Annotated in this window: 45 protein-coding genes and 3 pseudogenes (1 of these 48 running past the window's edge); 25 read left to right on the top strand and 23 right to left on the bottom strand. The window is 30.6% G+C overall.

What is annotated here, in order from left to right:
* A protein-coding gene (locus tag JL193_RS15065) for an ABC-F family ATP-binding cassette domain-containing protein (protein ID WP_207971564.1) crosses the window boundary here: on the bottom strand, positions 1-767 show its beginning. 853 nt of this gene lie to the left of the window's left edge; 767 of the gene's 1,620 nt are visible here — the first part of the coding sequence; its start codon is at positions 765-767; its stop codon lies off the left edge, out of view.
* Between the two features lie 184 nt (positions 768-951).
* Between JL193_RS15065 and JL193_RS15060 the strand changes: the two genes are divergently transcribed.
* Positions 952-2,337 (top strand): hypothetical protein, encoded by a 1,386-nt coding sequence (locus tag JL193_RS15060; RefSeq protein WP_207971563.1) that lies wholly within the window; start codon positions 952-954, stop codon positions 2,335-2,337.
* Between the two features lie 144 nt (positions 2,338-2,481).
* The gene (locus JL193_RS15055; protein WP_207971562.1) at positions 2,482-4,290 is read left to right on the top strand and encodes a DEAD/DEAH box helicase; all 1,809 of its coding nucleotides are present in this window, start codon (positions 2,482-2,484) and stop codon (positions 4,288-4,290) included.
* Between the two features lie 119 nt (positions 4,291-4,409).
* Here JL193_RS15055 and JL193_RS15050 read toward each other — a convergent pair whose 3' ends face one another.
* From JL193_RS15050 to JL193_RS14990, 13 genes are all read right to left on the bottom strand, one after another.
* Complete coding sequence (locus JL193_RS15050; protein ID WP_207971561.1) at positions 4,410-5,549, bottom strand: AMP-binding protein; 1,140 nt, start codon at positions 5,547-5,549, stop codon at positions 4,410-4,412.
* Positions 5,536-6,513 carry a CPBP family intramembrane glutamic endopeptidase gene (locus JL193_RS15045; RefSeq protein ID WP_207971560.1) on the bottom strand — a complete coding sequence of 326 codons (978 nt, stop codon included), beginning with the start codon at positions 6,511-6,513 and terminating at the stop codon, positions 5,536-5,538. The genes JL193_RS15050 and JL193_RS15045 overlap by 14 nt, the downstream gene beginning before the upstream one ends.
* Positions 6,514-6,569: 56 nt before the next feature.
* Positions 6,570-7,610 (bottom strand): o-succinylbenzoate synthase, encoded by a 1,041-nt coding sequence (locus JL193_RS15040; protein ID WP_207971559.1) that lies wholly within the window; start codon positions 7,608-7,610, stop codon positions 6,570-6,572.
* 74 nt (positions 7,611-7,684) lie between these two features.
* Entirely contained in the window at positions 7,685-8,209 is a 525-nt protein-coding gene (locus JL193_RS15035) for an SRPBCC family protein (protein ID WP_207971558.1), read from the bottom strand.
* 11 nt (positions 8,210-8,220) lie between these two features.
* Positions 8,221-9,147 (bottom strand): 1,4-dihydroxy-2-naphthoate octaprenyltransferase, encoded by a 927-nt coding sequence (menA, locus tag JL193_RS15030; protein ID WP_207971557.1) that lies wholly within the window; start codon positions 9,145-9,147, stop codon positions 8,221-8,223.
* Entirely contained in the window at positions 9,138-10,637 is a 1,500-nt protein-coding gene (locus tag JL193_RS15025; protein ID WP_207971556.1) for a PH domain-containing protein, read from the bottom strand. Before JL193_RS15025 ends, menA begins: the two co-directional genes overlap by 10 nt.
* Complete coding sequence (locus tag JL193_RS15020; RefSeq protein WP_207971555.1) at positions 10,630-11,139, bottom strand: PH domain-containing protein; 510 nt, start codon at positions 11,137-11,139, stop codon at positions 10,630-10,632. Before JL193_RS15020 ends, JL193_RS15025 begins: the two co-directional genes overlap by 8 nt.
* A gap of 52 nt (positions 11,140-11,191) precedes the next feature.
* Positions 11,192-11,617, bottom strand: a complete 426-nt coding sequence (locus tag JL193_RS15015; RefSeq protein ID WP_207971554.1) for a hypothetical protein — start codon at positions 11,615-11,617, stop codon at positions 11,192-11,194.
* Between the two features lie 15 nt (positions 11,618-11,632).
* Positions 11,633-12,031, bottom strand: coding sequence for an SPOR domain-containing protein (locus tag JL193_RS15010; protein WP_207971553.1), 399 nt, complete (start codon positions 12,029-12,031; stop codon positions 11,633-11,635).
* 315 nt (positions 12,032-12,346) lie between these two features.
* Positions 12,347-13,129: a (Fe-S)-binding protein gene (locus tag JL193_RS15005; protein ID WP_207971552.1), complete on the bottom strand. Its 783-nt coding sequence runs from the start codon at positions 13,127-13,129 to the stop codon at positions 12,347-12,349.
* A gap of 32 nt (positions 13,130-13,161) precedes the next feature.
* Positions 13,162-14,478 carry a 4Fe-4S dicluster domain-containing protein gene (locus JL193_RS15000; protein ID WP_207971551.1) on the bottom strand — a complete coding sequence of 439 codons (1,317 nt, stop codon included), beginning with the start codon at positions 14,476-14,478 and terminating at the stop codon, positions 13,162-13,164.
* A 17-nt stretch (positions 14,479-14,495) separates the two neighbouring features.
* A complete protein-coding gene (locus tag JL193_RS14995; protein ID WP_207971550.1) occupies positions 14,496-15,449 on the bottom strand; it encodes an MlaD family protein in 954 nt (317 codons plus the stop codon).
* A 54-nt stretch (positions 15,450-15,503) separates the two neighbouring features.
* The gene (locus tag JL193_RS14990; RefSeq protein WP_207971549.1) at positions 15,504-16,595 is read right to left on the bottom strand and encodes an N-acetylmuramoyl-L-alanine amidase family protein; all 1,092 of its coding nucleotides are present in this window, start codon (positions 16,593-16,595) and stop codon (positions 15,504-15,506) included.
* 93 nt (positions 16,596-16,688) lie between these two features.
* Between JL193_RS14990 and JL193_RS14985 the strand changes: the two genes are divergently transcribed.
* Complete coding sequence (locus JL193_RS14985) at positions 16,689-19,361, top strand: putative LPS assembly protein LptD (RefSeq protein WP_207971548.1); 2,673 nt, start codon at positions 16,689-16,691, stop codon at positions 19,359-19,361.
* A gap of 107 nt (positions 19,362-19,468) precedes the next feature.
* On the top strand, positions 19,469-19,849 hold the full coding sequence (locus tag JL193_RS14980) for a Rid family detoxifying hydrolase (protein WP_207971547.1): 381 nt from the start codon (positions 19,469-19,471) through the stop codon (positions 19,847-19,849).
* A 122-nt stretch (positions 19,850-19,971) separates the two neighbouring features.
* Here the strand turns inward: JL193_RS14980 and gap are convergent, their stop codons facing one another.
* The 3 genes from gap to JL193_RS14965 form a co-directional block, all read right to left on the bottom strand.
* Complete coding sequence (gene gap / locus JL193_RS14975; protein WP_207971546.1) at positions 19,972-20,973, bottom strand: type I glyceraldehyde-3-phosphate dehydrogenase; 1,002 nt, start codon at positions 20,971-20,973, stop codon at positions 19,972-19,974.
* Between the two features lie 33 nt (positions 20,974-21,006).
* Entirely contained in the window at positions 21,007-21,993 is a 987-nt protein-coding gene (gene pfkA / locus JL193_RS14970; RefSeq protein WP_207973497.1) for a 6-phosphofructokinase, read from the bottom strand.
* A gap of 256 nt (positions 21,994-22,249) precedes the next feature.
* Entirely contained in the window at positions 22,250-26,605 is a 4,356-nt protein-coding gene (locus JL193_RS14965) for a translocation/assembly module TamB domain-containing protein (protein WP_243456773.1), read from the bottom strand.
* 267 nt (positions 26,606-26,872) lie between these two features.
* Between JL193_RS14965 and tsaD the strand changes: the two genes are divergently transcribed.
* From tsaD to JL193_RS17280, 4 genes are read left to right on the top strand one after another with little or no spacing between them, the layout of a single operon-like run.
* Complete coding sequence (gene tsaD / locus JL193_RS14960) at positions 26,873-27,898, top strand: tRNA (adenosine(37)-N6)-threonylcarbamoyltransferase complex transferase subunit TsaD (protein WP_207971544.1); 1,026 nt, start codon at positions 26,873-26,875, stop codon at positions 27,896-27,898.
* Positions 27,899-27,925: 27 nt separating this feature from the next.
* Positions 27,926-28,519, top strand: coding sequence for a hypothetical protein (locus JL193_RS17290; protein WP_243456772.1), 594 nt, complete (start codon positions 27,926-27,928; stop codon positions 28,517-28,519).
* Complete coding sequence (locus JL193_RS17285) at positions 28,501-29,493, top strand: LTA synthase family protein (protein WP_243456771.1); 993 nt, start codon at positions 28,501-28,503, stop codon at positions 29,491-29,493. Before JL193_RS17290 ends, JL193_RS17285 begins: the two co-directional genes overlap by 19 nt.
* Positions 29,454-29,780 (top strand): hypothetical protein, encoded by a 327-nt coding sequence (locus JL193_RS17280; RefSeq protein ID WP_243456770.1) that lies wholly within the window; start codon positions 29,454-29,456, stop codon positions 29,778-29,780. Before JL193_RS17285 ends, JL193_RS17280 begins: the two co-directional genes overlap by 40 nt.
* Before the next feature lie 76 nt (positions 29,781-29,856).
* Here JL193_RS17280 and JL193_RS14950 read toward each other — a convergent pair whose 3' ends face one another.
* The 3 genes from JL193_RS14950 to JL193_RS14940 all read right to left on the bottom strand — a co-directional run bounded on the left by JL193_RS14950 (position 29,857) and on the right by JL193_RS14940 (position 35,487).
* Positions 29,857-30,825: a Gfo/Idh/MocA family protein gene (locus JL193_RS14950; protein ID WP_207971543.1), complete on the bottom strand. Its 969-nt coding sequence runs from the start codon at positions 30,823-30,825 to the stop codon at positions 29,857-29,859.
* A gap of 59 nt (positions 30,826-30,884) precedes the next feature.
* Positions 30,885-32,597 (bottom strand): sodium:solute symporter family protein, encoded by a 1,713-nt coding sequence (locus tag JL193_RS14945; protein WP_207973496.1) that lies wholly within the window; start codon positions 32,595-32,597, stop codon positions 30,885-30,887.
* Positions 32,598-32,997: 400 nt separating this feature from the next.
* Positions 32,998-35,487, bottom strand: a complete 2,490-nt coding sequence (locus JL193_RS14940) for a PIG-L family deacetylase (protein ID WP_207971542.1) — start codon at positions 35,485-35,487, stop codon at positions 32,998-33,000.
* 267 nt (positions 35,488-35,754) lie between these two features.
* On the opposite strand from JL193_RS14940, the gene dnaN reads away from it, so the two are divergent.
* From dnaN to JL193_RS14915, 5 genes and pseudogenes are all read left to right on the top strand, one after another.
* Positions 35,755-36,873: a DNA polymerase III subunit beta gene (dnaN, locus tag JL193_RS14935; protein ID WP_207971541.1), complete on the top strand. Its 1,119-nt coding sequence runs from the start codon at positions 35,755-35,757 to the stop codon at positions 36,871-36,873.
* Between the two features lie 236 nt (positions 36,874-37,109).
* The gene (locus tag JL193_RS14930; RefSeq protein ID WP_243456769.1) at positions 37,110-37,730 is read left to right on the top strand and encodes an acyl carrier protein phosphodiesterase; all 621 of its coding nucleotides are present in this window, start codon (positions 37,110-37,112) and stop codon (positions 37,728-37,730) included.
* Between the two features lie 68 nt (positions 37,731-37,798).
* Positions 37,799-39,467: pseudogene (gene ggt, locus JL193_RS14925) on the top strand (gamma-glutamyltransferase).
* Positions 39,468-40,949: 1,482 nt separating this feature from the next.
* Entirely contained in the window at positions 40,950-41,375 is a 426-nt protein-coding gene (locus JL193_RS14920; RefSeq protein WP_207971540.1) for a VOC family protein, read from the top strand.
* Positions 41,375-42,238: an RluA family pseudouridine synthase gene (locus JL193_RS14915; protein WP_207971539.1), complete on the top strand. Its 864-nt coding sequence runs from the start codon at positions 41,375-41,377 to the stop codon at positions 42,236-42,238. Before JL193_RS14920 ends, JL193_RS14915 begins: the two co-directional genes overlap by 1 nt.
* Here JL193_RS14915 and pdxR read toward each other — a convergent pair.
* Positions 42,213-43,754: a MocR-like pyridoxine biosynthesis transcription factor PdxR gene (gene pdxR / locus JL193_RS14910; protein ID WP_207971538.1), complete on the bottom strand. Its 1,542-nt coding sequence runs from the start codon at positions 43,752-43,754 to the stop codon at positions 42,213-42,215. The genes JL193_RS14915 and pdxR overlap by 26 nt on opposite strands.
* 34 nt (positions 43,755-43,788) lie before the next feature.
* Between pdxR and JL193_RS14905 the strand changes: the two genes are divergently transcribed.
* The 11 genes and pseudogenes from JL193_RS14905 to JL193_RS14855 all read left to right on the top strand — a co-directional run bounded on the left by JL193_RS14905 (position 43,789) and on the right by JL193_RS14855 (position 54,513).
* On the top strand, positions 43,789-44,079 hold the full coding sequence (locus JL193_RS14905; protein WP_207971537.1) for a DUF1272 domain-containing protein: 291 nt from the start codon (positions 43,789-43,791) through the stop codon (positions 44,077-44,079).
* A gap of 1 nt (position 44,080) precedes the next feature.
* A complete protein-coding gene (locus JL193_RS14900) occupies positions 44,081-44,425 on the top strand; it encodes a pyridoxamine 5'-phosphate oxidase family protein (protein WP_207971536.1) in 345 nt (114 codons plus the stop codon).
* A 47-nt stretch (positions 44,426-44,472) separates the two neighbouring features.
* Positions 44,473-44,739: a PNPOx family protein gene (locus tag JL193_RS14895; RefSeq protein ID WP_243456768.1), complete on the top strand. Its 267-nt coding sequence runs from the start codon at positions 44,473-44,475 to the stop codon at positions 44,737-44,739.
* A 48-nt stretch (positions 44,740-44,787) separates the two neighbouring features.
* Complete coding sequence (locus JL193_RS14890; RefSeq protein ID WP_207971535.1) at positions 44,788-46,065, top strand: hypothetical protein; 1,278 nt, start codon at positions 44,788-44,790, stop codon at positions 46,063-46,065.
* 2 nt (positions 46,066-46,067) lie between these two features.
* Positions 46,068-47,150, top strand: coding sequence for an AI-2E family transporter (locus JL193_RS14885; RefSeq protein WP_207971534.1), 1,083 nt, complete (start codon positions 46,068-46,070; stop codon positions 47,148-47,150).
* A gap of 7 nt (positions 47,151-47,157) precedes the next feature.
* Positions 47,158-48,343, top strand: a pseudogene (locus JL193_RS14880) (class I SAM-dependent methyltransferase).
* Between the two features lie 18 nt (positions 48,344-48,361).
* Entirely contained in the window at positions 48,362-49,009 is a 648-nt protein-coding gene (locus JL193_RS14875) for a DUF1801 domain-containing protein (protein WP_207971533.1), read from the top strand.
* A gap of 296 nt (positions 49,010-49,305) precedes the next feature.
* Positions 49,306-50,079: pseudogene (gene fdhD / locus JL193_RS14870) on the top strand (formate dehydrogenase accessory sulfurtransferase FdhD); the annotation flags it as partial.
* 27 nt (positions 50,080-50,106) lie between these two features.
* Positions 50,107-52,398, top strand: a complete 2,292-nt coding sequence (locus JL193_RS14865) for an FdhF/YdeP family oxidoreductase (RefSeq protein ID WP_207973493.1) — start codon at positions 50,107-50,109, stop codon at positions 52,396-52,398.
* A gap of 1 nt (position 52,399) precedes the next feature.
* Complete coding sequence (locus JL193_RS14860; RefSeq protein ID WP_207971532.1) at positions 52,400-53,938, top strand: hypothetical protein; 1,539 nt, start codon at positions 52,400-52,402, stop codon at positions 53,936-53,938.
* 299 nt (positions 53,939-54,237) lie between these two features.
* Positions 54,238-54,513, top strand: coding sequence for a hypothetical protein (locus tag JL193_RS14855; RefSeq protein WP_207971531.1), 276 nt, complete (start codon positions 54,238-54,240; stop codon positions 54,511-54,513).
* Between the two features lie 332 nt (positions 54,514-54,845).
* Here the strand turns inward: JL193_RS14855 and JL193_RS14850 are convergent, their stop codons facing one another.
* On the bottom strand, positions 54,846-55,481 hold the full coding sequence (locus JL193_RS14850) for a helix-turn-helix domain-containing protein (protein ID WP_207971530.1): 636 nt from the start codon (positions 55,479-55,481) through the stop codon (positions 54,846-54,848).
* A 148-nt stretch (positions 55,482-55,629) separates the two neighbouring features.
* A complete protein-coding gene (locus JL193_RS14845) occupies positions 55,630-55,737 on the bottom strand; it encodes a transposase (protein WP_207973492.1) in 108 nt (35 codons plus the stop codon).
* A gap of 149 nt (positions 55,738-55,886) precedes the next feature.
* Between JL193_RS14845 and JL193_RS14840 the strand changes: the two genes are divergently transcribed.
* The gene (locus tag JL193_RS14840) at positions 55,887-57,416 is read left to right on the top strand and encodes a sulfatase family protein (RefSeq protein WP_207971529.1); all 1,530 of its coding nucleotides are present in this window, start codon (positions 55,887-55,889) and stop codon (positions 57,414-57,416) included.
* Positions 57,417-57,671: the final 255 nt, after the last annotated feature.

Below are 57,671 nucleotides of genomic sequence, written 5' to 3'. Positions count from 1 at the left end.
GCTTTCTTATTTTGTTGTGCTCGTTGTTTTGCAGCCAATTGACTCGATTCGTACCAAAAAGTATAGTTCCCAGAATAATGGTTTATTTTACCAAAATCAATATCAGAAATATGTGTACAAACCGCGTCTAAAAAGTGTCTATCATGAGAAACTACAATTACAGTATTCTCGAAATTTGCCAAGAAATTTTCTAACCAAGCAATGGTTTCGAAGTCTAAGTCGTTAGTAGGTTCATCCATTATTAAAACATCTGGATTTCCAAAAAGTGCTTGTGCAATTAACACACGAACTTTTTGTTTACCATCTAAATCTTTCATTAATGTATAATGCAAATCTTCTTTTATCCCTAAGTTAGAAAGCATTGCAGCTGCGTTGGCATCTGCATTCCATCCATCCATTTCTTCAAACTTAATTTGCAACTCGCCTATTTTCTCTGCATTTTCATCTGTATAATCTGCATATAATTCGTCGATTTGTTTTTTAATATTAAACAAGTCTTTGTTACCCATTACTACCGTTTCTAAAACCGGATATTCATCAAAAGCATAGTGGTCTTGTGTTAAGACAGACATACGTTTTCCTGCTTCTAAATGCACGCTTCCAGAGGTTGGTTCTTGTTTTCCGGAAATTATTTTTAGAAATGTAGATTTTCCTGCTCCATTTGCGCCAATAATTCCGTAACAATTTCCTTGCAAGAACTTTGTATTTACTTCGTCAAATAAAACACGTTTGCCAAATTGAACTGATAGGTTAGATACTGATAACATAGTACTATTTTTAAATTTTGTGCAAAAGTACAAATTCCATTTTTCTTTTTGCTGCTAATACTCATTCAATTTTAAATCGAAAAAGTTGCTAATAAAAATTTAAAAGTGTTATTTTTTTAACAGCGAATTAACAAAGGTACCTACTTCTAATTTCTACATTTGTGAATAGTGCATATGCTACATTATGATTAAAAAAACACTACATATATTATTAATTTTTGTAACCTTTATTGGTTGTACCGACAACAATAAAAATGCAAAAACTTTTTTTGGAGGTAAAATTATCAATCCAAAGTCTAGGTATGTTGTACTATATGCTTTAGATAAGGTTATAGATACATTGTATTTAGATTCTAGAAACAAGTTTATAAAAGATTATAAAAATTTAAACGAAGGTTTGTATTATTTTATACACGGAATTGAAAACCAGTATATTTATTTAGAACCAAAAGATAGCTTAATGTTGCGTTTAAATACTTGGGATTTTGACGAATCGTTAGTTTTTACTGGAAAAGGGGCAGAAAGAAATAATATTTTAATTGATTGTTTTTTAGAAGACGAAAACGATAACCGTTTCTTTTATAGTTTAAACAAACTAAAATCTTCTGATTACAAAAAGAAAATCGATTCTGTTTTAAACCAAAAACTACTAACATATCAAACGTATGTAGATGAGCACCCAAATGAAACGGCTGGTTTTCGAAAAGTTTTAAAAACGGCATTAACTTTTCCAATTTATTCGCGTTTAGAAAGATATCCTATAGAACATTTAAAATATAAAGCTTTAAACGATTTTCCAAAAGTAGAGGCTTCTTTTTACGATTATAGAAATAAAATCGATTTAAATAACGATTCTTTAATGTATTACACGCCTTATGCAGAGTACATTAGAAATTATTTATACAATTACACATTTTCATTAGGGCATAAGCCAATGAAACAGCATTATTCCTCTAAATTTACTGTAGATTTATTAAAAACAATAAATAGCAAAATTAGCTCTAAAGAATCTAAAAATGCCTTCTTAAAAAGAACCGTTTTAGACCATTTTTATAAAAAATCGAGTTGCGATGTAAACGAAGAAGCTTTCGCTATTTTTTCTAAATATTCTACAAATAAAAAGGATAAAAAAATTATAGAAAGACTGCTAGAAGATAGCAAAAAATTTAATGAAGGAGATCAAATTAAAGGCTTTGCAATTTTCGATTTTACAAATCATCCAATAAAAATTGAAAAAATTATAAAAAATAAAAATACGGTTTTATTTTTTTGGAACCCAGAATATGCCTCTAAAGACTACATAACCTCGAGAATTAAATATTTTAAACATAATTTTCCTGAATTACAATATTTAATTGTAAAAATCGATGGAAATGATAAAGATAGAATCGAAAAATTAGATATTAAAGAGCAATATTATATTAACGAATCTAGCAAAGCAAATTCTTTTTTAACAAGCAAAATGCCTAGAACAATTCTTATTAATAAAAACGGAATTGTAGAAAATGGATATGCTTCTATTTCTTCTCCGAAAATCTACAATCAATTAAAAAAATTGAATAAAAATTAATAAAACAATTTAAAAATTGCCATTTATTTAATTTAATGTACCTTTGCACGTTTTTAATTTTGAAATTTTTCAATAAAAAAACAAGTCGAAAATTATAATTTGGATTTGCAGGTGGGCGTTCTGTGAATCTACAAAAACACAGTAATGTCAACATTTTTAGAATTAGGCTTAAAAGAGCCTATCAACAAAGCATTAACAGATTTAGGTTACGAAAAACCCACTGTTATTCAAGAAAAAGCAATTCCACAAATTATTTCATCAACAACCGATTTAAAAGCATTTGCACAAACAGGTACAGGTAAAACTGCTGCCTTTAGTTTGCCAATATTAGAGCTTTTAGACGAAAGTAACAGCAATGTTCAGGCAATTATTTTATCTCCAACAAGAGAGCTAGCCGTTCAAATTGGTAAAAATATAGAAGACTTTTGTAAATACTTAAAAAACGTAAAAGTTACCACAGTTTATGGAGGTGCAAATATGGACCAACAAATTAGATCTTTAAAAAAAGGGTCTCAAATTGTAGTGGGTACTCCAGGTAGAACTGTAGATTTAATTAATAGAAGAGCTTTAAAGTTAGGAAACGTACAATGGTTGGTTTTAGACGAAGCAGATGAGATGTTAAACATGGGCTTTAAAGACGAACTTGATAAAGTTTTAGAAGCCACTCCAGAAACAAAACAAACGTTGTTGTTTTCTGCAACTTTTCCGAAAGAAGTAGAGTCTATTGCCAAAAATTACATGACAAAGCCAGTAGAAATTACTTCTGGTGAAAAAAATCAAGGTTCAGACAATGTAAGTCACGAATATTATTCGGTTACAGAAAGAACTCGTTACCCTGCTTTAAAAAGAATTGCAGATTTAAACCCAGATATTTATGCCATTATTTTTTGTAGAACTCGTAGAGAAACGCAAGAAGTTGCAGACAATTTAATAAAAGATGGTTACAGTGCAGATGCCTTGCATGGAGATTTATCTCAAGGACAAAGAGATTCTGTTATGGGAAAATTCAGAAAAAAAACAATTCAAATTTTAGTGGCGACAGATGTTGCTGCTCGTGGATTGGATGTTACTGAATTAACACATGTATTAAACCACAAATTACCAGATCAAATAGAAAACTACACACACAGAAGTGGAAGAACTGGTAGAGCTGGAAATAAAGGGATTTCTATTGTTTTGGTTAATGGAAAAGAAAAAGGGAAATTACGCCAAATCGAAAGAATTATTAAAAAGAAATTTGTAGAAACGAAAGTTCCTACTGGTAAAGAAATTGTTAAAAATCAATTAATGAATTTAATTGATAAGGTACAAAATACAGAAGTAAACGAATCTGAAATTAGCGAATTTTTACCAAGCATTTACGAAAAACTAGAAAGCTTAAATAGAGAAGAATTAATTCAAAAATTTGTTTCTTTAGAGTTTAATACAATGTTAAAGTATTACGAAAACGCTAAAGATTTAAACGATTTATCTTCAAGAGAAAATTCGAGAGCAAGATCTACAGACGAGAATATGACTCGTTTTTTTATAAATATTGGCAGAAAAGATAGTTTAAACCCTGCAAAATTAATTGGCTTAATTAACGACCAAAATATTGGAGATAAAATAGAAATTGGTGCGATTGATATTTTAGATACTTTTTCTTTCTTTGAAATTGATAAAAATTACGAAGACAAAACTTTAGAGGCTTTTGCCGCAAATCAACCCGATTTCGATGGCCGTTCTGTAAACGTAGAAATTACCAAAAAAGAACGTTCTAGTGGTGGAAGAAGAGGTGGTAGAAAACCTTTCGGAAAAAAAGAGGGTGGTTTTGGCAGACGTAGAAGTTTAGACGGGTCTTTTTCTAAAAAAGGCAATGATGGTGGAAGAGAAAGATCTTCAAATAGAGCCAACAGAAACTCTGGTGGAGATAGAAAATCTAGCGGTTTTGGAAGAAGACGCAAAGAAAGATAAAAAAAAATCAATTCTTTTAAAGACATTAAACCATAAGTGCAAAATAATACCATTTATGGTTTGATTTTTTTTTAAAAGAGAAAGCCTTCTATTTAAAGTATATTTTGATTTTAGTAATGCTAAAAATAACCATTAAATTTACTTTTGTGACAGCCTCGTGCTTTTAAAAGCGTTTTACTACGTTGAATTTTACCGGTTTCAGTTTCAATAAACTGCTCTACAAAATAAATTTCTTTCGGAATTTCGAATTTCGAAAGCGATTGTAGGTTTTTTATTTTTTTAAAAAGAATACTTTTAAAACCTGAAGCTTTAGAACTTTCCAATTCTACAACTAAAATTAATTTTTCGCCTAATTTTTCATCAGAAATTCCAGTGACAAAAAAACGGTTTTTAATAATTGCTGAAAACTTCTCCTCTATTTTTTCTGGATGTAATTTAACTCCTCCAGAATTAATTACATGGTCTAAACGCCCTAACCACTCAAATTGAGTATCAGAAATTAAACGAACCACATCGTTTGTAAAAATAACTTCCTTAGATACTTTGGGCGCTTTAATAACCAAACAGTTTCTTTCGTCTTTGTAAATAGTAATGTTTGGTAACACAGAAAAATAACCACTCGACTGCGCTCGAAAAGACCTACTAATGTAATATTTAACACCGTCGAAATTTAATTTATTAAGTTTTTTTACAGCAATATGCGTAATCGTTTCTGTCATTCCATAGGTTGCAAAAACCTCAGTAGAAAGGGTTTGTAATTTATCTTGAAGTTTTTTAGACACCACACCTCCACCAACAATAAGTTTTTTAATTTGAGGCAATTTATCAAGAGAATTTTCCACTTGTAGCGGAACCATTGCAGAGAAATCGTATTCTTTAAAAATATCTTTTAAAGGATTTGAATCTGGCTGAACCACATCTAAGTGCCAGCCCAAAGTAATTGCTCGAATTAACATTAATTTACCAGCAATATATGCTACAGGCAAACATAATAAGGCTGTAGTATTTTCTGCTAAAGAAAAATAATTTCCAGTAGTTAGAGCAGAATTTACAACATGTTCTTTTTGTAATTGAATTGCTTTTGGAGCTCCTGTAGAGCCCGAAGTTTGCACAGTTATATCTCTTTTATTTGAAAACCATTCTTTTAAAAATGGATATATTTCTTTGGAAGAATTTTGAGCATAGTATAGTAATTCATTAACATTTGAAAATGAATTGTTATTTAATTGAAAACATGTATGAAGTTTATTCTGTGCCAATATTTTCTAAAACTCTATAATTCTCTTTTAGGTTTATAGGTTCTGTAATTTTACCCGTAAGTTTTTCTTTCCAATTTTGCCAACCATATTTTTTAGAAAAAATAAATAACATTAAAGGATATAAAACAAAAACAGGTAAAAACATTTCCCAAGTTACAGATGGTTCTGAAGTGTCTATATATAAAGCATCTGTTTGAAAAACACTCCAATCTGTCGTGATAAAAAATGCTGCTGTAATATTATTTACGGCATGCAATCCCAAAGCAATTTCTGCACCTTCGTCCATTAAAGTGGTAATTCCGTAAAACAACCCCGTTCCAATATAAAAAACCATGGTTATTTGCCCCAATTTAGCAACTTCAGGATTTGCGCCATGCAACAAGCCAAAAACGACAGAGGTTATTAGTAAAGGAATCCATCTATTTTTAGCCAAAATTCCAATTCCTTGCATAAAATAACCTCTAAAAAGCAGCTCTTCGAAACTCGTTTGAAATGGAATAAACAAAAAGGAAATTGCTACCAAAATAAAGAAAGGCTTGGCATTAAAATTCCATGTATAATGCTCTGGTTCTGATAAAATTCCTACATAAGAAAATACAACTGCAATCATTCCCCACACAAAAAAACCAAAGAAAAAACGTTTCCAATCGATTTTTTTTCTGCTAGTTACTAAAGATGTAATGGTTCTTTTATGCACGTACTTTACACCTATTAATAGCGAAATAAAACCTACAAAAAAGGTAAAAATTAACAAAGCAAGTAGCAGGTTTTTATCAATTCCTGCTGTCATAAAATTGTCTTTGGCAAATTCCGAAAACTGATTGAGGTCTTTCGATTTTGCAGCAGCTGCCATTAATAAAGGAATTGCTCCTAAAATTTGCCACCCAAAAAAGATAATTATAATGGTAATTACCCAATGGTACCACTCGTTTCTTCCTTTGTATGCTTGTTGAATGTAATTCATATTTTATAAATTGTAAATCGTTTTATTTTAATCTTTCGACATTGCTTAGAGACATTTTAAACTAAACTAAAATGCCAGTTTTTAGAATTGTGATATTGTAAAGTTCCATTTTTTACTGTTAACGGACTTTTAAAATTATTGGTAAACAAACTTCCTGTTCCTAACCCTTGAGGTAAGTTGCTATTTAAAGTAAAAGTAAATTGTGCAATTGCATTCAAACCAATATTACTTTCTAAGGCAGATGTGATCCACCAACCAGAGTTGTTCTCTTCTGCCAACTGAATCCATTCTTTGCTTCCAGAAAAACCTCCAATTAAACTTGGTTTTAGAATAATATATTGTGGATTTATGGTTTCTATTACCTTCTTTTTTTCTTCTAATGAAAACATACCAATTAATTCTTCATCCAAAGCAATTGGTAAAGGTGATTTCTCACATAACAACCCCATTTCTTGCAGCTGACCTTGTTTTATGGGCTGTTCTATGGAATGTAAGTTCAATTTAGATAATCGTTCTAATTTTGCAAGAGCTTCTTTTGGAGTAAAAGCTCCATTTGCATCTACTCGCAACTCAACTTCATTTGCTGAAAATTCGCTTCTTATCGATTTTAATAAATTGATTTCTTCATTAAAATTTATGGCACCAATTTTCATTTTAATGCAAGAAAAACCTGTTTTTAGTTTTTCTTGTATTTGTGTTTTCATAAAAGCTTTATTGCCCATCCAAACCAAACCATTTATAGGAATTGCTTGTTTTCCTTTGGTAAATTCCGATGGAAATAATTCAAATTTATCAATTGCTTTTAACGATAAAAATGCTTGTTCTAATCCGAATTGAATGGACGGAAAATTAATGACTTCTAATAATAATTTCTCTAACCCTAAATGTATATTTTTACAAACCCATTTTAATTTTTCTTCATAATTAGGAGCATCATCTGCACTTAAACCTCTAAACAAACCTGTTTCTCCAATGCCTGTTTTTCCATCTTTTTCTAAAATGATAAACCAGGTTTCTTTGGTTCTTAAAATTCCGCGCGAAGTTCCACTCGGGTTTTTAAAATTGAGAATGTATTTTTTGTAGGTTGCTTTTATCAAGATATTAATTCTGTTTAAAAAGTTCTCGATACAATTTTTCTTCCTTCGTTAGAAAAATTACTCGAACTAAGATTTTATTCTTCTTTTTCTCCTTCAATATATTTTTTGAAATTATTTAAATACGTTTGGTCTTGTTCTTTAAAAGTTCCTTTAAAATAAGGAAATATGCACGCCATCACATAAGAATCGCTTTTGCAGCTTGCATTTAAAGTTACTGTAGTTAGCCCTTCTTTTTCTGTAAAAATATAGTCGTCTTTTTTTAACATGTTTTCTGCATCGAAAAACAAGGTTACTTTTTCGTTGGGTACATAAGCCATCACTTTTTCTGTCATCGTAATTTCTTGGCCCTGATTATTTACCACCAATTTATATACACTTCCTGTAATTCCTGGATTTTTGTTAACCGTTTCGAAAGATTGAACTTCTGGAATCCAATTTTTTATGTTTTCTGGTTTATTAAATTCATTAAAAACCTCTTCTACAGGTTTTTCTATAGAAACTTGTGCTTTGTATTTTGTTTCTTTTACAATTAAACCCGTTGCAAAAAATACCAAAACCAATACTGTAATGATTCCTAAAATTATTTTTATTGCTTTCATAATATTATTTTTTAAAAAACTGTTTGCCCAACTGCAAATAAAATTGCAAACAAAAATGTACTTAAAGCTACTTTTTTTAATTCGCTATCTAATGCAGCAGGAATTGTATTTTTTGCAACCGTATTTGCATTTTTAACCAAAGGTACAAACGCTATTAAAAATACCAACTGATAAATTGAGTTAAAATCTAAAAACACATAGGTTAAAGCTGCAATGAATGCAGTAAATATTAAAAAATAATGATATTTTTTCGCTTTTTTAGGACCTAATTTTACAACCAAGGTATTTTTATGGTTCTTTTGATCTTCTTCTCTATCTCTTAAATTATTTAAATTTAAAACGGCTGTACTTAACAAACCTACAGAAATTGCTGGTAAGAAAATTTCTATATGAATTTGTTTGGTATATAAAAAATAACTTCCAACCACGCTTAATAATCCGAAAAACAAAAATACAAATATATCTCCAAAGCCGCTATAACCATAGGCTGAGTTGCCTACTGTATATTTTATAGCTGCTACAATGGATGCAATTCCTAAAACAAAAAAGAAGATAGAATACCCAAAATTTTCACTACCAAATGCAACATAAATTAATAGTAAAGCAATTATTAGCGTAATAATTGTAGTAATTATCATTGCCATTTTCATCTGTTTGGGTGTAATTGCTCCAGAAGAAACCATACGTGCTTCTCCTATTCTGTTTTTGTCTGACCCCTTGATACCATCTCCATAATCGTTTGCAAAATTAGATAATACTTGAAAACCAATGGTGGTTAGAATTGCCAACCAGAAAATGGGTGTTTTCCAAATTGCGTTTATAGTAGTATTTGTATATATAACCTCTTTAAAACCCAAAAAACTCCCCACAATAATTCCAGAAATAGACAGTGGCAAAGTTCGTAAACGAGCCGCTTTTATATAACTTTTTACATCCATAATTTTTGGCTTGTTTCAATTTTAAACAATGTATAATTATATATTTTTAATGCATTTTCCATAGAGATACATGGAATTTTAATTTTACCTGAAGCGGTTTGAAAAACAACATCTGCTACATTTTTTTTCGCTTGAAATATGGTTTGCTTCAACTTTACATTTTGTACTTTAAAGAAAGGTAAATACGTTTTATGAGTTTCTATACTTCCTGAACCTAATAACAATAATTCATCATTAAATAAATAATATCTTTTTCTTAATTTTAGTTCAATAAAAAATATAAAAATGGGCACCAACAAAGCATTCATCCAAAATACGTGTAAACTTTCAAAACCAAAATAAAGTACAATATTTAGTACCAAGAAAAACAAGATACTTCTAAAATATAATCTTGCTCTAAAATAAGCATCTGGATAATTTTTATCGAAACCTTCTAAATTTTCGTTCGGGAATAACAACTCTTTTATAGTAGATACTTGTGCTAGTTTACAACCAACTATTTTAATAATTTTATGTTGCTTCTTTTTTACTTTTCCACTTATGGCTTGCTTAAAAGTAATAAACGAAATTCCTAATTTCTTTTTTATTGGATTGGTAGAAACTGTAATATGTTGCACTTTATCTTTCTTTAAAATTACCGAATTTTTGGTCGTTAAACCTTGGTAAATTTCTAATGCGTTATTTTTTACAAAAACGGTTAAGTTAAAATGCCTTAAAACCACACGAACTAAAGAGCTTAAAACAGCGATTACTGTAAAGAAAATTAACAAGCTTACAATTAAAAATACACTTGTTTCTAATGTTGATGTATTTTCTGAAATGTAATCGTCTAACACTTCTCTTTTTCCTAAACCCTCGAAAAGTTCACTTATTTGCTGATAAAACCCTATTAAAACTGCAAACAACAACACCAAACTTTGCAAATGATTTTCGGTTAAACTTACCTTTATCAACTCTAAAAAACCAACTTTTAATAATGGCTTTTCTGTAATTACTGTTTCTTGTGTTACATTTTTTTTATCGAAAATTGTAAGTGCATTTTTTAAGGCTTTTGCTTCTTTAAAAGACAGGGCTTTTATAGATATTTCTGCTTTTGCAGAACCCGCAGTTTCTATATTTACTTCGTGTACATTAATTATTTGCTGAATGATATTTTGCTTGAAATTAATATGTTGAATTCTATCAAAAGGAATAGAAGTGTTGATTTTTTTGATGATTCCTCTTTTTAAAATAAAGTGGTTGTTTTCTATTTTAAACTGAAAATTCTTAAAAATTAAAAAAGCCCTTACCAAGAAAAAAACAAGCACAACAAAAACACCCAAGTAAATATAGTTAAAGGTGGTTTCTGATATTTTAGAAAATTTTTGAATAAAAAGAAACAGTAAAATCCAAAAAGCTTTTAAAGCTTTATAGAGTAGATTCAGGTAAATAATAAGAATCCCTTTTTTAGATTGTCTCTTAAATTGGCTAAAATCTTCTGAATTATCCATCGATTTGATTGCTGATAAATTCTTTAATCTGCACTGCTTCTTCTTTAACTAATCCGCTTATTTTTAAATCGTCGCTACTATCTCCTGCAGTAAAAACACTTAAAGTAACCAAATTAAAATAACGAGAAATAGGTCCTTGATCGATCTCTACATGTTGTATTCTATTAAAAGGAACAGTTGTTAAGGTTCTAAAAAAAAGGCCTTTTTTATACGAGATATCTTTTTCTCTTACTGCGTATTTTCTTTTTTTAAAACCTACAATTTTTACGAAAAGTGTAATTAGTAACATTATAAAAACAATTAGGTATAACCCTATAGAATGCTGCTTTAATTCCAACAAATTTTTATAATCAACCATAAAAGCGGCTACAAATAAAATTGTAAAAACGATGCCTATATTTAGTAGAATTACCTTTAAGTATTTCTTTTCAATCGATTTAAAATTAATTTTAGAAATATCTGGAAAATGGGTAACTGTATTGTTTTGAAAAATATCTGCCATTTAAAAAAAATTACCGATTTTTATGTTTTAGAAACAACATAAAGCACCATTATTAAATTCCACCATTACCTACAATAAAACCAGCAGTTACAGAGGCTTCTTTATTTATCGAAGAAATTACAAATTCTTCTTCTTTTAATAATATATTGTCTTGAAATATTTGCAAAACCACAGTGTAACTACTTGTTACTTTTGTACTTTTATCTTCGTATTTTAATAACATACTTGCTGCGTTTTGCACACTTCTTTCTTTGTATTCTTTTGTAAAAGGAAAAGAATTTACATCGAAAGTATCGTCTAATTTAAAAAAACCAGATTCTAAAAAAACTGTAGATACTTTTGCTGTATGGTTTCCAGTGGTTTTTACAACAAACTTTACGTTTGTTATGGTAGAACCACTAGAGAAAAGCGTTAAATTAGCGTCTGAACAAGCAAATAAAGTGCAACTTAAAAAAAATAATAGTATATTTTTTTTCATTTTTATTAATCTTTATCAATTCTTCTTATTAATTTTTAAAGCTTCTTTAATGTGGATAGGACGATTGTTTTCTAAAGCTTGTACGAAAGCACCTTTGTATTTAGAACGTAACTCGTTTCTTTTACTTCTAGCGGCTTCGTAAGTTTCGAAAGCTCCTAATCTATATTTTGTTAGTGAATTTTCTTCGTAAATATGTACACCATTTAAGTTTGCCAGCACATTATTCGGATTTTTTAATGCTGCAATTTGCACCGTAAAAACAAGACTTGGTACCTCTTCTTTAACCATTTTTTCTTTTACAATAGTATCTTTAGGAACTGGTGGCGTAATTTCTTGTGTTTCTTTTTTGACTTCTTTTTTTCCGCATGAAAACAGTAACAATGTTATTGAAAACAAAATAATTAGTTTTTTCATTTTTATTTTTTTTGATTGCTATTCTTATTGATAAGCGATGCAATTTAGACAGTAAAAAATAAACTTTCGTTAAATTTTATATAAATCTAGGCTAAAATTTTGATGAATATTAACGGTACAAACATAAGCTAAGAATACTTGTTGTGTATTTTGATAAAACTTGTCGATTCGAGTAAATTTTACGGTTGAAATGAGTGAATTTGCACAAAAAATAAGCATTTTAGTTCTTAAAATAGCTCTCGATACGATTTTTTATGCTTCAAAATCACTCGAACTGATATTTTTAATTCGAAATGAACAATAATCTAAGAGTATTTATAATAAGTTGTTCGCTTTTGCAATTAACTCTGCAATGTCTTGTACTTTTACCTCTGCTTCTTTTTCTTTAAATTTTATTCCATCCGTCATCATTGTGTTGCAATAAGGGCAGCCTGTTGCAATAATTTCTGGTTGGGTTTCCAAGGCATCTTCTGTTCTTAAAACGTTTACTTCTTTATCTCCAGGTTCTGCATCTTTAAACATTTGTGCGCCTCCAGCTCCACAGCACAAAGCGGTTCTTTTGTTGCGTTTCATTTCTGTTAAATTAACGCCCAATCTGCGAATTAAATCGCGTGGAGATTCGTAAACTTCGTTTGCTCTTCCAAGATAACAAGGATCGTGAAAAGTAACTCTTTTTCCTTGTAAAGTATTTTTATCTATTTTTAAACGGCCTTCTGCTATTAAATTTTGAATGAATTGTGTATGATGATATACTTCGTATTTTCCTCCTAATTCTGGATATTCATTTTTTAATGTATTGAAAGAATGTGGGTCGCAAGTTACAATTTTCTTTATTTCATAACCATTTAGCACTTCAATGTTCATTATGGCTTGCATTTGAAACAAAAATTCGTTTCCTGCTCGTTTTGCAGCATCTCCTGTAGAAGATTCTTCTGTACCTAAAACTGCGAAATTTACATTTGCTGCGTGTAAAATTTTTACGAATGCTCTCGATATTTTCTTTGCTCTATCATCATAACTTCCTGCTGCGCCAACCCAAAACAACACTTCTGGTTGTTTGCCTTGAGCCATCATTTCTGCCATTGTTGGTACGTTCATCTTTTGTGATTTTTATTTTAGTCCTCAGTTTCTCAGTCTTCTTTCGCCCAATTCAATCGGTCTTGTTGATTGTACTGCCAAGGAGCGCCGTTGTTTTCTATATTGGTCATCATAGCATTTAATTCTTGTGGTGCTGCACTTTTTTCCATTACCAAATACCTTCTCATGTCCATGATAATAGAAAGTGGATCTATATTTACAGGACATTCTTCTACACATGCGTTACAACTGGTACATGCCCACAGTTCTTCTGGTTGAATGTAATCGTTTAATAACTGCTTTCCATCGTCTTTAAAAGTTCCGCCATTGGCGTCGATATTTCTACCTACTTCTTCTAAACGATCTCTGGTGTCCATCATAATTTTACGAGGAGATAATTTTTTTCCTGTTAAATTGGCAGGACAAGCAGAGGTGCATCGTCCGCATTCTGTACAAGTGTAAGCGTTTAACAATTGTACCCAATTTAAATCGGTTACCTCAGAAGCGCCAAATTTTTCTGGAACTGCTTCTTCTTCTCCTTCTGCTGGAGTTGCGTATGGGTCTGCATCTGGATCCATCATTAATTTTACTTCCTTAGTAACAGAAGCTAAATTATTAAACTGTCCTTTGGGATTTAAATTGGCAAAAAATGTATTTGGAAATGCTAAAAGAATGTGTAAATGTTTCGAATAATATAAATAATTTAGGAAAACTAAAATTCCTAAAATATGAATCCACCAAGCTGTTCTTTCGATAATATGTAACGTTTCTGGAGAAAAACCATCGAACAAAGGTGCTATAAACTGGCTAATTGGGTTTCCTATTCCTGCTTGTTGAAAAGCTGTATCTGAAGCATTCATAATTAAGAAAAGTGTCATTAAAACCATTTCGAAATATAGAATAAAGTTTCCATCGTTCTTTGGCCAACCTTTCATTTCTCTGCTTAAAAAACGCTTGATATTTGCCACGTTTCTGCGTGTCCAAAATAAGATAACTGCAATAAAAACCAGTGCTGCTAAAATTTCGAAAGTTCCAATTAAAAAGCCGTAAAAAGCATCTCCTAAAAAGCCTTGAAAAATTCTGTGAGTTCCTAAAAGACCATCTACAATAATTTCTAAAACTTCTATGTTTATAATTATAAAGCCAACATATACAATAAGGTGTAGCAACCCAGAGAAGGGCCTGCGAACCATTTTAGATTGCCCTAAAGCAATTTTTATCATATTTTTCCAACGCTCAGGTTTATTGTCGGTTCTATTGATGTTTTTTCCTAATTTTATATTTCTAGTTAGTTTGCGAATATTTATCACAAAAAAACCGATACCAGCAATTAAAGCAATGGCAAAAATGATGTTGGGTAGGTATTGCATTGTAGAGTTTGGTTAAATTATTCTTTCACTTTTTCTACTTCTTCATAAGGACCTGGATTTTTTCCGAAAATAGAGAAATGTACGTATCTTTTTGGATTTAGTTTAATATCTCTAAGCAATTCTTCTAGTTCTTTAGTTGCTGCTTCTAAATTATCGTACATTTTTTTATCGTTGATTAGCTTTGCTATAGAACCTTCTCCAGAGTTCATTTTTTTAGATAGTTTGTTAAAATTATCTACAGCATTTTCTGCTTTTTGCACTATTTGATTGATATTTACAGTGGTTAAACTGTCTGATAATCTGCTTAAATTTCCAGTAATTGTTTTGGTATTTGAAAGAGTAATTTTTAAGTTTTCTTGGTTATCTACCACCATAGCATTTACCGTTTTTACCGTTTTTCTAATATCGTTAATTGTGGCTGCTAAATTAGAAACCGAACTATTAATACCAGCTATGGTTTTATCGTTTAAAATTTTATTAATTCCACTAAATAAAGTATCTGCTCGTACAATTACTTTTTCGATTTTTTGTTGCAATGGGTTTAGGCGTTCTCCAATAGAAGTAAATAAACTTTCTTCCATTTCTCCTTTTAATAAATCTCCAGAAACAGCTATTTCGCCTTCGTAATCTGGTACTATGGCTAGGTTAGAACCACTTAATGGATTGGGAGAATAAATTCTTACAACACTGTTTTTAGAAAATTCAAATTCATTTTCTACAGTAAAAGTTACAATTAAATGACCTCTTGTTTCTTCGGAAGTATCGAATTCTATTTTATCTACTTTACCTACTTTTAGTCCGTTAATAGTTACTGAACTTGACCTAGACAACCCACCTATTTTAGCGTATTCTACTTTAAATGTTCGCGTTCCAGTATCTAATAAGTTTTTTCCTTTGAGAAAGTTAAATCCCCAAATTGAACCTGCAATAATTATAATTGCGATGATTCCTATTTTTATTTCTTTTGACATTATTTTTATTTCTTACACAATATTACTAATAATTTTTATGAGTAACGCCCATTCTTACTGCATTTTTACAGCTTCTTTAACAGATATTTTTTCTCCATCTTTAAAAGCAACGATAAAAGCAGTTTTATATCCTTTCGATTGCGCCTTTTTTAATGCTTTTTTAATTGTATTGTAAGAGCTTGTATTTTTATAAAAATATTTATAAAAAGAACCTACTTTTACTCTTTCAACATTTTTTAGACCTTTAAAATTATAAGATTTTTCTGCAATTTTATTTTTACCTGATGCTATTTGTACTTTAAATGCTACTTCGCTCGAAAACTCGTTGGTGGTTATTTCTTCTATAACCGTATTTAATTTAAGGTTGTTAATATAATTATAAATCGCATCTGCAATTGCATTTGCCATTTGCGTTTGCCCTCTTTTAGAGTTTAAATACCTACCTTCTTTCTTGTTTGTTAAAAAACCAAGCTCTACTAATACACTAGGCATAATTGTTTCTCGTAAAACTTGAAAGTTATCTTGTTTTACTTTTCGATCGTTTCTTTTTAACTTTAAAGAAAAATTATTTTGAATAATGCTTGCCAAAGCCAAACTCTTGTCTAAATTTTCTTCTTGCAGCAAAGACAAACCAATAACAGATTCAGCAGAATTCGGGTCGAAACCTTTATAACGCTCTTTAAAGTTGTCTTCTAACAAGATTACTGCATTTTCTCGTTTGGCAATTTCTAGGTTTTTTTTGTTTCCTCTTAACCCTAATACGAAAGTTCCTGCCCCATATGCATTTGAAGTGTGAGAATCGCAATGTATAGATACGAACAAATCTGCTTTCGCATTATTTGCAATATCGCCTCTTTTCCATAAATCTATAAAAACATCTTTTTTTCGCGTAAAAATTACTTTTACGTCTTTTTTACTCTTTAATTTTTTACCTACCAATAAGGCAACTTTTAATGCAATATTTTTTTCTTTATAACCGTTTCCTAAATTGCCAGGGTCTTTTCCTCCATGGCCAGCGTCTAAAACAACTGTGTATTGTTTTTGCGCAACAAGAACATTTATACCGCTTAAAAAAAAGAATACGACAAGCAAAAGAAAAAGATTTTTCTTTTTATTTATTTTTTTGTGTTTTTGTTGGGATTGCATCAATAAAATTTAACTAATTTTGGCGTTTATTAATTTGGAACTTCAATTATTGAGCCATATTTTTACTCGCATACAAAAATAGTATTTAAAGCATTGCAAACAAACCTATCATACATACTTTTATTTTGCTGCTTCTTTTTTATAAAGTTAGGGTTTTCTCAAGAGATAAAATCAACAAAAAAAATAGCAGTTCCCGCTGGTAAAAAAGACAGTATTTCTACTCTTAAAAAAGACTCTATTTTACTTCGAAAAAAAGACAGCATTTCTTTAGACACCATAAAACCTAAAGAAAGCATCGAAGATATTATTACACATATCGCTACAGATTACACAATTCAAAATGCAAAAAACAAAACAGTTACTTTGTATAATGAAGCTAATATTACTTATACTGATATAGATTTAAAGGCAGGAATTATAATTGTAGATTACAAAAAAAATACCTTATTTGCTAAAGGAATAAAAGACAGTACAGGCTATGTACAGCGTCCTATTTTTAAACAAGGCAATCAAGAAACCGAACAAGATTCTATTGTTTATAATTTTAAAACAAAAAGAGCTTTAATTTACGGCTTAAAAACCAAACAAGGTGAAATGTTTACTTATGGCGAAAAGACCAAAAGAGTAAATGATTCGACCATATATATTCGAAAAATACGTTTTACAACATCAGAAAAGAAAAACCCTGATTACTACATAGCAACAAACAAAGCAAAATTAGTGCCAGGTAAAAAAATTATTGTGGGTTCTAGTAATTTGGTTTTAGCAGACATACCCACTCCTTTAATTTTACCTTTTGCTTATTTTCCTTTATCAGAAAAAAGTGTTTCTGGTTTTTTAATTCCTGCTTTTGACACTGGTAGTACAGATAGAGGAATTGGGTTTCAAAATGGTGGTTATTATTTTGCCATTAGCAATTATATAGATCTTGCTATAACAGGCGATGTTTATTCTAATGGAACTTGGGGTTTTCGAGCCAACTCTAATTACAACAAAAGGTATCGTTTTAACGGTTCTTTTAGTTTTAACTTCGAAAATATAATTAGTGGAATTCGTGGTTTCGAAAGCTTTTCTAAAGCTAATAACTTTAATTTACGTTGGTCGCATAATCAAGATCAAAAAGCGAGTCCTAATTCTAGATTTACTGCTTCTGTTAATTTAGGAAGTAGTCGTTTCTTTAGAGAATCTTTAAACCAGTCTAATATTTCTCAATCGCTAACCAATACTTTTAACTCTTCTGTAAATTATAGTAAAACTTTTGTGGGAACCCCCTTTAACATGAACGTTACTGCGACACATCAACAAAATACAAATACAAACCAAATTACAATGACTTTGCCTTCTTTAACCTTAAATATGAATCGAATTTATCCGTTCGCAGGCAAAGATGGTGTCAAGAAAAATCCAATTCAAAAAATGGGTTTTAATTATACAATGCAAGGACAGTATTTAATAAATACCAACGAAGATGATTTTTTAACGGCTAAAATGTTTGAAACTGCTAGGTCTGGAATGCAACATAAAACAGGTACCAACACAAACTTAAAGGCTTTTAAATATTTTACAATTTCTCCAAGCGCAAATTACGAAGAGTCTTGGAATTTTAATTATATCGAAAAAGAATATGACCCTATTAATGCAAGAGTTAGAACAGACTCTTTAACTGGTTTTAAGTCTTTTAGAACCTATAATTTAGGGGCCAGTTTATCTACAAACATCTATGGTACTTTTAACTTTAAAAGAGGAAAATTAAAAACAATTAGACACACTTTTAGGCCTTCTATATCGTATTCTTACAGACCCGATTTTGGTAGCCAATTTGTAAGGCAAGTTCGAAGAAGTGCAGATCCTTTAGATTTTGAAAAATATACAATTTTCGATAACAGTTTATACAGAGCACCATCTGTTGGGTTAAGTAATTCTATTGGAATTTCTTTAAACAATGTTTTAGAAGCCAAAGTCGCCCCAAGTGATCCTGATAGCGATGAAGAAGATGAAAAAATTACACTCTTAAACAATTTAAATTTTAATACTTCTTACAATATTGCCGCAGATAGTTTGCGATGGTCTAACATTAGTTTTTCTGCAGGAACCCGTTTTTTTAAAGATAAATTAGCCATTAATATAAACGGTTCTTTAGATCCGTACAAAACCATCGAATCTAATGGAACTGCTGTAAGAATCGACGAATTTAACCCTGGTTTTCCAAGATTAACAAACGCAAGTTTAACGGCAAATTACTCTATTTCTAGTAAAGATTTTAAGAAAGATAAAGGAGAAAAAGATAAAAACACCAACAATAATTCTGGTAACAATCCGCCAGATATTATTGGAGACGATATCAATCCAGCAGATTTGTTAAATCGTAGAAATAACGCAAATTCTTCTAAAGAAAATAAAAATAAAACTGCCGAGCTTTATAATTCGGACATTCCTTGGTCTATTAATTTAGCTTACTCTACAAACTATGTAAACAATGGTCTTGATGGCGGAAGCATAGGAGTAAATAGTTTAATTTTTAGCGGTAATTTAGAACTGTCTCCAAAATGGAAAGTTGGTTATTCTTCTGGGTACGATTTTAAAGGTGGTGCCTTTACTTTTTCGAGATTTAACTTTTCGAGAGATTTAGATAGTTGGAGATTTAATTTTAACTGGGTTCCTTTTGGTACAAATTCTTCTTACACCTTTTTTATTGGTGTAAAATCTTCTGTTTTAGCAGACTTAAAATGGGATAAAAACAAACCACCAGACAGAAGGTTGTTTTAGAGGTTAATAAATATCTTTAAATTTTAAAAAACTTCTTACATTAAAATTATTTGAAACAAACAAACCCTAAGAAAGCTCAATTTTAAAATCTTTAAATCAAAAAAAATATGAAAACAATTATTACAACCAAACATGCACCTGCTCCAATTGGGCCTTACAGTCAAGCTGTATTAACAGGAAATACTTTATACACTTCTGGGCAAATAGCCATCAACCCGATTTCAGGAGAGTTGGTTTTAGACAGCATTACTTTAGAAACAAAACAAGTAATGGAAAATTTAAAAGAAGTTTTAGCTGCTGCAAAAATGTCTTTCGAAAATGTTATAAAAGCATCTATCTTTATTTCTGATATGAATAATTTTGCTGAAATAAATACGGTTTATGGAGAATATTTCGATAATGAAACTGCACCAGCAAGAGAAACTGTAGAAGTTGCAAATTTACCTAAGTTTGTAAATGTTGAAATTAGCTTAATTGCTGTGAAATAGTATTAAGTATGCAGTATTAAGTATGCAGTATTAAGTATGCAGTATGCAGTATGCAGTATGCAGTATGCAAAAATAGAAAAACCTGATAGAAGACAAGTCTATCAGGTTTTTATTTTTAAATACTACAAAGTAGCAGCGTATTCAATTAAATCTACAATTTTAGTTGAATAACCTATTTCGTTATCGTACCAAGAAACAACTTTTACAAAGTTATCGTTTAATGCGATTCCGGCTTTGGCATCGAAAATAGATGTTCTTGTGTCTCCTACAAAATCTTGAGAGACTACAGAATCTTCAGTATAACCTAAAACACCTTTCATTGGACCACTTTCTGAAGCCGTTTTCATTGCTGTACAAATTTCTTCGTATGTTGCTGCTTTTTCTAATTTTACGGTTAAATCTACTACAGAAACATCCATTGTTGGAACTCTAAAAGCCATTCCTGTTAATTTTCCGTTTAATTCTGGAATTACTTTTCCTACTGCTTTTGCAGCTCCTGTAGAAGAAGGTATAATGTTATGTATTGCAGCTCTACCACCTCTCCAATCTTTCATAGATGGGCCATCTACTGTTTTTTGGGTGGCAGTTGTGGCATGAACTGTTGTCATTAACCCTTCTACAATACCAAAATTATCGTTTAAAACTTTAGAGATTGGTGCTAAACAGTTGGTTGTACAAGATGCGTTTGAGAAGATTTTCTGGTCTGCTTTTAAATCTGTATTATTTACTCCCATTACAAACATTGGGGTATGATCTTTAGATGGTGCAGATAAAACTACTTTCTTAGCTCCTGCTTGTAAATGTTTCCCTGCAGTTTCTTCTGTTAAGAAAAAACCTGTAGATTCGATTACATAATCTACATCTACTTCGTTCCATTTTAAATTTGCAGGATCTCTTTCTGCGGTAATTCTAATTTCGTTTCCGTTTACAACTAATTTACCATCTTTTACCTCTACAGTTCCCTCGAATTTTCCGTGTACAGAATCGTATTTTAACATGTATGCTAAATAATCTACATCTAACAAATCGTTAATTGCTACAACTTGAACGTTATCTCTTGTTACTGCAGATCTAAATGCCAATCTTCCAATTCTACCAAATCCGTTAATTCCTACTTTTATCATTTTTTACTCTTTTATTTATTACTTATTTTATGTTTACGTGGTCATAATATCTGAAACTCTTAAAAGCTCTTGATTGATTGAATGACCTCCTTTAATTGCTTCTGCAATGCTTGTGCTTATTACTTCGTTATTCTTTAAACCAACCATTAAATTGGTTTTACCATCTAATAGTAGTTCTACAGATTTTACCCCTAATCTGCTTGCTAAAACTCTATCGAAACAAGATGGAGAACCTCCTCTTTGCATGTGACCTAGAACGGATACTCGAACATCGTATTCTGGTAAGTTTTCTTCTACATATTTCGCTAATTCGTACACATTTTTACCAGATTTATCTCCTTCTGCCACCACAACAATACTAGAAGATTTTCCTGTTCTTCTACTTTTCTTTAAAGATTCTAACATTCTATCCAACCCTAAATCTTCTTCAGGAATTAAAATTTCTTCTGCTCCTGCTCCAACTCCGGCATTTAAGGCGATAAAACCAGCATCTCTTCCCATAACTTCTACAAAAAATAATCTATTGTGCGAAGAGGCTGTATCTCTAATTTTATCGATTGCTTCTACAGCTGTGTTTAAGGCTGTGTCATAACCTAAAGTGTGGGTAGTACCAAAAATATCGTTATCGATGGTTCCTGGAATACCAATTACCGGAAACTTGTATTCTTCATTAAAAATTACGGCGCCTGTAAAAGATCCATCTCCACCAATTACAACCATTGCTTCGATATCATTTTCTTTTAAATGTTCGTAAGCTTTGGCTCTGCCTTCTTTGGTTCTAAATTCTTTTGATCTTGCAGATTTTAAAATGGTGCCTCCTTTATTGATGATATTATTAACGCTTCTTGCTGTTAACTCAATAAAATCGCCTTCGATAAGACCTTCATAACCTCTATATATTCCAACACAACTAACTCTGTAATAAGCACATGCTCTAACTACAGATCTAATTGCGGCATTCATTCCTGGAGCATCTCCTCCAGAAGTCATAACTGCTATTTTTTTGATTTTCTTCATAATTATATATCGTAAAATTACTGCTTTTTAAGCATTTAAAATAAAAAAACTACGAAATCGTTTTAGGTTTTTTCCTTTATTTTTATACTCTTTTTAAGAAGTATCTTTTTTAAAAGTTATACCATTTCTTGTTTGAAATTACGAAACATTTTCAACCTGTTTTTTAACAATTTATTTTGCATCAAAAATAATGTTTCATAAAAATGTGAAGCTGTTTTTTGTTGGGATAATTTTTACTAAAAATAAGGGAAAAAGAAAGTTAATTTCCTTCGAAATTTATTAAGTTTTTGTTAACTTTTTTAAGAGAATCTTTTACCACCTTTTTCTTTTTAGGTTTTTCTTTTTTCTTCTTTCCTCTTATTTTTTGAAGCAATTCTGAAAGTGTATTAAAATTAACTTGATACGAAAGTCCAACACCTTGTGTATAACCTTGATCTTCGATTGTATATTGAATTTCGTTTTGACGATTGAATATTACACCTCTAAAGTTTCCTTCTTCATTTAACAAAACTTCTACTTTTACCTCTCCAATAACGCTCGATTGTGTTTTTGTACCCACTGGAACTCCTACTTTTCCGTTTATAATTACTCGATCGCTCACTTTTGTGCTTACAGACAAATCTACTTGATTGTCTATATTTAAACGTTCTACATTGTTATCTGACTGACCTTGTTGATAATCTACCCCTAATTGAAATTTACTATCTGGGTTGTTTAATAAACTAGAGAAAGCAGCTGCAATGGCACTTGAAGCTGTATTGGTAATGGTTGCATTTGCATCGAAATTTACTTTGTCTGGGTTTGTAAAATTACCAAAGGCTAATAAAGAAATAAATTGTGTTGTTTTTTCATTTACGTTATTATCATTTAAAATAAATTCTAACTCGTTGGCAATGGTTGGATCGACATTGGTGAGTTGAATGTCTAACTCTTGTTTCGAGTTGAACAGCCCTCCTGTAATTTTAGTTACCAAATCTACTTCTATATTTCTATTAGAATTAAAGTTTTCTAATAAAACTCCTGGATTTGCTTTTGCTTTGTAAATTGCGGTCACGTCTAAATTTGCATCTGTAGGGTTTCCATTCCAAGACACAGTTCCTCCTCTTTGAATAACAAATGGTTTGTTTACAATTCCTCCGTATTTAAAGTCGTACACTCCATTATTTACCACATAGTCGCCAAACATATTAAACTTTCCTCTGGTGTCTATTTCTATTCGCAAATTTCCAGATCCTCTACCTGTTAATTGGCTTCCGTAAACCTCATCAATAACAATTTGTGCAACGGCATCTTTTGTTACTTCTAAATCGATGTTTAATTCCAATCCTTTTAAAGCTTCTAAGGCAATTTCTTTTTGGCGGTCTTTTGCTTTTGTTTCTTTTGTTTTAAAATGAATTAACTTATAACTATCTACAGTTTCTACATCTTTTATAGGTACTACAAAAAGTGTTCCTGCATTTGTTTTTGCATTTACATCTATGGTTAACCTATCTGTTAAACCTGTAATATCTGCAGTACCATCTATATAAGCAGCACCATAATACAAAGCTTCTTCTGTTTTTTGGGTATCTAACACTAAAAGGTTATCGCTTTCTATTTTTAAATCTAAAAACCATTGTTTAAAATTAAAGTGAGAAATACTTCCTTTAAAAATTCCTTTGGTTTGATGTTTGGTATCTCGTAATTTAAAGTCTTCTAAAATAAAAGATTGCTGCATTAAAGTAATTATAGATTCGCCTTCGAAATCGTAATCTACATTTAAATAAGGAAATTTTAAACCTGCATTTTTAAGTGTTAAAGTACCATCCATATCTGGATTGCTTAAAAAACCTCTTAATGTAAAATCTCCAGTGGCGCTTCCTCTTAATGAAGATAAAACATCTTGCCCTAATGGACTAAATGCCTCTAGTTTAAATTCTTCTAAAAATACATTTAAATCGATAATGGGTCTTTCTGAAGAAAAATCTAAAGAACCTGTGGCTGCAATACTTTTTACATCTTTATTTTCTATTGATAAATTTACATTGTATTTTTCGTACGAATTATCTCCTTTTATGTTAATTGATAAGTTTCCTTGTTTGAAATTATTTACTTGAAAATCTTTTACGACTAAAGTTGCTTCGGGGCTGTAATCTCCTTCTTTTTGCACAAAATCTAAATTTCCAGAGAGTGTGCCTTTCAAAGCCAAACTATCTATTTTAGGAAGAAAACTTTCTAAGTTTACTTTCGTAAAATCTGCCAACAGTATTTTCTCGTCATTTCCTTTTAAACTTCCTGTAAACTCTACTTTTTGTTCTCCTGAAACTAATTTAAACTGACTAAAATTAAATTCGCCCTTTTTTAAATCGAAGGTAATTTTATCTGTATTTAATTTATCTGGATTGATATTCCACGTGTTTTCTTTATAAATAAACGACGATTCTTCAAAACCAACTACCGATTTTCCTTCGGCATTAAATGTGTAAAAGAAATCGAGGTTAAAGTCTTCATTTTTCTTGTTTCCTCCTTTAAAAACCGATTTGAAATACAACGTATCGTTTTGGGTTCTGTTTAATAAATTTAATTTAGAGACATTATAATATGGTGTATTTACTTCTGATGCTGTTAAATGCGTGTTGTAAAGCGGATTTTGATTATCGGTTCTTAGTAAAATTTCTTTTACTTCGTTTCCATAAGCATCGATTCTTGGAGAAGACACCGTAAGCTTAAAAAGGTTTTTATCGGAATTTATTTTTCCTTTTAATTTTGTATTATCGTCAATAGAAATTGATGGAAAAAATACGTTTACAATCTTATTAAAAACAGTAAAATTAAAATCTAAATACTGGTTTGGAGTTACTGGGTATGGGTTGTAATTCGTATAAATGCTTCCTAATGCATTTTGTGCTACTTTTGGCAATTCTTCAAAAGAAAACTTTCCTGAAATAGCGCCACTCGCAATGTCTTCGGAAACTACTTCGATGGTTTTAATGCTATCTTTTACAGAAGATGTAACATCGAATTCTTTAAATTTATACTCTTTCTTTTCATTGGTATATAAAACGTTTCTAAAGGTTGCTTTTCCAACAATATCATCTAAATTGTTTCCTTCTATATCTAAAGTTACGTCTCCTTTTACAATAGAAATACTATCTCTTGTAAAAAGATTTGTTTCTTTTAAGTTTAAGTAAGTAATGGACGATTTAAAATCGAATTTATGTACTTCTGAAGATAAATCTGCCAAACCTTTAAAATCCATTTTAAAATTTTCGTCGTTAATGAGTAAATCTCCATCGAATTTATTATTTTGATATTGGCCATTGGCTACCATATTTTTATAGGTATAATCTTTAAAATTAAATTCAGAAATTTTACCAATAAATCTAGTATCGATATTCGATAATGTAAATCCATTTCCGTTTACATCTCCTTCTAAAGAAATTTTTCCAAACAGCGGGTCATTTAAAAATGTACCCATATCAAAACCTAGTAATTGTAAACTTCCTACATAGCTTGCAGTATCAATTGCATCTATATTATCGATTTCTAAATCGGTTACAATCCCTCCAATTTCTGAGTTCATTGTAACAGTGGCTGTCATTTGAGTAGGCGTTACTTTTACTTTTCCTCTAGCCACAAACCGACCAAATTTGTCGAATTCTGTAGGAATATTCTTTCCCAAAACATTGGGCATAATACTTTTTAAATTTCTGTAAGTACCTGTTAAGTTGTTTAAATCTCCTTCAAAAACAAAACCTCTTTCAATATTTACAGCATTTACAAAAGATAGGTCTCCGTAAACTCGAATTCCTTTTTGGGTGGCGAGTTTTAAATTTTTAAAATCGAAATTATTTAGTGTACCCAACATATTTGCTTTAAAAGTTATTACATCGTTTCCACTAATTTCTTTGTAAAATTTCTTTAAATCAGAAACCTTTAAATCGCTTTTCTTAAAAGCTGCATTTATTTTTACTTTATCTGTAAAACTGGTTAAATCTTCTCTTTTGTAAGTAAAAAGAATATCGCCATATATATTAGAATTTTTGGTTTGCAAAGTGGTATTTGCAAATTTCATTGCCGTTTTGGTAAATGTATAATTGGTGGTTAAGTTGGTTACCTCTAACCCTAAATTAGTTACAAAATACAAACCTCTTGTATTGGTAGAAAAATTAAGCCCTACAATAGATAGGTTTTGTAAATTTCCTCCTGTTTTTAATGCTGAAAAAACCAACGAATCTTTCTTGTTTAAATTAATTAATTTAAAATCTAAATTATTTACATAAACATTGGCTGTTTTTAAAATAAATGGAGGTACAAGCGATTCTTTTGGTTTATCGCTTTTAAAACCATCCATAAAAACAGCCATATTATCGTCTTTTTCGCCTTTGTAGGTTTTCATGTAATAATGTGCGCCATCTATGGTAATATCGCCTAATAAAACTTCGCTATTTAGTACTTTTTTAGCATTTAAAATAGAAGTGCTTACGCTATTTACAAAGATTAAAGTATCTTTATGATGGTCTTTAATTTTTACATCTTTTAGTTCTACACTTCCTAAAAAAGATAAGTTTATTTTTCCAATGGTTAGGTTGGTTCCGAAATCGTCGTTAATGCGATTTGTTGCATATTCGCCCAATTTCGTTTGTACATAAGAGGTAGATAATAAAATACTAAGCAACAACAAAAAGAGCACAAGGTACCCTAACCATTTTAGTATTTTTTTTCCAGCTCGTTTAATGACTATTTATTTTAAAAGAAATAACAATGTTTTAATGACAAGTAATCAAAAATATTGCCAACTCTTACAAAGAACGTGCAAATTTAACAAAGAATTTAATTTCTAATCTTAAAAAAGTGACTTCAACCTAAAATAATACTTAATTTTGTGACTCAATATTTTTTTATGAAAAAACCGGTTTATATTTTAGGAATAGAATCTTCTTGCGACGACACAAGTGCCTCTGTTATTTGCGATGCTAAAGTTTTAAGTAATGTGGTTGCCAACCAAGAAGTACACGCTAAATACGGTGGTGTTGTGCCTGAGTTGGCCTCCAGAGCACACCAACAAAACATTGTTCCTGTGATACAACAAGCCATAGAAAAAGCGAATATTACAAAAGAAAAATTATCTGCAATTGCATTTACGAGAGGCCCTGGTTTAATGGGTTCTTTATTAGTTGGAACTTCTTTTGCAAAATCTTTAGCTTTGGGTTTAGAAATTCCTTTGATTGATGTAAACCATATGCAGGCACATATTTTGGCTCATTTTATTAAAGAAGAAACTAACAAAACGCCTCCTTTTCCATTTATTTGCTTAACCATAAGTGGTGGTCATACACAAATTGTAAAAGTTACCCATTATTTTGAAATGGAAATTTTAGGTGAAACTATAGATGATGCTGTTGGAGAAGCTTTTGATAAATCTGCAAAAATTTTAGGTTTACCTTATCCTGGAGGTCCTTTAATTGATAAACACGCACAATTAGGAAACCCAAAAGCATTTCCTTTTACAAAACCAAAAGTGGGCGATTTAGATTTTAGTTTTAGTGGTTTAAAAACAGGAATTTTATATTTTATTCAGAAACAACAGCGTATAAACCTTAATTTTATCGAAGAAAATTTAGATGATATTTGTGCTTCTATACAATATACAATTGTAGAAATTTTAATGGAAAAATTAAAAAATGCGGTTAAAAAAACGGGTATAAAACACATTGCCATTGCTGGTGGTGTTTCTGCAAATTCAGAAATTAGAAAACGTTTACAGCTCGCAGAAAAGCATTTTGGCTGGACCACCTACATTCCAAAGTTCGAATATACAACAGATAATGCTGCCATGATTGCCATTACTGGGTATTTAAAATATTTAAATAACGATTATTCTGATGTTTCTGTAACTGCAAAAGCTCGCTTAAAAGTAACTGAATAACCTTTAAAAATTCTTCTATTTTATTTTATGAAAAGTATAAAAAACAGACTTTTATTTAACTTTACTTATTTTTTTCTTTGGGTGGGTTATTTTGTATTTGCGCGGTTATTTTTTCTGCTTTTTAATTTTGATAAAACCAAAGAGTTAGACTTTGTAACAATTCTTAAAACATTTGTTTATGGTTTACGATTAGATGGCTCTTTTGCTTCTTATTTAAGTATCATTCCTTTTTTGCTGATTATTTTTACGGTATTTTTTCCAACTAAAATTATCGAAAAAATTATAAAATGGTACTCATATATTTTAATTATTTTAGTAACTATTTTTCTATTATTAGATGTTGGTTTGTATGAAGCTTGGGGAGTTCGTTTAGATACCACTTTCTTTACATATTTAAATACTCCAGAAGTAATGTTGGCTTCTGTTTCTAGTTTTCAAATAATTTTAGGAACTTTATTTTTAGTGATATTTTCTTTTATTTTTATCAAATGGTTTCAAAAGAACATTCATTTAAAAATGAAAAATATCAACAAAGGAAGTGGGTTACAAATACCTTTGTTTTTAATAATAACTGCTCTTTTAATAATTCCTTTAAGAGGGGGTTGCAAACGATTCCTGTAAACCAAAGCAATGTTTATTTTTCTGATAAAATGTTTGCCAACCATGCTGCAATTAATTTTATTTGGAATTTTTTTAATGTGCTTTCTCACAAATCAGACACCGGAAATCCTTACAAGTTTTTTGATGATGTTGTTGCGAAAAAAATCATTTCAAAAAGAAGAAAACCATTATTAACAGCCACAAAAGACAGTATTTTAAACAACCCAAAACCAAACGTTATTTTAATTATTTGGGAAAGTTTAACGGCCAAAGTTGTAGGTTCTTTGGGTGGTGAACCACATGTTACTGAGAATTTGAATCGACTTTCTAAAGAAGGAATTTTATTTACAAATTTCTATGCAAATGGAGACCGAACAGACAAAGGAATTCCTGCTATTTTAAGTGGTTATTATCCACAGCCCACAAAAAGCATTATGAAAATGCCAAATAAAACCAGAAGTTTGCCAATGTTGCCTCAAAAAATGATTGATTTAGGCTACGAAACTTCTTTTTATCATGGTGGAGATTTAAATTTTGGAAATATGAATACCTATTTACGAAACTCTGGAATTACGCATTTTGTAGATGGAGATGATTTCGATAAAAAAGATTGGAATTCGAAATGGGGCGCACACGACCATATTTTTATGAAGCGTTTTGCAGACGATTTAAAAGGCGCTCAAAAAGAACCTTTTTTTAAAATTGCTTTAACACTTACAAGTCACGAACCTTACGAAATTATTGGCGATTACAAATTCGGAAAAGATACAGACGAAAATAAATTTAGAAGCGCACATGCATATACAGATCAAGTGATTGGAGATTTTATCGAAAATGCAAAACAACAACCTTGGTATAAAAACACCTTAATTATTATTATTGCAGATCATGGACACCGCTCTCCAAAACACGAAGGTGTTTTTAATTCTCCTAAAAAATTTAAAATACCAATGTTGTGGTTGGGGGTGCTTTGCAACAAAAAGGCATCGAAATAAATAATATTTCTTCGCAGGTAGATTTACCCTTTACCTTGTTAGATTTGGTAAATGGAAACAATACTGACTTTAATTTTAGCAAAAACATTTTTAACAATTCAAACCAACAATACATACATTATATTTTTAATAATGGCTTTGGAACTTTCTCTAAAAACGGCTTGTTTGTGTACGATTTTACAAGTGATAAAACTATCTTAGAAAGTGGAAAGGAAGCTTCTCAATTAGATTCTTTAGGAAAAGCAATTTCGCAAGAAGCTTATCAAGACTTTTTGGATAGGAAATAGCACACTCATAATTTTATGAAAGATTTCAATAGAAAATCTAAAATTTAGATAAAATAAAGGGTACAATTTCTTCAACCTAATAATCTAAACCAATAGCCGCCCTTACTTCATCCAAAACTTTAATCAAGTTTTTAGAGAATTCGAAAGTCATTACATCACTTTCTTTTTTACCATCTCTTAAAAGCTGATTAAAATGCTCTGTTTCGAAATGATACCCATTTGTTGTATTTTCAAATTGAATAGTTTCTTCTTTTTCTTCAGAAATAATAGTTACAGAACTTGGTGCGTGAAATTGCCTGTTTATTATCAATTTTCCTTTTTCGCAAGTAAAAATTGCTTCCGTTTTTGTTTTTTCTAATAACGTACTTTTTAAAAGTGCTTTTGAATTTTCATATTCAAAAACCATTGAACAAGCAGCATCTGCTCCGTTTTTAAAAAAAGTTGCATTTGCATCGATCTTTTTTGGTTTTCCTAAGGTTGATAAAGCTGCAAAAATTGGATAAATTCCAATATCTAACAAGCTTCCACCACCCACCTCTTTTTTAAAAACCCTACTGTTTTCATTGTATGCTGGATGAAAACCAAAATCTGCTTCTAATTGAGTTACTTTCCCTAATTTTTCTTGTTGCAAAAATTTTAAAGCAAATTTATAATGTGGCAAAAAATACGTCCATAATGCTTCCATTAATAAAACGTTGTTTTCTTTGGCAACAGAAATCATTTCTTCAACTTCTATTGAATTCATTGCAAAAGGTTTTTCACACAAAACTGCTTTTTTATGTTGCAAACAAAGCAGAGTGTGGTTTTTATGAAAACTATGGGGAGTTGCGATATAAATTGCATCAACTTCAGAATCCTTTACTAAATCTTCATACGAATTGTATGCCTTTTTAGCGTTAAATTTACTCGCAAACTCATTTGCATTCTCTTGATTTCTAGAAGCGACTGCAACTAATTCTGCATCATTAATTGTTGCTAAATCTTCTGCAAATTTATTAGCTATTTTTCCTAGACCAATAATTCCCCATTTAATCTTTCTAATCATTGCACTTATACTTAAAGACCTCACAGGTTTTAAAAACCTGTGAGGTTTGAATTTTCAATTTAAACTTCACTCAATTTTAATTTTGGCTTTTTTGGTAAAAAAGACTGAATTAAAATCGCAGTTCCCATTACCAAAGCGCAACCCAATAAGTTTAGCCATAAATAAGGCAACCAATCTAAAAAATAAACAGCAATAATAATTGCTTGTGTAATTAAAGCTGCGATAAAAACAGCGTTTCCTTTTACAAATTTTATAAAAAATGCCAGTAAGAAAATACCCAAAACATTTCCGTAGAAAATAGATCCAATAATATTTACGAGCTGAATTAAATTATCAAACAAATTGGCAATACAGGCCACAGAAATGGCAACAATACCCCAGACCAAAGTGAACCATTTAGAGGCTTTTACAAAATGCGTTTCGCTTCTTTCTTTTTTTACATTTCGTTTGTATAAATCCATGGCAGTTGTACTCGCCAAAGCATTTAATTCAGATGCTGTAGAAGACATGGCTGCAGACAAAATTACCGCTAACAAAAGGCCAATTAAACCTCTTGGTAAGTTGTTTAAAATAAAATGAATAAACACATAATCTTTGTCATTCGACTCTATTTTTTCTAAAGTATTTTCTTCATCAATTTTATCAATAATTGCTTTCGATTTTGCTTTTAAAGCCAAATCTCTTGTATTTAAGTCTAAAATTTGTTGTTTTTCTTCTGGCTGAAAACCATTTGAAAAAAGTATTTTTTTTGAATTTTCAATTTTTACATGTTCATCTTGTAACTGTTGGTACTCATTTGCATATTTAGATTTTACAACTTCGATATTTGCGCCAGGGTTAAAATTTAAAGGCGAAGGATTGAACTGATAAAACACAAAAACCATGACACCAATTAACAAAATAAAAAACTGCATTGGCACTTTTAAAAGGCCGTTAAAAATTAAACCCAATTGACTTTCGCGAACAGATTTACCAGACAAATAACGCTGTACCTGACTTTGGTCTGTACCAAAATAAGACAGCATTAAAAAAGTTCCACCTAAAATTCCGGTCCAAACTGTATAACGATTGTTCAAATCGAAAGAAAAATCTAACACCTCCATTTTTCCGCTTGCACCAGCAATTTTTAATGCTTTTGTAAACGTAATGTCTGCAGGAAGTTGCGACATAATCATGTAAAAAGCGATAAGCATTCCACAAAAAATAACAATCATTTGTTGTTTCTGCGTTACATTTACGGCCTTTGTTCCTCCAGAAACTGTGTAAATAATTACTAAAAATCCAATGATAACATTCAGCGTTAACAAATCCCAACCTAAAACCGCACTTAAAATAATTGCGGGCGCAAAAATGGTAATTCCAGCTGCCAAACCACGCTGAATTAAAAACAAAATAGCCGCTAAACTTCTGGTTTTTAAATCGAACCTTCCTTCTAAGAATTCGTAAGCTGTATAAACTTTTAATTTGTGATAAATAGGAATAAAAACCACGCAAATAATAACCATTGCAATTGGCAAACCGAAATAGAATTGCACAAATCCCATTCCACTATGAAACGCTTGACCAGGAGTTGACAAAAACGTGATAGCACTTGCCTGTGTTGCCATAACCGACAACCCAATGGTCCACCATTTCGAGTCACTTCCTCCTTTAATATAATCGGTTACATTTTTATTTTTTCGTGTCACGTAAGTTCCGTAAGCAACTATAAACAAAAGGGTTATAGAAAGAACAATCCAATCTACTGTGTGTAATTTACTTGCCATTTCCATACCTAAATCGTAAAATAATTCGTAATTAAATAAAAAGCAATCAAATACAACAAATTTGCCACCAAAACCAATGTGTACACTTTTTTCCAAACATATTTTTGTTCTTTCATTTTGTATTCTTTTTTTTTGGAGCTATTTCCTGCTTTCCACTATATCTTTTTTACTTCTGTTCTCGATACAATTTTTCTTCCTTCGTCATAAAAATCACTCGAACTGACAGTAAAAAAGGATGTCGTTTCAATCAGGGCTAAACTTGTTTGCTAACTTTTATTTTTTTTTAGAAAAGACAAGTTTATAAAATCACTAATTACTAATTATAGATTCCTATTTTTACAGGAACAACAATGCGAATCCTTAACTTAAACTTGAAACCTTAAACTTGAAATCTTAAACTTTGAAACTATTTTCTTTTCCCAACAGACAACATATTTGCAAACAACTTATAAGCTCCAGAAACTCCTGCTGGCAATTCTCTAAAGAAACTTAAACCTGTGTATATATAATTTCCTTTGCCGTATTTTGCGATTAATAAACTTCCTTTTTTAGGAGTCTCACCTTTGTCATTCATCGATAAAATGGGTGTAAAATTCGCATCCCAAGAGTTCGGAAAATACAAACCTCTTTCTTGTACCCAACCTTTAAAATCTTCTTTTGTAATTTTATTCGGAAAATTTAATAATTGATGATTTTTATCTAAAATTCTTACTTCGGCAAATTCATCGGTAACTCGATCTCTTGATAATTGTAATGGAAATGGTGGCGCAACATCTACACCTCTATTGGTGTTGTATTGCACAATCATATTTCCACCATTTTTTACATATGCCAACAAATATTTTTGTTTAAATTTTAATTCTTTTACCACATTATATGCCCTAATTCCTAAAACAATGGCATCGTATTTTTGTAAGTTTTCTGCGTTAATTGCTATCGGATTTATTTCTTCTACAGTATAACCAATTTGACGTAAATTTTCTGGAATTGCATCTCCAGCACCTGTGATGTAACCAATATTATTGCCTACTTTTTCTATATTTAAACGAACAATTTTTGCTTCAGAATTTAATAAAACCGATTGTTTTGGAATGTGATTGTAGTTAATTTCTACCAATTCTTTTGTAAAACTCTTTCCGTTTAAAGTTGCTATTACTTTCAATTTTCCTTCAGATTGATTTTTAGGCGGATTTACCAAAAAGGCAACCGTTTGTTTGTCGTTTTTTTGCTGAATTTTAAAATTGATTTCTTTTGGAGAAACTTGCCAATTTGCAGGCACTTTTAAATGTACTTTTCCAGACACGTTATTCTCTCCTGCGCTAACTTCTACCAACACTTTTTGCGCGGTATCTTCAGAAAAAATAACAACTTTATCTTTTAGTTTTGTAGTTACTTTGGGTAAAACTTCAAAGGGTTCGTAAATTTCTCCTTTATCTCTTTCTGCATATCTTCTTACGACATCTTTTGTAATGGAAACCGCAACATTACCCATAGTTAAATTAAATGTTATTTGTGCAGGACTTGGTGTTTCTGGTTTGCCAATTAACAATTGATTTTTTACAGCATACATTCCCAAAGAAGCATTTTCTCGCAACCAATATGGGTCTGAATAAGTATTTGTTTTTAATAAAATTGTTTCTTTAAAGTTCGATTTTTTATTGCTCTGTAATTCGATATTTTTAGGAATCTTTTTTCCATCAATCGTAGAATAAATCGATGTTAATTCAACTGGAAAACTACTTCTATTTAACGCTTCGAAATGAACTTCTATTGTTGAGTTTGGTGTTCCAGAAGAACTCACAGCAGAGGCTTCTAAATACAAACCAGCACAGGCTTCAATAATTTCTAAAATTTGTTTTTCTTTAATTTTTCTCCAATGGTGATCTTTTAATTTCTGTATTTTTTGATATGCTTCTAACAACATTGGCAAATGTTTAGACGGGTTTACAAAATCGAATTTTTCTTCAACTTCGTACAAAATATCACCAATATCGCCACCATTTTCTATACGATTCCAAGTGGTATTTATTCCTGAAAAAATATCGTTTTTATCTTTTGGTTTGTCGCCTTTTAAAAACTCGACATATTCATTTTGATTTCCTCTTGTGGTAAGTCTTCCAAAACCTTGGCACAAATGTTGGCTACTTGCGATAGAGGCTAACTCGTTGTTAGACAAGCCTTTTAAAGGGTAATACACACCAACATTAAATTTTGTAAAATCTTTGGCTTGTTCTTCGAACTTTTGTCGATCTCTATAAAACCACGAAGAAGTGTTATAAAACAATCGTTTGGGTTGCCAAGAACTTGTATATTTTAACTGATCTTTATATTTTGTATTGTCGCCTGCCAAATCAAAAGCTTCTACACTTAAAATGGCAGAACTTGTATGATGCCCATGTGTGGTTCCTGGTGTTCTATGATTAAATCTGTTGATAATTACATCGGGTTTAAAAGTTCTAATAGCCCAAACAACATCGCTTAAAACTTCATTTTTATTCCAGATTTTTAAGGTTTCATCTGGATGTTTAGAGTACCCAAAATCGTTGGCTCTTGTAAACAATTGTTCTCCACCATCTACACGTCTTGCTGCTAATAATTCTTGTGTTCTAATGACACCTAATAGTTCTCTAATTTCTGGCCCAATTAAATTTTGTCCTCCATCTCCTCGAGTTAAAGATAAATAACCCGTTCTTGCTTTTATGTGGTTTGCTAAATATGCGATTAGTCGTGTATTTTCGTCATCTGGATGTGCAGCAATGTATAATGCAGTGCCTAAAAAGTTTAATTTTTGAACTTTCTCGTAAATTTGATTTGAAGTTAATTTAGCTGGTTTTTGTGCGAATATTGACGTAGAAACTAATAATGAAACAGTAATTAAAAGTAGTATTTTCTTCATTCTTTTAAACGATTGAATGTCAGTTCGAGCGCAGTCGAGAACTAATTAAAATATCCTCTCGACTGCGCTCGAGGCAACAATCATCATTATAATTGAAGATTGATGTTGTAACAAATGTACTTTTTTTATCAAACAAAATAAACGAATTAACATAATTATAACGTTTTTAAGATCATCAACAAAATTGCTTATAACCTGTTGATAAATTAATTTTTAAAATCACTTATTAAGGTTATATTTGTAATTCTAATTAAGATAAGAAAATTAATGAAATTTATTGTATCGAGTTCGCAATTGCTAAAACAACTACAGGTTTTAGGTGGCGTTATAAATAGTAATAACACATTACCAATTTTAGACAATTTTTTGCTTGAATTGTCTGAAAATCAACTAAAAATTTCTGCATCAGATTTAGAAACTACAATGAGTTCTGTTGTAAATGTAGAGAGTGATAGCGAAGGTTCTATAGCTGTTTCTGCGCGTTTGTTGCTAGATACTTTAAAAACCTTTCCAGACCAACCCTTAACTTTTAAAACAGAAGGAGATAATACCATTGAAATTAGTTCCGATCAAGGAAAATACGACATGGCTTATTTTGGTGGTGATGAATTTCCGAAAGCGGTTTCTTTACCCGCTCCAAGTAAAACAGTGGTTCCTGCACACATTTTAGGAACTGCCATTTCAAAAACTATTTTTGCTGCCGGAAACGACGATTTACGCCCAGTAATGAGTGGGGTGTTCTTTCAATTTAGTTCTCAAAGCTTAACGTTTGTTGCTACGGATGCTCATAAATTGGTAAAATATTCTAGAACCGATGTTACTGCAGACCAAACTGCAGAATTTATTATGCCAAAGAAACCTTTAAATTTATTAAAAGGAGTTTTAAGTGGCTCTGAAAGCGATGTTACCATTGAATATAACGATGCGAATGCAAAATTTACGTTTGATAATATGGTGTTGGTTTGTCGTTTGATTGATGGTAAATACCCAAATTACGAAGCGGTTATTCCAAAGGAAAATCCGAATAAATTAACCGTTGACAGAGCCTCTTTTTTAAACTCTGTAAGACGTGTTTCTATTTTCTCTAGTAAAACTACGCATCAAATTCGTTTAAAAATGGCAGGCACAGAACTAAATATTTCTGCAGAAGATTTAGATTTTGCCAATAAAGCTCACGAACGTTTGAGTTGCGATTATCAAGGTGATGATATGCAAATTGGTTTCAACTCTCGTTTTTTAAGCGAAATGTTAAATAATTTAAGTTCTAACGAAATTTTAATAGAAATGTCTTTGCCTAATAGAGCAGGAATTTTAACACCAATTGATGGTACTGATGAAGGCGAACAAATAACCATGTTGGTAATGCCTGTGATGTTGAATAACTAGCAACTGTCGTTCCAACTAAAGTGGAAAATACCACCATTCCACCTGAAGTGAAGAATACAACCATTCCTACTAAAGTGAAGGATACTGTCATTCCGACTAAAGTGAAGGATATTGTCATTCCGACTGAAATGGAGGAATCTCATAAAATAGATTTCTCGATAAGCTCGAAATGACACAACATATTAAAACCACAATCAAATTAATTTGATTGTGGTTTTTTCTTTACATTTACTCCTATGAATTTCCTTGCCCATTTATACCTATCACAAAACAACACCAATATTATGATTGGCAATTTTATTGCAGACCATATTAGAGGGAATAATTACACAAAGTTTTCAAAAGAAATTCAGCAAGGAATTTTCTTGCACAGAGAAATAGACACCTTTACAGATGCACACAAAATTGTTAGAAAAAGCAAACGCAGGCTACATAAACGTTACAGACATTACGATGGCGTAATTATCGATATTTTTTACGATTATTTTTTAGCCAAAAATTGGGCAAATTATTCTGCAATTCCTTTAGACGTATATACAGATTCTATAAATAAATTATTTCATAAAAAACTTTTAGAGTTGCCTATAAAGTCTCAAAACTTTATTAAATATATGATTGAATATAACATTCTATACAACTATCAATTTGAAGACGGCATTGCAAAGGTTTTAAACGGAATGAACCATAGAACCAAAGGCAAATCGCAAATGAACTTAGCCATTGAAGATTTACGCTTATTAAAAAAAGAATTAGAAGAAGACTTTACCCTCTTTTTTAAAGATTTAATAGAGTTTTCGAGTCAGAAATTAAAAGAGCTACTTGTCATTCCTACACAAATAGAAATCCATAAAAAGTAAATTTAGATTCTTGTTAGAGTTTATCTTCGACGAAGTCGAAAAGCAGGAATCAAAAAATGATTATAATTATGAAAAAAACACTTTTTCTTCTCAGCTTATTATTCATATTCGTTACTTGCAAAAAAGAAAAAGTTACAGGAGTAATTGCCCAAAAAGCGATGGTAGTTTCTGCAAGAGAAGAAGCCTCTAAAATTGGCGCAGACATTCTAAAAAAAGGCGGTAATGCTTTTGATGCTATGGTCGCTACACATTTTGCTTTGGCAGTTGTATATCCGGTTGCTGGTAATATTGGTGGTGGTGGATTTATGGTATATAGAAATCACGATGGAACAAAAGGGGCTTTAGACTTTAGAGAAAAAGCACCAATTACTGCACATAGAGATATGTATTTAGATTCTTTGGGCAATGTAATTCCAGATAAAAGTGTGTTGGGTGCCAACGCAGTTGGCATTCCTGGTTCTGTTGCTGGTGTTTTTGAAGTGCATCAAAAAATGGGTAGTTTATCCATGAAAGATTTAATTCAGCCAGCGATAGATTTGGCAAGAAACGGATTTACAATAACAAAAATGCAAGCCAAAGATTTAAATAATGCTACTGAAAAATTCGAAAAAGTAAATAATTACAGAACTATTTTTGATAAAAAATGGAAAGCTGGAGATATTCTAAAACAAGAAGAATTAGCCCAAACTTTAGAACGCATTCGAGATTTTGGTAAAGACGGATTTTACAAAGGAAAAACGGCTGATTTGTTAGTAAATTATGTTACTGAATTAGGGGGAATTATTTCGCACCAAGATTTAGAAAAATACACTGCTGTTTGGCAAAAACCCATCACTTTTTCATACAAAAATCATACAATTACGTCCATGACTTTGCCCGCAAGCGGAGGCATTTGTTTGGCACAAATTTTAAAATCTATAGCACCTTTTAATTTATCTGAAATAAAACATAACTCAACAAAGTACATTCAATTATTAACAGAAGCAGAAAGAAGAAGTTATGCAGACAGAGCACATTATTTAGGAGATATCGATTTTGTAAATGTACCTATAGATAGCTTAACCAACACCAATTACATCAACCAAAGAATGCAATCTTTTTCGTGGCATAAAGCCACACCTTCTTCAAGCATTTCTAATGGAAAAATCTTAGGTTTTGAAAGTGATGAAACCACACATTATTCTATTGTGGACCAATTTGGAAATGCGGTTTCTGTAACCACAACCTTAAATACAGGCTATGTTAGTAAAAGGAGCCGGTTTTTTTCTAAATAACGAAATGGATGATTTTTCTAGCAAACCTCGAGTACCAAATGTTTATGGTTTAATAGGTTCTGAAGCCAATGCCATAGCTCCAGAAAAAAGAATGTTAAGTTCTATGACACCTACCATAGTAGAAAAAGACGAAAAACTACTTATGGTCATTGGCACACCTGGAGGTTCTACCATTATTACTTCTGTTTTACAGAATATTATTAATGTAATAGACTACAAAATGGGCATGCAAGAAGCAGTAAATCAACCAAGATTTCATCATCAATGGTTGCCAGATGTTATTCGAATGGAACCTCATGGGTTTGATAATGCAACAAAATCTCAATTAGAAGCTTTGGGATACACCATTTTAGAAAAAAATTCTTTGATTATTGGCAGAGTTGATGCTATTTTAGTATTGCCCAATGGAACATTAGAAGGAGGTGCAGATCCTAGAGGCGATGATACCGCTGTTGGGTTTTAGAATTTTAACGGAACCAAAGAAGGTCATTTCGAAATTGTAATGTCATTTCGACCTTGTAATGTCATTTCGACCTTGTGGAGAAATCTTACAATACAAAGATTCCTCAATTTCGCTATCACTCCACTCGGAATGACAAAATAATCCCATTCCAAACTTGTAATGTCATTTCGACCTTGTGGAGAAATCTTACAATACAAAGATTCCTCAATTTCGCTATCACTCCACTCGGAATGACAAAAAAATGTCATTCCAAACTTGTAATGTCATTTCGACCTTGTGGAGAAATCTTACAATACAAAGATTCCTCGGTTTCGCTATGGCTTCACTCGGAATGACAAAATAATCTCATTTCAAACTTGTAATATCATTTCGACCTTGTGGAGAAATCTCTTCATATAAAGATTCCTCGGTTTTGCTATCGCTTCACTCGGAATGACAAAACAATCTCATTTCAAACTTGTAATCTCATTTCGACCTTGCGGAGAAATCTCTTCATACAAAATTTCCTCAATTTCGCTATGGCTTCACTCGGAATGACAAAACAATCTCATTCCAAACTTGTAATGTCATTTCGACCTTGTGGAGAAATCTTACGATACAAAGATTCCTCGGTTTTGCTATGGCTTCACTCGGAATGACAAAACAATATCGTTCCAAACTTGTAATGTCATTTCGACCTTGTGGAGAAATCTCTTCATACAAAATTTCCTCAATTTCGCTATGGCTTCACTCGGAATGACAAAATAATCTCATTTCAAACTTGTAATATCATTTCGACCTTGTGGAGAAATCTCTTCATATAAAGATTCCTCGGTTTTGCTATCGCTTCACTCGCAATGACAAAACAATATCATTTTAAACTTGTAATGTCATTTCGACCTTGTGGAGAAATCTTACAATACAAAGATTCCTCGGTTTCACTATCGTTTCACTCGGAATGACAAAACAATCTCATTCTAAACTTGTAATGTCATTTCGACCTTGCGGAGAAATCTTACAATACAAAGATTCCTCAATTTCGCTATCACTCCACTCGGAATGACAAAATAATCTCATTTCAAACTTGTAATGTCATTTCGACCTTGCGGAGAAATCTTACGATACAAAGATTCCTCGGTTTCGCTATGGGCTTCACTCGGAATGACAAAATAATCTCATTTCAAACTTGTAATGTCATTTCGACCTTGTGGAGAAATCTTACGATACAAAGATTCCTCGGTTTCGCTATGGCTTCACTCGGAATGACAAAACAATATCATTCCAAACTTGTAATGTCATTTCGACCTTGTGGAGAAATCTTACGATACAAAGATTCCTCGGTTTCGCTATGGCTTCACTCGGAATGACAAAACAATATCATTCCAAACTTGTAATGTCATTTCGACCTTGTGGAGAAATCTCTAACACAAACAATCAATACAAAATTCTAGCGCAAATTAAGACGAATAAATTTTATTAACTTTGAATCTAAAATTTTAAACTTTGAAAACAAACATACAACCCTTCCACCTTGCCATTCCTGTACAAGATTTAGAAAAATGCAGAAGGTTTTATAGAGATATTTTAAATTGTGAAGAAGGTAGAAGTGCTGAGCATTGGGTAGATTTTAATTTCTTTGGACATCAGTTGGTAATTCATCAAAAAGACGCATTTCAACCAGAAAAAATTTCTAATCCTGTAGATGGTTATAATGTTCCTGTTCCGCATTTTGGTGTGGTGCTAACTTGGAGTGATTGGCAAAATTTATCAGAAAAATTAAAAGCAACTAACACAAAATTTATTATAGAACCTTGCATTCGTTTTAAAGGAAAAGTCGGCGAACAAGCCACTATGTTTTTTAATGATCCAGAAAATAATGCCTTAGAGTTTAAAGCGTTTAAAGATATTGGGCAATTGTTTGCTAAATAATGCAACTAATAGAAACTCATATCGCTAAAAAATTAGAAAAACCAATTCGTTTTCAAGAATATGCAGTTGGTATTTTCAATACAATTCCCACAAAATCTAGCATTAAAAAAGCCATCAAAAAAAAATTGATTTTTATTGATGGAATTGTAGCAACAACCTCGAAATTTATTTCGGGAGGAGAAAAAATTGAGCTTTTCGAATCAGAAAAATCATCAACTTTTGAAAGATTAAAATTAAATTTAGAAGTTTTATTTGAAGACGATTATTTAGCGATTATCTACAAACCAGCAGGAATTTTAGTTAGTGGAAATAAATTTGTAACCATAGCAAATGCACTTACTCAAAATCTGCAAAAAAGTAAACAACAAGATGCAGTAAAACCACAACCTATACATAGATTAGATTATCCAACAAGCGGACTTCTAGTCATTGGAAAAACAAGTTCTGCAATTATTAAGTTGAGTGCTCTTTTTAAAAATAAAGAAATTAGTAAAACCTATTTTGCAATAACCATTGGGTTAATGAATTCCGAAGGAATAATAAATTCTCCAATTGAAGGGAAAGAGTCAATTACAAAATATACTGTTTTACAAACCGTAAAATCAGAACGCTTTGGTTATTTAAATTTGGTAAAACTAAGTCCAAAAACGGGAAGAAAACATCAATTAAGAAAACACTTATTAGCTATTGGAAATCCTATTTTAGGAGATAAAGAATATTTTTTAGAAGGCAAGGTTTTAAACGAAAAAGGCTTGTACTTACATGCATCCATTTTAGAATTTATACATCCGTTTACGAAAGAAAAAATTTCTATCTCTAAAGAATTACCTAAAAAATTTACAAAGATTTTTTCAGTAACTTAACTTCGTTCATCGTTTTTGAAAGTCTTTTTATCAACTCGTAAATTTCTTCTTCATTATATGTTGCGAAACCTATTCTAATAGCATTGTGTTTAGAATTTCCTATGTCATAACGTTGCCACTCGCCTATTTCTAATTGATGTTTGTAAGCAATTTCTGATATAGTTTTCCAAGAATATTTTTTATGTAAAGTCAACCAAACTGCCATTCCTCCTTTTGGAATCTCAAAAAAGAAAACATCTTTAAATTTTTCTTCTAAAAGTTTACAAAACAAATCTCTTCTCGTTTTGTAAATCTTCATTACTTTTTTAATATGTCTATCTAAATCGCCGTTTTTTATAAATTCTTCGAAAGTTAATTCTAACAAAGCATCACCTTGTCTGTCTATAAATCTTCGTTGGTTTGCAGCTTCATTTACAAACTCTTTAGAAGCAATTAAATAACCAATTCTAAAAACAGGTGCTACTGTTTTACAAACAGAACCTATATAAATTACATTTCCATTAGCATCATGACTCGCCAACGGTAAAATTGGAGAATGGTTGTAATTAAAGTCATAATCGTAATCATCTTCAATAATTGCAAAACTGTATTTTTTGGCTAAATTCAATAAATGAATTCTTCTTTCCGCAGACAAAGTTACTGTTGTTGGGTGATGATGATGAGAAGTTACATAAACTGCTTTTATTGCTTTCTTCTTACAAATTTCTTCAATTTCTTTGGTATTTATTCCGTTTTCATCCACAGAAACTCGCACTAAATTTGCTTCATTTTGTAAAAATGTAGTATCTGCAGATGCATAATTTGTTTCACCAATCACAACTAAATCATCTTTTTTCAACAATAATTTAGAAGATAAATAAATACCCATTTGACTTCCTCTAGTTATGAGAATATTTTCATAAGAAACAGATAAACCTCGAGTTTTGTTTAAGTAATTTGCCAATGTTTTTCGCAACTTTTCATTTCCAAATAAAGATCCATAAGACATTTCTTTATAAATGTGTTTTCTACCACAAATTCTTCTATAAATTCTTGCAATATCTTCTGTTGGTGTTAATCTCGCATCAGAAATTCCATCATTTATGTACATAAATCCCTCTTTTTTTTCAGGAGATTTTCTTACCAATTCTTCGTTATGATAAAAGTCGAATCCAGTATTATTTGTTTTTTTATGTTGGTTATCAATTGTAAAATCTTGCACATTTAATTCGGGTAAATTGGCATTTACAAAAGTTCCTTTTTTAGCAATACTTTCAACCCAACCTTGTAGCAATAACTCTTCATAACAAGCTACTACTGTTTTTCTATGAACTTTCAAGTTTTCTGCCAAAGTTCTACTACTTGGTAATTTTGTTTCTGGTAATAATTTTCTGCTTTTAATCAATTCTATAAATGTGTTCGATAATTGCAAATACAATGCTTGTTTGCTTTTTCTATTTAATTGAAAAGTTGTTTTATTTGGAAACAAAATCTGGACTATTATATATTTTAATTCTGGATTATTACAATAGTCCATAAATATAGTAATTTTGATGTATTAAAATAATACTATGTTAGAAATTAGACCCAATTGCGAACATTGCAACAAAGATTTACCAAACACTTCAACAGAAGCAATGATTTGTTCTTTTGAATGTACCTATTGTAAAAACTGTGCAATAGAAATTTTTGAAAATGTTTGCCCAACTTGTGCTGGTAATTTTGTGGAACGTCCAATTCGTCCATCAAAAATGATTGAAAAATATCCTGCTTCAATAAAACAAGTTTACAAACCAAAAAATTTAAAATCTACAAAAATGAACAGCAATCAATTCAAAAAAATTCACCCTTCAAAAAGATAACATGAAAGAATACAAGAAATCAAAATTAAACAGCGTAAAAAGAGGCGCAAATAGAGCTACTTACGATATAGAAAAAATAAATACCATTTTAGATGCTGGTTTTATTGGCTATGTAAGCTACAATTTTCAAGGAAAAGCCATTGCAATTCCAATGGCTTATGGCAGAAAAGGAAACAAAATTATTTTACACGGTTCTAACGCCAATAGAATGCTTACTTCTCTTTTAGAGGCAAAAGAAATGAGTATGACTGTGATGCACTTAGATGCCTTGGTTTTAGCACGATCTGGATTTCATCACTCTGTAAATTACAGATCAGCTACACTTTTTGGAACCTGTAAAAAATAGAAAATAAAGAAGAAAAAAACAATGCCCTATTTTGTTTTATGGAACATATGATGAAAGGAAGATGGAGTGGAATTCGCGAAATGAACAACGAAGAATTTGAACGAACTTTAGTCGTAGAAATGACTATTGAAACTGCTTCTGCAAAAATTAGAGATGTTGGTGTTGCTGATGAACCTGAAGATTATAATTTAGATGTTTGGGCTGGTTTAATACCTATAAAACAAATAGCAACATATCCTATTCCTGATAAAGGAAAACCAGAAAACATGGAAATACCTCAACATGTTTTAGATTATTACAAGCAAAATAAGTAAGTTCCTATAAAATGTAATAAATTAGCTACTTTATTTTAAAATTTATAAATGAAAAAATTTTTCAAATTTTTAGGTGTTATTCTTTTATTACTAATTGTAGCTGGAATAATCTTCTATTTCACAAAAAATGAAGAACTTCCTCAAGGAAATCAAGGTAAAGAAGCAGATGCATTAGCCGTAAAAATGTACAATGCCATAAATGGTGATGCATTTGAAAATACAGAAGTAATTGAATGGAGTTTTAGAAATGTGCATCATTATAAATGGATGAAACAAGAAAACATAGTGCATGTTTCTTGGGATAAAAATAAAGTGATTTTAGATACAAAATCTCCTGAAAAATCAATCGTTTTTATGAATGATAAAGAAACTAAAAACACTGAAATCATTAAAAAAGCAACCGATTTTTTTAACAACGATTCTTTTTGGTTAATTGCTCCTTACAAAATTTTTGATGCTGGTACAGAAAGAAGAATTGTAAATTATGAAGAAAAAGATGCCCTTTTAATTACATATACCTCTGGAGGTTCCACTCCTGGTGACTCTTATTTATGGATTTTAGATGAAAATTTTTTACCAACATCTTATAAAATGTGGACTAACATTATTCCTATTGGTGGTATTTCTGCCACTTGGAATCATTTTAAAAACACAGAAGCTGGTATAAAATTACCTACTAAACACAAACTATCTTTATTAGGTATGGAAATTTCTATGGGTAATGTGAAAGCCTACAACCCAAAAGCAAATGAATTGGCTAATAAAATTCTTAAAACAATAAAACACGACGCTTACAAAAAAACACGATATTTAGAATGGAGTTTTGGTGGCAGAAGACATTTTAAATGGGACAAAGAAAAACATATTGCTGATGTTTCTTGGGACTCTATTCGTGTAAATTTACATCCTCAAAACAAAGAAAAAAGTACTGTTTTCTTTAACGGAAAATTACAAGAAAAAGCAGATTCAACCATTGTAAAAAAAGCTTGGAATATTTTTAACAACGATTCTTTTTGGTTAGTGGCACCTCATAAATTATTTGAAAATGGAATCATTAGAACCGTTCAAAAAGAAAATGACAAAGATGCGTTATTAGTAAAATATACAACAGGTGGTTCAACTCCTGGAGATTCTTATTTATGGATTCTTGATGAAAATTATTTACCAATATCTTACAAAATGTATGTTCCAAGTATGAAAATGAATGGAGTTTCTGCAACTTGGGAAGATTGGATTACCACAGAAAGTGGTACATTATTACCAACAAATCATACATTTGGAAATGGTAGAAATTTAAGTATGGGCGAAGTAAAAGGATATAATTAAAAATGACAACAAAAACCATCTCAAACGGAATTTTAAGAGCACTTGCCATAATATTAGGTGTTTTTCTATTAGCGTATTTCTTATACACCATTCAATCTGTAATTGTTTATATTGTAATTGCAGGCGTAATTTCTTTAATTGCAAGACCTATTATTTTATTTTTAAGAAGAAGGTTAAAATTTCCAAACACTGTAGCTGTTATTACAACAATGGTGTTTTTTTTAGGAATTATTACTGGTATAATTATACTTTTTATTCCTTTAATAACAGAGCAAGGTAAAAGTTTATCTCTTTTACAAAGTGATGAATTACAGGCAAATATTCAAAATATTTTCAATCAAATTACTGCCTATTTTTCTTCGAAAGGAATCGATGTTTTAGGAGAAATAAAAAATATCGATTTTACTTCTCAATTTAAAGCAATTCCTAATTTATTAAACTACGTTTTAGGCACTCTTGGTTCGCTAAGTGTGGGCTTATTTTCTGTCTTATTTATCTCTTTTTTCTTTATGAAAGACAGCAGAATTCTTAAAAATGGAATTATGACAATTATTCCGAATGAAACTGAAGGACGTTTTTCAAAATCTTTGGAAACTATTAACGATTTATTGTCAAGATATTTCATTGGCTTAATATTACAAATTACCATTCTGTTTGTTTTATACACGATTATTTTACTAATTTTTGGAATTAATAATGCAGTTGTAATTGCCTTTTTATGTGCCTTACTAAATTTAATCCCTTATGTTGGCCCATTAATTGGAGCCATAATTATGTTTGTTTTATCGATGACAAGCAATATTGGTTTAGAGTTTCAAACAGAAATTTTACCAACCACCATTTATGTGATGATTGGTTATTTAATAGCTCAAATTATCGATAATTTTGTAAGTCAGCCAGTTATTTTTTCAAAAACAACAAAATCGCATCCTTTAGAAATATTTTTAATTATAATTATAGGAGGTTTACTTTTTGGAATTATAGGTATGATAACTGCGGTTCCATTATATACCGCACTAAAAGTTATTTTAAAAGAATTTTTATCTGAAAATAAAATTGTAAAATCGTTAACTAAAAACTTGTAATTTTATTTTGAATCTCTATATTTTACATACGGATGTTCAAAATTTCATCAACAAAAATTTAAAAACAGAAATTACAAAAGTAGTTTTAAAAGGAAGTTTTTTTGAAGGAGTTTCTATTCAAGAAATTGCAAATCAAATTTTAGCAAAACAAAAGTCTGAAAAGAAATTGCCAACTTGGTTTCAAACAGAAAATATTTATTATCCAGCAAAAATAAGTATCGAGCAAACTTCATCTGAAATTACGGCAAATTATAAATCTAAAATTATTTCTGGTAATTCTATAATCGATATTACTGGTGGCTTTGGAGTAGATGCTTTTTACTTTTCTAAGCAATTTAAAAATGTAACTCATTGTGAAATTAATCAAGAATTATCTGAAATTGTAAAACACAACTTTCAACAATTAAAAGTTAATAATGTTGATTTTTTCTCAGGAAATGGTACAAACTTCTTAAAAGAAACAAATAAAAATTCAGCTGTATTTATGTAGATCCTTCTAGAAGAGATAATCTAAAAGGAAAGGTTTTTCTATTGAAAGATTGCCAACCTTACATTAGCCCGAAAATTGATTTCTTTTTCACAAAAACTGATTATATTTTAATAAAAGTATCACCAATTTTAGACATTACCCAAACAATTAACGAACTTAAATATGTGAAGGAAATTCATATTGTTGCGGTAAATAATGAAGTAAAAGAATTATTGTTTTTATTAGAAAAAAATTACAACAATACTATTGCTATAAAAACAGTAAACATCAAAAAAGAAAAACACAAACGTTTAATTTTATATATAATGAAGATGTTATTTCAGAATACTCTGAACCACTCTCCTATTTATATGAACCAAATTCTGCGATTTTAAAATCTGGAGGATTTCATCAAGTTACCAATCAGTTAGCTGTGTTTAAATTGCATCAACATTCGCATTTATACACTTCAGAAAAACAAATTAATTTCCCTGGAAGAGCTTTTAAAATTCAACATGTTTTATCGTACGATAAAAAGAAACTTTTAAAGTTACTTCCAGAAAAAAAAGCAAATATTACCACTCGAAATTTCCCCAAAACAGTCGCTCAAATTAAAAAAGAAACAAAAATTAAAGATGGAGGAAATATTTTTATTTTCTTTACAACCAATTATATAGGAAAACCAATTGTACTTATTTGTAATAAAGTGGGTAGGCTACATTAAAAAAAACCTCAAAAGCCAATGACCGAAGACGTAAATAAATACCTTAGTGGACTTAAAAAATGGAAGTTTGAATTGAAAAAACTTCGTGAAATTATACTTGATTGTGGGGTAAAGGAAGAATTTAAATGGATGCATCCTTGTTATACCGAAAATGGAAAAAACATAGTTTTAATTCACGAATTTAAAGGTTATTGTGCAATTTTATTTCACAAAGGAGCAGTACTAAAAGACCCTGAAAATATTTTAGTACAACAAACCGAAAACGTACAATCGGCAAGACAAATACGATTTACAAACTTACTCAAAATCGAAGAGCTTGAACCAACTATCAAAAAATACATCCAAGAAGCAATCGAAAATGAAAAATTGGGAAAGAAAGTCGAAAAGAAAAAAACTTCTGAGTTTAAGGTACCAAAAGAACTAGAACAAATCTTTTGCGAAAATATTAACTTTAAAACAGCTTTTAAAAATTTAACTGCAGGACGTCAACGAGGCTATCTTTTACATTTTAACAAACCAAATCAATCCAAAACAAAAATATCTCGAATTGAAAAAAATATTGAAAGAATAATAAATGGTTATGGATTGAACGACTGTATTTGTGGACTTTCGAAACGAAAACCAAATTGTGATGGATCTCATAAACAATTAGAAAAAAATAAATAAAAAACGTTCCTCAAAAATAACGATTACTAATTCTTGTCTTGCTTACTTTATAAATAACTACGAATTTTCCAGTTTGCTGTTGTACCTGTAAAGTTTAACACTAAGCCACACAACTCCCCCAAAACAAACATGTTATAAACAATTAAATAAACAATTTTAGTCTTAAATTGTTTACAATTAATTCTTTTAGATAAAAGAAATAAAACTTACAAAAAAAATATCGAAAGTTAATTCGAAACTTTTGTTTTTTTAGGCTAATAGTTTTCATTAAGTTTGTATAGCAAGTCTTTAAGTGTATGCAAACATTACCTTACCAAGCTTTAAAAATATCTAGCTCACTACAAACTGCTACTTTAGATCGTTTAGTAGTCGAAGCTCCTTTGCAAATTAATATCAACCAAGAAGCTTACACAGTGGTTATGAGAACCCCCAATAACGACTTTGAATTAATACGAGGCTTGCTGTATGCAGAAGATATTTATAAGAACTCTTCTGCTTTAAAAATGTCTGTAGAAAAAAAACAAGACAACATTCCACAAATAATTAATGTAGAGATTCCAACTAACTTTTTAGGCAAAGGTTATTTAAATAAAAGAACACTTTTATCTGTTTCTTCTTGTGGTATTTGTGGCAAAAAAGAGTTAAAAGATATTAAAGTTAACGGAAATAAACTTACCGAGAAAACATATTTTTATTCAGAAGAAATTCATAAAATGTTTGCTCAAATGACTCAAAATCAACTTACTTTTAAAGATTCTGGCGGAAGTCATGCCGCTTCCATATTCAACAAAAATTACGAGTTATTAACAATTAAAGAAGATATTGGCAGACACAATGCTGTTGATAAAACTATTGGCGATTTATTAATACAAAACAAATTAAAAGAAGCTAATTTTTTATTAGTAAGTGGTAGAGTTTCTTACGAAATCGTTTCCAAAGCTTTTATCGCAAAAATACCTATTATTATTGCAGTTTCTGCTTGTTCTTCATTGGCTGTAGATTTTGCTAAAGAATTCGGAATTTGCTTAATTGGTTTTACAAGAATTGGTAAAATGACCATTTATGCAAACCCCTCTTACCTTAAAAAAAAAATAGATATGTCAAAAAAAACAAACGCACAACCACCAGAAAAATTAACGGGCATAAAACTGAAAGAAATTCCAAAATCTGCTGTTGGTGTGAAAGCAATAAAATCGGCATTAACTCACATAAATGATGAAGTTGGTCTTGTAGATGGCATTCGACTTTTAAAAAATTTAAATCAAAAAGATGGGTTCGATTGCCCAGGTTGTGCATGGCCAGATCCAGATGAAAAACGGGCATTTTTAGCAGAATATTGCGAAAATGGTGCAAAAGCAGTGGCAGAAGAAGCTACAAAAAGTAAAGTTTCTCCACTTTTTTTTGCAACACACTCTATAGAAGATTTGGCTAAATTATCTGATTACAAAATTGGTAAAAGCGGGCGAATTACGCACCCAATGTATTTGCCAGAAGGAAAAAATTATTACGAAGAAATTTCTTGGGAAAACGCTTTTAAAATGATTGGAGACGAACTAAATTCATTAAATTCTCCAGACGAAGCTATTTTTTACACTTCTGGACGAACCAGTAACGAAGCCGCATTTTTATACCAACTTTTTGTAAGGCAGTTTGGTACAAACAATTTACCCGATTGCTCAAATATGTGTCACGAATCTAGTGGCGCTGCCCTTTCTGAAACTTTAGGAATAGGAAAAGGTTCTGTAACCTTAGAAGATTTTAATCATGCAGATTTGGTAATTGTAATGGGTCAAAACCCTGGAACCAACCATCCAAGAATGTTAACAGCCTTAGGAGAAACAAAAAACAATGGTGGAAAAATAATTACTGTAAACCCACTTCCAGAAGTTGGCTTGTTAAATTATAAAGATCCTCAAAATCCTTTAAAATGGGTAGGTTCTGGTCAAGATTTAACAGATTTGTTTTTACAAGTAAAAATAAATGGAGATGTTGCCTTGCTAAAAATCATCTTAAAATTGATGAAAGAAAAAGAAACTAAAAACCCAGGCACTGTTTTTAATCATCAATTTATTAAAGAAAAAACCTCGGGAATAGAAGATTTTCTAAATGATTTAGAAAATTTTACAATCGAAGATCTATTGCCCCAAACCGGTTTAACTTTAAACAAAATAAAAGAGGCAACCGAACTAATAATTAAAAACGATAAAATTATTATTTGTTGGGCAATGGGCTTAACACAACATAAAAACTCGGTAGATAATATTCGAGAACTCGTAAATATTTTATTGTTAAAAGGAAGTATTGGAAAAAAAGGGGCTGGAACATGCCCCGTTCGTGGGCATTCTAATGTTCAAGGAGATAGAACCATGGGAATTTGGGAAAAACCCAAAGACGATTTCTTAGATAAATTAGACCAAGAATTTAATTTTAAATCGCCAAGAAAACATGGCTTAGATGTAGTAAATGCTATAAAAGCAATGCACAAAAAAGAAGCAAAAGTGTTTTTTGGAATGGGCGGAAACTTTATTTCTGCAACGCCAGATACAGAATATACTGCACAAGCTTTGCGCAATTGCAATCTAACCGTTCATGTTTCTACAAAATTAAATAGAAGCCATTTGGTTCACGGAAAAAAAGCATTAATTCTGCCTTGTTTAGGTCGTTCTGAAAAAGACATACAAATTTCTGGAGAACAATTTGTAACCGTAGAAAATTCCATGGGAATTGTACATGCTTCTAATGGTGTTTTAGAACCTTGTTCCACTAAATTATTAAGTGAACCAGCTATTGTGGCTGGGGTTGCCAATGCAACTTTAAAAAAATCGAAAGTAAATTGGACCGAATTAGTTTCTAATTACGATTTTATTAGAAATAAAATTGAAGCTACCATTCCTGGTTTCGAAAACTACAATAAAAGAGCCAGAATAAAAGGCGGATTTTATTTACCAAACAATGCGCGAGACAATAATTTTAAGCCTACCTCTACAGGAAAAGCAAATTTTAGTAAAAATGTACCTTCGGATATTTTACTAGAAAAAAATCAATTTTTAATGATGACAATTCGAACTCACGACCAATACAACACAACAATTTACGGTTTAAATGATCGCTATAGAGGTGTTTTAAACGAAAGAAGAGTTATTTTTATGAATGAAGATGATATGAAACAACAAGGTTTAAAAAAATTAGATTTGGTCGATTTAACCAGCCATTTTAATAAAGAAAAAAGAAAAGCCAAAGGTTTTTTAGTAATTCCTTACAGCATTCCCAAACAATGTACTGCCACGTATTTTCCTGAAGCAAATGTATTAGTTCCCATAAAAAGTGTGGCAAAAATAAGCAATACACCCGCTTCTAAAACAGTGGTAATTTCTATTCAAAAAAGATAAGATGAAAAATTATATATTTTTACTCACAGCATTATTTTTAAGTCAGTTTGTTTTTTCTCAGTCTAAGGTTATTCCAAATAAAATTACTCAAAAAACATTTGCGAAAGTAGATTTCCTATCAATAAACATGCCTCAACTAGAAATTCCAAACGAACCAAATATGGGTTTTTCTGGAATACACTACAACTTATTTTTAAATAAAGATTTCTACACAGGCTTAGGTATTTATGGCTCTGTTACTGGTATAAGAGGTGGTTTTTTTACGTTAGGCATTAATGCCGGTTATAAAAAAAACATCACTAATAAATTGTATTTAGATACTGGCTTCCATTTTGGTGGTGGTGGTGGTGCAAGTGCTAAAGATGGTGGTGGTGCTTTTATTTTACCGCATGCAAATTTAGGATACGATTTTAAATATTTTTCTTTAAACGCTGGATGGAGTTATGTAAACTTTTTCGATAAAGGTTTGATAAGAGGAAATCAATTAAACGTCGCTTTAGAAATTCCTTTAGATTTCGAATACTCTAATTATACAGCTTCGGAAAACGAATTTTCGATTGCTGAATTAAAAAATTCTAATTGGAATCAAAAAACAAACAGAATTTCTTTAATGATGCACTTAAATAATTTAAAAGTAACCAGTAAAGCAAATGCCACAACTGGTGAAATTTTAAACGGAAAAATAATTCGATTAGCAGGTTTCGAATTGGCTTCTTATTTAACAGATAATTGGTTTGCTTTTTTAAAAGTAGATGGTGCTTACAGTGGCATAAGAGCTGGTTATATGGATGTGTTTTTAGGAGGTGGTTATCATTTATCTATGAATAAAAATCGCACCAATATTCAAGCCAAATTCGGAATTGGTGCTGGTGGTGGTGGTGGAGTTGATACACAAGGTGGTTTTTTACTATATCCTGATATTTCTATAGAACAAAAAATATACAACGACCTTTACATATCTTTAAACAAAGGATTTTTACTTACCCCTAATCGCTATTTTGCAACATCTTCTTTTGGAGCTGGTTTAAAATATTATATCGAAAGAAATGGTACTTATAATAATTCTTCTAATTTTAATGAAGGTATTTTTAAAGGTTTCGAAGTTGTTGTAAAACAAGATTGGTACTTTAATGCAAAAAGAATGAAGCCACCTGCAGAAGACATGCACCAAATATCTCTTCAAATTAATTTAGATTTAAATAAAAACATTTTTGTTGCTGGCCAAACTTCATTTGCAAACTTTGGAAATGCGGGTGCTTATGCAGAAGGTTTGGTGGGTTTAGGTGTAAAAACCAACCCTTTATTTAATGGAAACACCACATTTTTTACTCAAATTTTAGGAGGAGCTGCTGGTGGCGGTGGAATTAGCACAGGTGAAGGCCTAATTGTAAAACCAAGTTTAGGTATTGATTATCAGATAAATAAAACTTTAAGTTTGCGAAGTTCTGCTGGTTATGTAAAAGCGAAAGGAGGCAGTCTTAGCAATCCTTTTATCAACTTAGGAATAAAATATAATTTTTCATTTTTAAAATTGAAATAATTTTATGTATCTTCGTATTAACAATTAGAAATAGTTGTTGTATTAACAATTAGAAATAGTTGTTGCTCCCCTTTTTCCCCTTTTTCCCCTTTTCTAACTTATCATAAAGTTCTAGGCTAAATTAATTTTTAGCCAAAAATTAATTGTTATAATACATTTTAAAGCTCCCTAACTTTAAGTATTTTTTTTTGCTATTATTAAATAGCATCAGAAAAACTAAAACACACTCCCCTTACAAGTTGGTTTACTTCTGCTGTAAAATAATGGCTTTTTTAATCTAATTAGAAAATTTGTTTACTATGAAAAAAGCATTTATATCCATGGCTTTTGTAGGGTTTTTATTTACAAATTGCCAACCAGTAAAAACAGAATTAGAACATTACGAATCTAATAAAGCTGTTGTGGAAAAAGAATTTCCAAATTATCATATTACTTCTTTTAGACAATTTAGTTATGTGTTTCAAGTCTCTAATCCAGAGTATGTAATTAAAGTTACATTAGATAATGCAAAAATTGTAAAAAAAGACACTTTAAAAGTTTTTTCTAAAGTTTCGAAGAGAGATAGAGATAACTAAGCCCACAAATATGTTTGTTTTACCAACTGTTTTTAACAATTAATTCTTAAAAGAAGAAATTATCTAAAAACGTAAGTTTGACGTAAAATAATTTTTCCCATAATACAAATGTAATTTAATCACATAAATTCGTACCAACAAAGCTAGACATTCCATAGAACTTATATCTTGGGAAGAAAGATACTCTAGATGCATATAAATGCAATCATTGGAAACAACGTTGTTTTATAAGATTAGTTGCGTGTTTTAAGCACTAAAGTGCAAATAAAACACAAATAGTGTCTAACTTTTTGGGGGCAGTTCACAAATTTGCGAGGACTTTCGTAAATTGGCTAAAACCAGCAATTAATTTTATACGGTGTTAGCACCAGTTTTTCTTTTTTTTTGTATGCAAAAATTAGTAAAATAGTAGCTATTATTGTTATAAACAACCCAGGTCTTAAATCAAAACCTTGTGTAAAACTATAGTTAAATAAACCTAATAAAAACCAAATCAACAATCCAGACTGAATTAAAATGTATCTTTTTTTATTTTTTATAAGTCCTAAAGAATGACTTATAGCAATTAATCCAATAGAGATAGCACTTAAACTAATTAGCCAATGAGGAAAACTATAGTTAAACGTTATTGATTGTCCGTTCCAGCCTGTATTATTTCTGTAAATTCTTTTTCCATTTAGGAAATAGTTGAAAAATCTAGTCCAAGGAAGCAAAGAGCATATAATTATCAAAAATGTTAGAAAAGTTGACCAAATTAAATATTTATCAATTCTCTTTTTTTCTCGCTCAATTATTTCAATCTCTAATGCGTTAAAAATTAATTGAAGAGTTTTTTCTCTTGGTTTGGTTTCATTGTTTTCAATTCGTTGAATTGTTCGTAGATTTACTTTAGAAGCTTCAGCTAATTCCTCTTGGGATAATCCCTTTTTTAATCGTATTTCTTTTATTCTTTTTCCGATTTCAGTCATTATAAATTCTGTTTAATTTGTGCCGTAAAAATATTCTTTAAATTCTAATTTTATAGTGACTTGTTAACGACATTTATACGGCATTTTCGGAATTTGTTGGTATTGCTGGGTTTTAATTGGTGCTAACTTCTTTTAACCTCACAATATCCTACGAATCATAAATCTGGACGAGTAACTCTCTACACCTTTTCTGTATATTTCCTTTTAAAACTGAATGCCTATACTTTGTACTCCAAACAAGATGAACTTTTAATATTGAAACTGTACAACCATTTAGTCTTTGATTTAACGCAAAACAAAGATAAAAATTTTAAGAAGCTAAAGCTAGATGCTGTTAAAGTGCATAGTTTTAACTATTTTTGAGACCAATAAACAATTTATCAAAAAAAAAATACCTAAAAAATAATGAAAATATATTTACGATTTGTCTTTAGTTTTTTTCTTGTATTTACTTCTTGTGATAAGAAAGTAAAAGAAACTACAGTGCCCCAAAAACCAAACATTATTATTTTTTATGTAGATGATTTAGGCTATGGCGATTTAAGTAGCTATGGAGCAGTTGGTGTTTCTACACCAAATGTAGATAAATTGGCAGAAAATGGCATAAAATATACAGACGCCCACAGCGCTGCAGCCACCTGTACTCCTTCTCGTTATTCTTTACTTACTGGACAATATGCGTTTAGAAATAGGGCACGCGTTTTGCCTGGAGATGCTCCCTTATTAATAGATACAAAAACACCAACTTTACCCAAAATGTTAAAGAAAGCAGGTTACAATACAGCTGTAGTTGGTAAGTGGCACTTAGGTCTTGGAAATGGAGATACTAATTGGAACGAAGAAATAAAACCTGGTCCTTTAGAAATAGGTTTCGATTATAGCTTTTTATTACCTGCTACTGGCGATAGAGTACCAACAATTTTTGTAGAAAACCACAGAGCTATTAATTTAGATGAAAACGACCCAATTCAAATAAGTTACAAAAAACCTTTCGAAGGAGTTCCTACTGGTAAAACCAACCCAGAAATGTTAAGATATCCTGCAGACAACCAACATAGTGAAGCGATTGTTAACGGAATTAGTAGAATTGGAAATCAAACTGGAGGCGAATCTGCATTGTGGACAGATGAAGATTTTCCATATATATTTACCGAAAAAGCAAATCAATTTATAGAAAAAAACAAAGAAAATCCTTTCTTTTTGTTCTTTTCTTTCCATGATATTCACGTTCCAAGATTGCCCAATAAACAGTTTCAAGGAAAATCTAGCATGGGTTTAAGAGGAGATGCAATTGTGCAAATGGATTGGATGACAGGGCAAATTATAAAAAAAATAGAAGAATTAAATATCGATAAAAATACACTGGTAATTTTTACTAGTGATAATGGCCCTGTTTTAAATGACGGTTACAGCGATAAAGCTGAAGAATTATTAGGTAGCCATAAACCTTCTGGTCCCTTTAGAGGAGGTAAATACAGTGCTTTTGAAGCAGGTACAAGAGTTCCAATGATTACTTATTGGCCAGAAAAAATTAAAAAGGGAGAAAGCAAAGCATTAATATCTCAAGTAGATTATTATGCTTCTTTAGCAAGTTTAATCAATAAAAAACTAGGTAAAAAAGAAGCCATAGATAGTAAAAATCTAGAAGAAACACTTTTAAATGCCAATACCAAAGGAAGAAAACTAATGCTCGAAGAATCTTTTACACTATCTTTAAGAAATAAAAACTACAAATACATTACACCTATTAAAAACAGAAAGGCAAATAAATGGATATATGGTAAAAAAATAGAAAGTGGTGCTTCTAACGAGCCACAATTATACGACCTTTCTAAAGATATTGGCGAAGAAGTAAATATTGCCAAAGAAAATAAAAAATTAACTAAAAAAATGCAATCTCAAATAGATAGCATTGTTGCCATTTCTAAAAAATAATCTTACAATTATTGCCTTAAAATTTAAAAAAAATTGTCTTTAATATTTCAATAAAAAAGTACAGTTTAAAATTACGGAGGTTAATAAAATTAGCAAAAAGAAGCTGTCTCGAAAGTATTAAAATTTGTCATTTCGACGGTAATGGAGAAATCTTATTTACTGAATTTCAGTATTTTAGATTTTTCGATAACTTCGTTAGCTACTTTCAATCAAAATATATTTTGATTTTAGTAATGCTCAAAACGACAGTTAAAT

Origin of the sequence: Polaribacter batillariae (genome assembly GCF_017498485.1) — a bacterium.
In the GTDB taxonomy this organism is placed as follows: Bacteria; Bacteroidota; Bacteroidia; order Flavobacteriales; family Flavobacteriaceae; genus Polaribacter; species Polaribacter batillariae.
This window is presented reverse-complemented; position numbering and strand designations above follow the sequence as displayed.

Coding starts and splice junctions, on each gene's coding strand:
- JL193_RS15060 (WP_207971563.1), top strand. CDS start 952: ATGATTAAAAAAACACTACATATATTATTAATTTTTGTAACCTTTATT.
- JL193_RS15055 (WP_207971562.1), top strand. CDS start 2,482: ATGTCAACATTTTTAGAATTAGGCTTAAAAGAGCCTATCAACAAAGCA.
- JL193_RS15045 (WP_207971560.1), bottom strand. CDS start 6,513: ATGAATTACATTCAACAAGCATACAAAGGAAGAAACGAGTGGTACCAT.
- JL193_RS15035 (WP_207971558.1), bottom strand. CDS start 8,209: ATGAAAGCAATAAAAATAATTTTAGGAATCATTACAGTATTGGTTTTG.
- menA (WP_207971557.1), bottom strand. CDS start 9,147: ATGGATGTAAAAAGTTATATAAAAGCGGCTCGTTTACGAACTTTGCCA.
- JL193_RS15025 (WP_207971556.1), bottom strand. CDS start 10,637: ATGGATAATTCAGAAGATTTTAGCCAATTTAAGAGACAATCTAAAAAA.
- JL193_RS15020 (WP_207971555.1), bottom strand. CDS start 11,139: ATGGCAGATATTTTTCAAAACAATACAGTTACCCATTTTCCAGATATT.
- JL193_RS15015 (WP_207971554.1), bottom strand. CDS start 11,617: ATGAAAAAAAATATACTATTATTTTTTTTAAGTTGCACTTTATTTGCT.
- JL193_RS15010 (WP_207971553.1), bottom strand. CDS start 12,031: ATGAAAAAACTAATTATTTTGTTTTCAATAACATTGTTACTGTTTTCA.
- JL193_RS15005 (WP_207971552.1), bottom strand. CDS start 13,129: ATGAACGTACCAACAATGGCAGAAATGATGGCTCAAGGCAAACAACCA.
- JL193_RS15000 (WP_207971551.1), bottom strand. CDS start 14,478: ATGCAATACCTACCCAACATCATTTTTGCCATTGCTTTAATTGCTGGT.
- JL193_RS14995 (WP_207971550.1), bottom strand. CDS start 15,449: ATGTCAAAAGAAATAAAAATAGGAATCATCGCAATTATAATTATTGCA.
- JL193_RS14990 (WP_207971549.1), bottom strand. CDS start 16,595: ATGCAATCCCAACAAAAACACAAAAAAATAAATAAAAAGAAAAATCTT.
- JL193_RS14980 (WP_207971547.1), top strand. CDS start 19,469: ATGAAAACAATTATTACAACCAAACATGCACCTGCTCCAATTGGGCCT.
- gap (WP_207971546.1), bottom strand. CDS start 20,973: ATGATAAAAGTAGGAATTAACGGATTTGGTAGAATTGGAAGATTGGCA.
- tsaD (WP_207971544.1), top strand. CDS start 26,873: ATGAAAAAACCGGTTTATATTTTAGGAATAGAATCTTCTTGCGACGAC.
- JL193_RS17290 (WP_243456772.1), top strand. CDS start 27,926: ATGAAAAGTATAAAAAACAGACTTTTATTTAACTTTACTTATTTTTTT.
- JL193_RS14950 (WP_207971543.1), bottom strand. CDS start 30,825: ATGATTAGAAAGATTAAATGGGGAATTATTGGTCTAGGAAAAATAGCT.
- JL193_RS14945 (WP_207973496.1), bottom strand. CDS start 32,597: ATGGAAATGGCAAGTAAATTACACACAGTAGATTGGATTGTTCTTTCT.
- JL193_RS14940 (WP_207971542.1), bottom strand. CDS start 35,487: ATGAAGAAAATACTACTTTTAATTACTGTTTCATTATTAGTTTCTACG.
- dnaN (WP_207971541.1), top strand. CDS start 35,755: ATGAAATTTATTGTATCGAGTTCGCAATTGCTAAAACAACTACAGGTT.
- JL193_RS14930 (WP_243456769.1), top strand. CDS start 37,110: ATGAATTTCCTTGCCCATTTATACCTATCACAAAACAACACCAATATT.
- JL193_RS14915 (WP_207971539.1), top strand. CDS start 41,375: ATGCAACTAATAGAAACTCATATCGCTAAAAAATTAGAAAAACCAATT.
- pdxR (WP_207971538.1), bottom strand. CDS start 43,754: ATGGACTATTGTAATAATCCAGAATTAAAATATATAATAGTCCAGATT.
- JL193_RS14905 (WP_207971537.1), top strand. CDS start 43,789: ATGTTAGAAATTAGACCCAATTGCGAACATTGCAACAAAGATTTACCA.
- JL193_RS14900 (WP_207971536.1), top strand. CDS start 44,081: ATGAAAGAATACAAGAAATCAAAATTAAACAGCGTAAAAAGAGGCGCA.
- JL193_RS14895 (WP_243456768.1), top strand. CDS start 44,473: ATGATGAAAGGAAGATGGAGTGGAATTCGCGAAATGAACAACGAAGAA.
- JL193_RS14890 (WP_207971535.1), top strand. CDS start 44,788: ATGAAAAAATTTTTCAAATTTTTAGGTGTTATTCTTTTATTACTAATT.
- JL193_RS14885 (WP_207971534.1), top strand. CDS start 46,068: ATGACAACAAAAACCATCTCAAACGGAATTTTAAGAGCACTTGCCATA.
- JL193_RS14875 (WP_207971533.1), top strand. CDS start 48,362: ATGACCGAAGACGTAAATAAATACCTTAGTGGACTTAAAAAATGGAAG.
- JL193_RS14865 (WP_207973493.1), top strand. CDS start 50,107: ATGTCAAAAAAAACAAACGCACAACCACCAGAAAAATTAACGGGCATA.
- JL193_RS14860 (WP_207971532.1), top strand. CDS start 52,400: ATGAAAAATTATATATTTTTACTCACAGCATTATTTTTAAGTCAGTTT.
- JL193_RS14855 (WP_207971531.1), top strand. CDS start 54,238: ATGAAAAAAGCATTTATATCCATGGCTTTTGTAGGGTTTTTATTTACA.
- JL193_RS14850 (WP_207971530.1), bottom strand. CDS start 55,481: ATGACTGAAATCGGAAAAAGAATAAAAGAAATACGATTAAAAAAGGGA.
- JL193_RS14840 (WP_207971529.1), top strand. CDS start 55,887: ATGAAAATATATTTACGATTTGTCTTTAGTTTTTTTCTTGTATTTACT.